Genomic DNA, 57671 nt, shown 5'->3' with positions numbered 1-57671 from the left:
GTTGCCGGCCGCGTGGCTGTAGAGGTCGTTGACCGGCTTGAACCGGTCGAGATCGATCAACAGGACCGCCGAGGACGGCTCGGTCCCGACCGTGGCATGCGCCCGCGTGACCGCGTCGATGAAGCGGCGCCGATTGGCCAGCCCCGTGAGCCCGTCGTGGCGGGCGATCGCCTCGGCCTGCGCGGCCGCCGCGTCGCGCTCCAGCATCAGGCGGCGCAGCAGGATCGATTTGCGCACCACCGCGCCGCACAGGGCCACGCCCATGCAGGCGGCCAGCATCAGCAGGTCGTTCAGCCGATAGGCGGAGATGAAGTCGCTTGCGGAATCGAAGGTCCCGAGGTTCACGCCGACGAACCAGATCCCGGCGCCGATGACCAGCAGGCACAGGGTCTCGTACAGCTCGCCCCGGCCCCACGCATTCGACGTTTCGCTCGGCATGTTATGCGTCCAATCCTTGACGCATAACTAGAGCATGGCAAATGCTAAAAGGCTGTGAATCCAATGCTCGCCAAGTCGTCTCCATAGTCACAGGCCAGCGCTGGTGTTCACGATAGCGTATGAATCGTGCCTCTGGACTGTCGCCGGTCGTCCGCCCGTCGACGCCTCACCCGTGGCGCGCACCCGTGCAGGATGCTCTGGATTACGGTCGATCCGTCAAACTTCGGGGCCTTCAGCGGCCGCGTCCCTCCAGTGGGGCTGCACCGGGCGATCGCGCGAGCGAGGCCAGAATGAATGCCATGAAGAACAGGAAGTATTGGTTGACCGAAAGTTCCTCGAACATCATCGACGGGATGAGGAACAGGGCGCTGTAGAACAGGAACGGGCCGAACCGCCCGGGTGCCGACAGGATCCGCACCAGCCCGGCGATCAGCAGCAGGGCGACCGCGACGCCGTTCTGTAGGGCGAGGGAGACGAAGCCGTTATGCGGCGTCACGAGGCCGGTCAGCGCCTTCAACTCCTCCCGGCGGGCGATCTCGCCGACGCCGAACGGGTAGGCCGCGACGAGACGCAGCGCCGTTACCCCTGAGAGGAACCGCTCGTCGAAATTCTCCGACACGTTGTGATCCTCGCCGAACCGCTTCTCGATCGCCTGCGCCAGCTTGTCGGGCAGCGGCAGTTCCCCCGTCAGCGACCATCCGACGAGGAGGATGCCGAGGACGCCCAGCACGCCCAGGACCATGGGGGTTTTCAGATTGCGCCGCATCAGCAGGGCGAACACGATGAGGGGCATGAACAGCCCGGCCCGGTTGTTGGTCAGCGGGAAGCTCGCCAGCAGGGCGACGAAATAGAGGACGTAAATGACCTTCAGCCGGTAGCGCAGGCTCAAGATCAGGGCCGCGACGCCGGCCAGGGCGAAGACGTGGCCGGTCTCGTTGCCGGAGGTCCAGAGGCCGCCCAGCTTGTCCTCCACGAACAGCTTCAACTCGTCGTCGAACGCGTCGTACGGGACCGCGAGGCCGAAGCGCTCCAGCGGCAGGCCGGAGGACGAGAGGAGCAGGACCGCCAGGGAGCCCAGCATGCCCGCCAGCAGCCCAGCGCAGAAGGCGTCCTCGACCCGCGTGTCCTCGAACAGGACCAGCAGGATGAAGGCCTGCACGGTGTAGAGCAGCAGCACCAGCGTCAGGTAGACGTCGCCCGCCTGCTTGTGCGCCTTTAGCACCATCGAGATCCCGACGAGGGCCAGGATTCCGGCAAGCGGCGCCGCGCTGCGCAGGGCCTCCGCGATGACGGCCCGACGCAGGCCCAGCAGGGGGATCAGGAGGAACGGCAGCAGGTCGGACAGGCGCTGGAACGGCAGCCCGAAACTCGACGTCAGCACGTTGAATTGCAGGCCGGCGCCGAGCAGGAAGACGGCCGCGCGCTGAGCCCCGGCGGAGACCGCCGGAGCTTCGGCACGCATCGGCATCGCCTGTCCCGCCATGAGTCCGATCCGTTCGAAGCGCGCCAATCCCCGCCGCCATCCTGGCCTACAAAGGTTGGCGGAGGGTGGAGATCAGGCGGTCCGGCGCAGGAAGAAGCCGAGGGCGCTGCGGACCGTATCGGCCATGAACACCTGCGCGAGGGCCGCATAGGCCAGCATGCCGACGCCCACCGCGGCGAACAGGCCGATCCGGTCGCCCAGGGCCGCGAGGAGCGGGTCCTGGATGAGCAGCACGAGGGCCGCCATCGCGCCGGAGCAGGCGGTGACGGGCAGGAGTGTCCGGACCAGCCGCCGGTTGCCGACCGGGACGATCCGGCCCGCCGCCGAGACGATGACCGGCGTGAACAGATAGGCCCGGGCCACGTGGCCGGCGACCAGCGCGACGAGGCCGAGCGGTGCCGTCACGACGGCCGCCACGGCGCCGAGGCCGAACTGGGCGCCGGCGAGCCGGAGCGCCGTGCCGTTGCGTCCAAGGGCGGTGAAGATCATCCACAGCATCGAGGTCGCGACGAATTCCGGGGCCAGCAGCGCCAGGATCCGCAGCACCGGGGCCGCCTCGTGCCACTGGTCGCCGAACAGGAACGGGATCAGGGTCGGTGCCACCGCCGCCATGCCGAAGAAGGCCGGCACCGCCACGAAGCACGAGGCCACCGTGAAGGTCTGGAAGGCGGCCGCCAGTTCCTCCGGCCGGTCCTGCAGCCGGGCATAGGTGGTCAGGCCGACGGTCGTGAGCGGGATCACCGCCACTTGGCTCACGAGGTCGATGCAGCGCCACGCGAGGCGCAGGTAGCCGATATCGGCGGCCGAGAGGAAATACGCGGCGATCACCTCTTGGCTGCGGATCGACAGGACGAGCAGCAGGTAGGTGCAGAACACCCGCGATCCGAAGGCGATCTGCGTCCGCGCCGCCGCGAGGTCGAGGCGGCGGGCCGGCACCCAGCGGGAGGCCGCCCAGGTGAGCAGCGTCGTGGCGGTGGCGGCGACGAGGCGCTGGACCACGAGGCTCCAGACGCCGTAGCCGGCATAGGCCATCGCCAGGGCGACCGCCCCGCCGACGAGGTTGGCGCCGAGCGCCCGGAGCGCCAGCTTGCGGAAGCCGAAGCTGCGCTGCAGCCGCGCCTCGTGGATCGCCCCGGCCGCCGTGATGACGAAGCAGAGCGAGAGCGCGCCGAGGACCGGGCGCAGCTCCGGCAGATCGAAGATCCAGGCGATCGGGCCGGCGGAGGCCGCCAGCGCCACCGCGCAGAGGATGCCCGTACCGAGCATCACCCAGAAGGCGGTGGCGGCGAAATCCTCGTCGAGGTCGGCCCGCTGCACCACGGCGTCTGGCAGGCCGCACCGGGCCACGATCTGCAGGATGTCGATGAAGACGGCGGCGATCGCCACCATCCCGAACTCGGCCGGGGCGATCAGCCGGGCGAGCACCAGGAACACGCCGAAGCTCAGGACGACGTTGCCCACGGAGGCGAGCGCCACCCAGCGGGCCGCCGCGAAGGAACGGCCGGTCACCTCCGCGCCCGACGGCGGACCCGGGACGATGTCGGAGGCGTCGGCCGCCGCGGCGGCCTCGGTGAGCGTCGGCGTGCCGGCGGTCACGAACGGGCCGCCCGACGCTCGGCCACGAGCTCGGCATAGAGATCGAGGTATTTTTCCGCGACGCGCTCCGAAGTGGATTCCCGGATCACGTGCTGGAAGCTGCGCTCGTCCGGCAGGTCGCCCCGGCCGCGGGCGATCACGGCCGACAGGCGCGCGGCGAGGTCGGCATCGTCGCCCGGGGTGAACAGCCAGTCGGCATTGTCCTCGCCGATCAGCTCGGGGATCCCGCCCGAGGCCGCGCCGATCACCGGCACGCCCATCGTGTAGGCCTCGTAGATCGTCCGCGGCGAGGGCTCGGCCCAGAACGAGGGGCAGACGAGGACGTCGATGTCGCTGAGGAAGTCGGCGGGCTTGGCCCAGCCGATGAACTCGATCGGCAGGCCGGCGGCCTGTGCCGTGAAGCGCGCGATCGAGTCGTCCATCGCGTGGCCGGCCACGAGGCAACGCCAATTGCCGGGGCCGATCCGCTTGAAGGCGTCGATCAGCGTGCCGACGCCCTTCTCGGTGTTGATCCGGCCGAGATAGCCGAAGGTCATCGGCTTGCCGGTCCGGTCGATCCGACGGCGGGCCTCGGGGTCACCCTCCGGGACCGTGCAGGAGTAGAAGATCACGCGACGGCGTTCCGGCGCGAGATGCGTGAACAGGCCGTGATTGACATGGGTCTTCAGGATTTCGGTGCCGACGCTGACGACCGCGTCCACCGCGCGGTTGGTGATCTGCTTGCCGGCATTCACCACCTTGCAGCCGAAGTGCCAGCGCTCGCAGGGCTTGCCGTTCTTGAACATCGCGGCGTTGCCGCAGATCAGGTCGTACTCGCAGACCGTGTGGACGATCGGGATGTTGCGCTTGGCCGCCTCGCGCCAGACCAGGGTCGAGACGTCGAGCAGCGAGTGCGTGTTGACGATGTCGGGCTTGAAGTCGTCGAGCACCCGGCCGAACTCGGCCGCGACGGCGAAATTCCACTGCTGCTTGAGCTTCGCCCAGGCGCGGCCGAAGCGGCTCGCCTTGGGCCAATCCTCCAGCCAGAAATCGTTGTGGTGGGCCATCCGGTAGACCGTGACGCCGCCGCGCACGCTCTTGGGCTCCGGCTCCCGGGCGATGCAGGCCGCCGCCACCGTATGGCCCGCCGCGACCAGCTCCTCGGCCAGGTGCTCCACCGAGCGCTCGGCGCCGCCCACGATGTAGGGCGGGTAGAGGGCGCTCAGATGGAGGATCCGCAGGGGGCCGGTCGCGGCGCGCAGGGCCGACGCGTCCGGCGCCCGGTCGCGGGGGGCCGTGGCGGAAGCCTCGGGCGGGACCCGGGCATAGGCGGGGGACAGGGTCTCGGTGATCATGGGCGGCACTCGCTGAGCTGGGGGTGCTCCGCGCGGGCGGGGAGCGGATCGGAACGAGCGGCGTCGCGGGTCGCCGCATAGAGGTCGAGGTAGGCGTTCGCCACGGCGGCGGGGTCGGTGCCGGCGCGGATCGCATCGGCGCGGGCGAGACCCTCCGCGAGGCGGCCGGGCTCGGCGATGATCCGCGCCATGGCGGCTGCCAGCGCGGCTTCATCCCCGGGCGGAACCAGCCAGGGGCCGGGCCCGATCTGCTCGCCGATGCCGCCGATGGCGGTGCCGATCACCGGGACGCCGCGGGCGTAGGCCTCCGCCACGGTGCGGCCGAAGGGCTCCGCCCAGACCGGCGGGACCACGAGGCAATCGATGCCGGCGAGGAAGGTGTCGCGCTCGGCAAAGCCCAGGAAGGAGACGGGCAGCTTCTCGGTCAGGGCGCGGTAGCGGTCGAGCCCCTCCACGGCCCGCCCGGCCACGGCGAGGCTCCAGCCCTGCGCCGGCAAGGCGCGGCAGGCCGCGAACAGGGTGTCGGCGCCCTTCGCGGCCTCGATCCGGCCGAGATAGCCGAACCGCACCGGCTCGCCCGGGGTCCGATTCCGCCGCGCGGTAGGGGCGCTCGCCGGGATCGGGTTCCAGATGACCCGGCGCAGGGACAGCGGCACCGCATCGAAGAAGCCGGCGGCGATATGCCGGTCGAGGAGATCCGTCCCCACGGCGGCGACGGCCAAGACCGCACGCTGGCAGCGCCGATGCGGTTCCGCATAGAGCCGGCACTTGAGGTGCTGGCCGGCGCAGGCCGTCCCGTGCCGGGTCATCGCCCCGTTGGTGCAGAGGCTGGTGAAGTCGTGGAGCGTGTGCACCACCGGCACGCCGAGCCTGGCCAGCATCGGCCAGAGCGCCGGCGGCAGCTCCGAGAGCGAATGCGTGTTCACGACGTCCGGCGCGAAATCGCGGACGGCGGCGGCCATCCGGACGAGGGTCTGCCGGTTCCACTGGGTCGCCAGCTTGTAGCGCAGGCGGTCGAGGCGCCCGTGCTCGGGCCAGTCGAGGATGTGGAACGGCGTGCCGTAGCCGGTTCGGTAGACCGTGACGCCGTCCTGCTGGACCGGCCCCGCCGCCTCGCGCGCCGCGCAGGCGACCGCGACGGCGTGGCCGAGCCCGGCCTGCGTGCGGGCCAGCGTCTCGACCATCAGCTCGGCGCCGCCGACCTGCTCGGGCGGGTAGAGCGAGCTAAGGTGCAGGATGCGCACGGGGCACCTCCTGCGCGGGTTGCGCGCGCGCGGCGTCGCGGAGCGCGTCGAGCATCAGGGCTTCGTAGCGCCGGGCGGTCTCGGCCCAATCGTAGCGGCGCACGTTGTCGTGCCCGCGCGCGATCAGCGCGGTGCGCAGACCCGGCTCGTCGAGCAGGCGGGTGAGGCAGGCGGCGAGTGCCCCGGCATCGGCGGGAGCGAAGGTCAGCGCGCCGGCGCCCGCGATCTCCGGCGTCGCCGACCGGTCCGAGCAGATCACCGGGCAGCCCAGCGCCTGCGCCTCCAGCACGGGCAGGCAGAACCCCTCCGAGAAGGACGGCACGCACAGGCACAGGGCGTTCCGGTAGAGCGCGGCGAGCCGGCCCTCGCTGATCCGGGACAGGCGCGTCAGGCGGACCGGCGCGTCGTCCAGCGCCGTGGCGATCGCCTCATCGGGATCCTCGCCCACGTGGACGATGCCGATCTCCGGTCGATCGAGGGCAGCCACGGCCCGGGCGAGCGTGGGAAAGTTCTTGTTGTACATGGCGTTGCCGACCGCCAGCACGAACGGTCCCGCGGGCAGGTCGGGCGCCGGATCGTACGCTTCCGGATCGAGCATCGCCGCCGAGGGGACGGCGTGGGTGCGGTTCCGGACGAAGGGGTAGAACCGGCACAGGTCGGTCTTCGTCGATTCGGAGACGGTGATCACCCGGGCGCTGTTGGCCAGGACGAAGCGGAAGATCGGATCGGTGGTCAGGGCTTCGCGCGAACGGCTCCGGCCGGGCATCGTGCGGAAGTAGAGGTCGTGCACGACGCTGACCCGCGCGCGCGCGCCGAAGGCCGCCCCGTAGGGGTCGGCGTTGAGCACGAGGTCGACGTTCAGCGCGCGGCACAGCTTCGGGACGGCGACGGCCTGCCGGACGACGTCGAACAGCATGATGCGCGGGCGCGGCACGGTGACGACCTCGACGCGGTCGCGGATCGCGGGCGGGAGCTGGTCGCGCGTCCAGGGCGAGCGCAGCACGACCGCGAAGGTGCCCCGGTCGAGCAGCCCGGCGATCACCCGGAAGGCCACGAGGGCGACGCCCGAGGGGCGGCCGCCGTACTGGGTCGGCATGTTCACGAGGACGCGCGGCATGGCGGCTCCGGCAACTCCGATCGCGGTGGGACGCGCCCGTCAGGCGCGGGCGGCGGTCTCGAGAATGAGGGCGGCGAGGGCCTGCTGCATGCCGGCCGCGCCGTAGTGAGCGAGCGCCCGCTCCCGGGCACGTTGAGTGCGCAGGGCGACGCCGTCCGGGTCGGCCAGCAGATCAGCGAGGGCCGCGGCGAGCCGGTCGGGCCGGCGCGGCGGCACGAGGGTGCCGAATGCACCGCCGTCGAGGATCTCCGCGGAGGCGCCCGCGTCTGTGGCGATCACCGGCACGCCGGCCAGCATCGCCTCCACCAGCGTCCGGCCGAAGGGCTCGGGATCGACGGAGGGATGCACCACCGCGTCGACCGCCTGCATCAGCCGGGGCACATCCGAGCGCTGGCCGAGGAACAGCACCCGCTCCGACAGGCCGAGGGCCGCCGCCCGGGCGCGCAGCTCCACCGCGTAGGCATCCTCGCCGAACAGGGCCGTGCCGACGACGATGCAGCGGACATCCGGGATCTGCGCCAGCGCCTCGATCACCACATCCTGCCCCTTCCAGGGGGCGAGGCGGCTGAACACGCCGATGAGCGGGCCGGCCGGAAGGCCGAGTTCCGCGCGCAGCTCCGAAGGCGACCGGGGATCGCGGTCGAGATCGAGCCCGTTCGGCACGACGGCGACGCGGGACGCGCGTCCGCCGGACCGGATGAAGGCGTCCGCGGCGGCCCGCGAGGGCACGACGACCCGGGCCGCGCACAGGTTGGCGAGCCGCGCCTGCACGATCCGTTGGGCGCGGCCGAAATGGGCGCCGTCGAGGATGTCGTGCAGGTGCCAGATGATCGGCCGGCCGACGAAGCGCGCGGGGAGCGCCGCGAGCAGGAACGCCTTCTGCGAGTTGGCGTAGACCACGTCGGAGGCGCGCGCCGCCCGGGCGATCTCCAGCGCGAGGCCGGCGAGGCGCCCGAGCTTCGGCAGCGCCTTCAGGACCGAGGCATCCCGGCGCAGGCCCGACAGGCCGGTGCCCCGCCGGGCGAGGCGGATCGCGAGGCCGGCACCGCGCAGGGCGTCGGCCAGCGCCCCGTCCTCGAACAGGAACGCCGTGGAGCCGGCCCAGGGACGCACCGCATCGCGCAGGACCAGCTCGGCCCCCGACATCGTTCCGGTGTGGGAGACGAACAGGACGCGGGGCGGTATCGCGTGTCCTGCCTCGGCCACCGAGGACGCTCTCTCCTCCCCCTTGCGGGGAGGAGTTGGAGGTGGGGGTGGTGCAGGATGGAGCGTTGCGGTGCCTTCTGCACCACCCCCACCCCTGGCCCCTCCCCGCAAGGGGGAGGGGAAAAGCGCCTGTCTTTCAAGCGGTCGATGTTCGCCGGAACCATGCGGCTCGGCCCGATCGGCGGACAGCGCCCCGGTCATCACGCGGCCTCGGCGGTGCGCGGCTTGGGCAGCTGCAGCACGTCGTAGGTCGGCTGGCGGCCCGACCGGACCATGGTCATCGCGATCCCCAGGACGGTTCCGCCGGCCTGCCGGAGGTTCGTCACGGCCGCGACGATGTCCGACAGCTGCGAGCGGCCGTAGCGGGCGCAGCACAGCACGCCGTCCACATGGCGGGCGAGCATCGCGGCGTCCATCAGCAGGCTGGTCGGCGGGCTGTCGAGGAGGACGAGATCGTAGCGGCGCGTCCAGCGCAGGAAATCGACCATGCGCCCGCTCATGAGCAGGTCGGTGGAGTCCGAGGTCGGCGTCCCCGCCGGGATCACGTCGTACCGTCCGGTGGAGACCACCGCCTCGGCGGGGCTGACCTCGCCCCGCAGCACCCCGACGAGCCCCGGCCCGCGCCCGAGGCCGAGCGAGGCATCGAAGTTCGGCCGGCGCAGGTCGCACTCGATCACGAGCACGCGCCGTCCGCTCGCGGCGCCGACGGCGGCGAGCGCGAAGGCCGTGAAGGACTTGCCTTCGCGCGGCTTCGACGAGGTGACCAGGACGAGGCGGGACGCACCGCCCCCCGCCAGGACGAGATGGGCGTGCAGGTTGCGCAGCACGGTCTGCATCACCGGATCGACCCGGGCGCGCTCCAGCGCCTCAGGCAGGTCGAGCTCCCGGCGCCGGTCGGACAGGCGCCCGACGAGACCCGGCGATTCCAGGGAGGGCAGCTGCGCGAAGACCGGGGCGCCGGTGCCGGCCATGATCTGCGCCGCGTTGCGGACCCGCTGATCGGTGAAGTCGCGCAGCAGGGCCGCGGCGGCCGCCAGCACGCCCGCCAGCACGAACCCCCCCGCCAGGAACGGCACGGGCTTCGGCGAGAACGGCTCCTGCGGCAGTTCGGCGAGGCTGACGAGGCGCGTCGATCCCGTGAGGATGCGCCGCTCGGTCTCCAGTTCGCCCGCGCGCTTCACCAGGTCGGCGTAGCGGTTGCGCTTGATCTCGGCGTTGCGCACCATGCCCTCGATCGAGGCCTCGTCGTCCATGGCGGCGGCGGCCTCGGTCTTGGCGGTCTCGAGCTGGGCGCGCAGCGACTGAGCGAGCGCGGTCGAGGCGTCGTAGGATTTGCGCAGACCCTGCGCGACGTTGCGGATCTCCTGGTCAATGCGCCCGCGCAGGCTGGCCTGCTCGGTCGTGAGCGCTCGGATGGCCGGATGGTTCGCGCCGAGGGACGTCCCCTGATTGGCGAGTTGCGCGGCGATTCCGCTCAACTGCTGCTTGAGGGACACGATGGTCGGGCTCGACAAGACCGCCGGGGCGGTCTCGGCGCCGCGCACGCCGCGGCTCTCGATCTCGCCGAGGCGCGCGGCGGCGTCGGCCTTGGCGGCCTCGGCGGTCGCGAGCTGCTGGCTGATGCTGCTCAGGCGCTCGGCGCTGATCGGCGCGTTGGTGCCCTTCAGGAGGCCCTTGCGGCGGCGGAAGGTCTGGATCCGGGTCTCGTCCTCGCGGATCGAGGAATCGAGTTGGCTGATCTCCGTGTGGAGCCAGTCTGAGGCCGCCTTGCGGCTGGAGGCCTGGGCTTCGCGCTGGTCGTCGAGGAAGGCCTCGATCAGCGCGTTGGTCATCGTCTGCGCCACCTCGGGCAGCGGCGACCGGTAGGCGATGGTGATGATGCGGGAGCGCCCGGAGCTGATCACGGTGTAGCGCTTCTGCAGGTACTCGACCAAGGCGTTGCGGTCGTCGACGAGCTTCGCGCAGGCGGCGGCCTTCTTCTCGGAGATCGTGTCGGGCTTGCCGCCGGTCGCGGCGGTGCGGCATTCGGCCAGGACGGGGGCGACGAGGCCCCTGTCGATGGCGAGCCGGAGCAGCCGCGGCGAGCGGATCACCAGGATCTGGCTCTCGATGTCGGCCGGATCGCCGATCTTCTGGATCCAGGCCATCGAGGCGTTGTGGGCGCCGGGCTCCGCCTCGGCGACGATCACCGAGCCGGACGCCACATATTGCGGCGCGATCATCTTGAGGGCTGTCACGGCGAGGCCGAGGACCACGACGAACACCGTCGCGAACAGGTAGCGCCGTCGCCAGATCCGCAGGAGCGGTGCGGCGAGAGGGCTGCCCCGGCTCTGCTCCTGCGCGGCGGCCCGGGCCGGGGGGCGATCGGTGTGATCGACGGTGATGAGCGACATGGACATCGGCGTCAGCTCACAGCTTCCAGGCGCGGCAGGATGCGCATCGGCGGCTCGCAGGCCGCCCGGTGCTGGGCCATCTGCTCATCCACGAAGCGGGAGAACCGGAGCCGGAACAGCTCGGCCGAGAACTGGTCGGCCTGGGCCCGGCAGGCCTCGCGGGTGAAGTTGTGTTCCTGCTGGATGAACCCGCGCACGCAGCCCGCGATCGCCTCCGGGTCCGGCCTGTCGAAGAACATCCCGGACCGCTGGGGACCGCGCGCCTGGACGGTCTCGCGGGCGCCGCCGCGGCCGAGGGCGAGGACCGGCGTGCCCTCTGCGGAGGCCTCCAGCACGATGATCCCGAAATCCTCTTCCGCCGCGAAGATGAAGGCGCGGGCGGTGGCCATGAGCCGGCGCAGCCCCTCGTCCGACACGAAGCCCGTGAAGGAGACGTTGGGCCCGGCGATCTCGCGCAGCCGCTCTGCATCGGGGCCGCTGCCGGCCACCACGAGGTGGAGGTCGGGCAGCAGCGCGAAGGCGCGGATCGCCGCCTCCACGTTCTTGTAGGGAACGAGCCGGCTCGCCACGAGGAAGTGGTTGCTGCGTGCGCCGTCGAAGCGGTCGCTCGACAGGGTGATCGGCGGATGGATCACCTCGGCCCTGCGGCCGTAGACCTTGTGGATGCGCCGGGCGACGAAGGCCGAGTTGGCTACGATCGCGTTGGGCCCGGCGGCCGTGCGCACGTCCCACAGGCGCATCCGGTGCAGGACCATGCGGGCGAGCGCGCCCTTGAGGCCCCGGTCGCAGCCGCTCTCGCGCAGGTAGGTGTGCTGCAGGTCCCAGGCGTAGCGCATGGGTGAGTGGATGTACGAGATGTGGAGCTGGTCGGGACCGGTCAGCACGCCCTTGGCCACGGCGTAGCTCGACGAGATGATGAGGTCGTAGTCCGAGAGATCGAACTGCTCAATCGCGATCGGCATCAGCGGCAGGTAGGCCCGGTGCCGCCTGCGCGCGAAGGGCATGTGCTGCAGGAAACTCGTGCGCGATTGATCGTAGCCGATCCGGGCGCGGTCCGCCGGGGGCAGGAAATCGAACAGCGTGAAAACGTCGGCGTTCGGGTAGATCCTGAGCAGCTGCTCGAGAACGCGTTCGGCCCCGCCGACGACGTACAACCAGTCGTGAACGATTGCGACACGCATAACAACTTCCTCGTCGATGCACCTGGGCCGGAAGATTGACTTTCCGCCTGTCGACCTCACGAGGGACGGTGAGCGGGGGCGCATACGGAAGGTAGATGAGGCCCAGCACTTAAAAAAGGAGTGAATACGATTCGGTCCAGTGCCATTAGTGCTTACTGCAGCTGCAAGGATGCCTCACAGCCTTAATATTCATCCTGATTGATGGTTAACATTATCCCGGATAAATTATCTCCGTTTGCCGGCGCGAGCGGCGCGGCAACGGCGGGTCACCGGCCTCGGCCAGTGGCCGGAGACGGCCGTCTGGTCGCGCCTTGGCTAGGGCGTCAGCGCGCGCGAGCCGTGCCCGATCGTGTCGCGATCCGGCCGAGCGCGAAGCCTGTGTCTCGACGCGCTCTCCTGCGCCGAACCGGTTTCCGCTTCGGCGGGGAGCACGCGCGTCCGGATCCGGGGAGACGGTCGGCGATCGAGGCGGCGGCGCAAGGCGGCGTTCAGCGGGGCTTCGACGCGGCGGAACAGGACCTCCCCGGCCAGGGCCGCCGCGGTGAACGCGATCAGGAAGATCAGGCCGACGCGCAGGGCGCCCGTCACGGGCAGGAGCGCCACGACCTTGGAGGTCGTGTGCAGCATCAGGTTGTGGACCAGATAGAAGGAGTAGCTGGCGTTCCCCTGGGACAGGAGCCAGCGCGACCGGAGCGTGACGCCGCTCCGCTCCAGGAGCAGCATCGCACCCACCACGAGGCTGGCGGCCGATCCCCAAACCAGGGGCCGGGCGAAGCCGGTCAACTCGCCCTCCACGCCGAGGGCGTAGGCCGTGACCTGCCCGGCGAGGACGAGCAGCCCCGCCGCCACGAACGCGGCGCCGGCCACGCGCCGGACGGGAAAGCCCGGAGCTGGGGCGGGCAGCCGCAGATACGCGTAGCCGAGGCCGATGCCGGCGGCGAATTCCAGTACGATCGGCTTCGTATAGAAGGTCCAGTACAGCCCGGAGACCGGCAGAAGGCCCAGCAGCGCCAATACGAGAAAGATCCCGGCCGCGGCGATCACCCGGTGGGCGAGGACCGGCACCAGCAGCAGCCCGGCGAAGACCGCGTAGAAAAACATCTCGTAATTGAGGGTCCAGCCGACCGAGACCAGCGGCTCGATGTAGCCGCCCCGCGAGAACGGCACGAAGAGCAGCGACTGGATCAGGTATTCCAACCGGAACTCCATGACCCCGATCGGCTTCAGGCCGGCGAGCGCCAGGAGCGCGATGATGCCGGTGACCAGCCAGTAGACCGGCACCACGCGGGCGACCCGCCGCGTCAGGAACGCGCCGACGCCTTCGCCGCGCCCGCTCGTGCTGACGAACATGATGAAGCCGGACAGAACGAAGAACACGTCCACGCCGGCGGCCCCGAAGGCCAGGAAGTCCGGCCGCGGCAGGATCGAACCGGCGTACTGGCCGAGATGGGTCAGGAAGACGAGGTAGGCCGCGAGGGCGCGCAGGATCTGCAGATTGTAGAGCATGGCTCGCCAGCTGCCCGCGGGACATCGTCCGCCCGTGCGGGCGCGAAGACGGGCACCATGCCGGATCCCGCACCGCCGAGTCACGGACTCATCCGATTCTTGCTGAATGACCAGGCTGCAAAAAGCCGAACAGGCCGTCAAGGACAGTCTTGTCCACATGCCCAAGCTGAAACACTGGTCGAATCAGTCTGGAAATTGGTTAGAAAGGCGGATGCGGACAGTATGCGCGAAGCGGTTTCGCAGGGAACCTCTGCCTACGGCCACGCTTCTGCCGGCCCCAGGGCCGATGGAAATTTACTATTAATCCGTAGAATATTTGACGCCCTGCGTGGCGGATCAATAAAGTGCTGACCAGTTCATTAAGGAGTTCCGCCTTGAACATCGCTCAAGATATTCGCGAAATCCTGGGCTCGAACGAAGCCTTCGCCGGGAAGGCCGATCAGCTCGGCGACGACGACAGCCTGTTCGACCTGGGCCTCGATTCCTTCGGCTCGGTGCAGCTGATGCTGGCCCTGGAGGAACGCTTCAACGTCGAATTCCCCGACGAACTTCTCAACCGCAAGTCGTTCTCGTCGATCCGCGCGATCAGCGAGGCCGTCTCCACCTTGATCCGGCAGGAAGCCGCATGAGCACCCTCGCCGCGCGTGCAGAGCGGGCGGCGGCGGTGGCGGCACGCCACGCCGACGCCGTCGACCGCGAGGGCCGCTTCCCCGCCGAAGCGGTCGCCGCCCTGAAGGACGAGCGCCTTCTGGGCCTCCAGATCCCGGGACAGTTCGGCGGCGAAGGCGCCGGGCTGGTGCAGATCGCCGAGGTCTGCAGCACGCTCGGCCATGCCTGCAGCGCGGCCGCGATGGTCTTCGCGATGCACCACATCAAGGTGTCGAGCCTCGTGACCCACGGGCTCGACAGCGCGTGGCACTGCCGGCTGATGGAGCGGATCGCCCGCGAGCAATTGCTCGTCGCCTCCTCGACCACCGAGGCCGGCATCGGCGGCGACCTGCGCAACTCCCTCTGCGCGGTCGAAACCAAGGGCGAGACCTTCTCGCTCGGCAAGGACGCCTCCGTGATCTCCTACGGGGCGCAGGCCGACCTGATCCTCGCCACGGCCCGCCGTCACCCCGAGGCCGCGACCTCCGATCAGGTGCTGGTCGCGCTGATGGCCGATCAGATCTCGCTCGACCGCACCAGCCAGTGGGACACGCTCGGCATGCGCGGCACCTGCAGCGACGGCTTCCGCCTGGAGGCCCGGGACGTGCCGGTCGAGCAGATCCTGCCCAAGCCCTTCGCGGAGATCGCCGCCGTGTCGATGCTGGCCTCCTCGCACCTGCTCTGGAGCAGCGTGTGGTACGGCATCGCCACCTACGCGGTCGATCGTGCCCGGGCCTTCGTGCAGGCCGAGGCGCGCCGCGCCCCCGGCAAAGTGCCGCCGACGGCGCTCCGGCTCGCCGAGGTCGTCAATGCGCATCAGGCCATGCGCGGCACCGTCGTGGCGGCGCTCCGCCGGTACGAGGATGCCCACGGGGATGCCGACACGATCGGCTCGCTCGGCTTCAGCGTGATGCTCAACAACCTGAAGGTCTCCGTCTCCGACATGGCGGTCGACATCGTGCGCCGCGCCCTCTCGATCGTGGGGCTCTCCGGCTACAAGAACGACACGCCCTTCAGCCTCGGCCGACCGCTGCGCGACGTCCTCTCGGCGCCGCTGATGATCGGCAACGACCGCATCCTCGCCAACACCGCCAAGCTCCTGCTCGTGCAGAAGGGCAGCGGCCAGCTCATGAGCGCGTGATGGACTCGATCTCCTCTCCCCAGGCCGAGATGCTCCTCGACGAGGAGCCCGTCGGCGCCCCGACCTTCCTCGACCGGCTGTTCGACCACGGCCTGCTCATCCGCACCGGGGTCGACGGCCTCTACGGCCGCAGCGGCGCCTTCGAGAGCGTGGTCGAGGCCCTCGACCGGCTGATCAGCCGGCTCGGGGCCGCGGACGGCGCCGAGGTGATGCGCTTCCCGCCCGGCATGAGCCGGCCGGCCTTCGAGCGCAGCGGCTACCTCAAGGGCTTCCCGAACCTCGCCGGCACGATCCACAGCTTCTGTGGCGACGGGGCGGGACATGCCGAGATCCTGGCCTGCGTCGAGGAGGGCCGCGACTGGACCGGCCAGCAAGTGGCCACCGACGTCGTCCTGACGCCCGCCGCCTGCTACCCGCTCTACCCGGTGGCCGCCGCGCGCGGGGCGCTGCCCGCCGAGGGGCGCCTGTTCGACCTGCAATCCTACTGCTTCCGGCGCGAGCCCTCGCTGGAGCCGACCCGGATGCAGCTGTTCCGGATGCGCGAATACGTGCGCATGGGCAGCCCCGAGCAGGTGCTGGCCTTCCGCGAATCCTGGCTGGAGCGCGGCACCGCCATGATGCGCGACCTCGGCCTGCCGCTCGCCATCGACGCCGCCAACGACCCGTTCTTCGGCCGCGCCGGCCGGATGCTCGCCAACAACCAGCGGGCGCAGGGCCTCAAGTTCGAGCTGAACGTGCCGGTCAACAGCGTCGAGAAGCCGACCGCCTGCCTGAGCTTCAACTACCACCAGGACCATTTCGGCAGCACCTGGGAGCTGCGCCAGGCCGACGGCAGCGTCGCCCACACGGCCTGCGTCGGGTTCGGCCTGGAGCGGATCACCCTGGCGCTGCTCAAGCACCACGGCCTCGACCTCGCCGCATGGCCCGAGGCCGTGCGCGATGCCCTCTGGGGCTGAGCCCATGACCGCCGCGTTGCGCCTGCCCGCGGGGCTCGGAAACGCGGGCCCCTACATCCCGCACCCGCTCCATGACGGGGCGCGGGATTGGCCCGAGACCAACTGCTACGTCGATCTCTGGATCGAGCTGCTGCACGGCCGCGGCCTCGTGCCCGAAGCGATGCTGGGCTTCACCCTGCGGCAGGATTTCGAGGGCGACCAGTTCACCTTCTTCAAGCCGCCGCCCGGCGACATCGAGCGGCTCTACGGCCTGGAGGTGCTGGAACTCGCGGTCTATGCGGGCCTGGAATCGCACGCCCTGATGCAGATGGCGGCGGGCCGGCCGGTGCTGGTCGAGGTCGACGCGATCCACCTGCCCGACACGCACGGCACCACCTACGGCCGGGACCACGGCAAGACGACGATCGGCATCCTGGCCCTGGATCCCGAGACCGCGGAACTCGACTACCTGCACAATGCCGGCCGCTTCCGGCTCTCGGGCGCCGATTACGCCGGGATCTTCGGGCCCGCGACGCTGCCGCCCTACGCGGAATTCGTGAAGGCGGTCGCGCCGCCCCTGCCAGCCTCGGAGCTGCCGGGCGTCGCGCTGGAGTTGCTCGCGAGACATCGCGCCCGGGCGCCGACGCGCAATCCGGTCACGGCGTTCCGCGACGCGCTGGCGATCACCGCCGACGGCCTCGTGGTCCAGCCGCTCAGCGTGTTCCACGCCTACGCGTTCAATACGACCCGGCAGCTCGGCGCGAATTTCGAGATGCTGGCGAGCCACCTCAACTGGCTCGACGCCAACGGTGCCGGCGCCTTCGCGCCCGCCGCCGAGGCGGCCGCCGAGCTGAGCCGGGAGGCGAAGGCGTTCCAGTTCCAGCTCGCCCGCGCCTTCCACCGGCGCAAGGCAGAGGGGCTGGCGCCGCGCCTCGACAAGGCGGCGGCGACCTACGACCGCGTCTTCGCGTCCCTGGACGCCGCGCTCGGCCGCTAGGGCAGGCCATGGCCCTCATCCGCAGCGTCGACGGACGGGCGCCTCAGGACCTGCCGGGTCCCTGGCGGCTCGCCCTGACGCCTCCCGGCGCCTGCGCGGGGCCGGGCGATCTCGACGCTGTCACCGACTGGATCCCGGCCGCGGTTCCGGGGACCGCCGCAGCGGCCCTGCGCGCCGCCAATCGCTGGTCGGAGACGGCGCCGACGCCGATCCACGATCGGGACGTCTGGTATCGGACGCGGCTCGCCGGCCCCGGGCGGTTCCGCCTGCGCTTCGAGGGCTTGGCGACGCTTACCGAGGTCTGGCTCGACGGCGTGCCGATCCTCACCGGCCGCTCGATGTTCGAGCCGTACGCGGTGGAGATCGACCTCGCCGCCGAATCCGACCTCGCGCTCTGCTTCCGGTCCCTGCGCGCCGAGCTCGACCGGCCGGCCAAGCGCGGGCGCTGGCGGCCGCGGATGATCACGCCGGGCTCGCTGCGCCATGTCCGCACCACCGCGCTGGGCTTCATGCCGGGCTGGGCCCCCGAGATCGACCATGTCGGCCCCTATCGGCCGATCACCGTAGAGACCGTGCGCCCTGGCGTCGTCTCGGCCGAACTCCACGCCATCCTCGACGGCGACACCGGTCGCCTGACCGCCCGACTGACCGTCGAGGGTCGGGCCGGGGCTGTCACGCTCCGGTGCGACGGGCGTGAGACGGCGCTTGCCGAGACCGCCCCCGGCCAGTTCGTGGGCGAACTGGTGCTGCCGGGAACCACCCCCTGGTGGCCGCATACCCATGGCGTGCCGAATCTCCATGCGGTCTCCGTCTGCGTTGACGGGGCGACCGTCGATCTCGGCCGCGTGGGTTTCCGATCCCTGTCGCTGACTCGGCCCTTCGAGGGTCCGGATTCAAGCATCGTCCGCGGCGATACGGTGGCGGGACGGGGCGCGGGTCCCCCCTCCCGTGCGGGAGAGGGACAGGGTGAGGGGCGAGACCTGTCCGGAGAGGTCGCATCCCTCACCCGGCTTTCTGCGAAAGCAGACCTCTCCCGCACGGGAGAGGGGGCCGGTCGCGCCTCGCAAGAGCCGGCGTGTGAACATCGCGCGCCCTCAGAAACGGGCCTATCGCTCGCCGTCAACGGCGTGCCGGTCTTCTGCCGCGGCGCCGTCTGGACGCCGCCGGATCTCGTCGGCCTCGGCTCTGACGGGACGCGGACGCTGCTCACGCTCGCCCGCGAGGCCGGGATGAACATGCTGCGCGTGCCCGGCACGACGCTCTACCCCGCGACCGACTTCTTCGATCTCTGCGACGAACTCGGCATCCTGGTCTGGCAGGACCTGATGCTCGCCAACTTCGACTATCCGCACGGCGACCCCGAGTTCTCTGCGGCCCTGACCCGGGAGGTCGCCGCCTTCCTCGATCAGACCCAGGGAGCGCCGTCCCTCGCCATCCTGTGCGGCGGCAGCGAGGTCTGGCAGCAGGCCGCCATGCTGGGCGCGCCGCGCGCGATCTGGGCCGACGCCTTCTGCGAGACGACGCTGCCGGCATTGGTGGCAGCCCAACGCCCCGACATCGTGGTCGTGCCGAATTCGCCCTTCGGGGGCGCCCTCCCTTTCGCGCCGCGCGGCGGCTGCACCCATTATTTCGGCGTCGGCGCCTATTGCCGGCCCCTCGACGATGCCCGCCGGGCCGAGGTCGGGTTCGCCAGCGAATGCCTCGCCTTCGCCAACCCGCCCGAGCCGGGCACCCCGGGCCCGGCGGGTCCGACCGATCCGGCTTGGATGGCCGGCATCCCCCGCGACCGGGGTGCCGACTGGGATTTCGAGACGGTCCGCGATCACTATGTCGACCACCTCTACGGCGTCGACCCTGCCGCGCTGCGTGCCGAGGACCCGGAGCGGTATCTCGATCTCGGCCGCGCGGCCGTGGCCGAGGCCATGGAGGCGACCTTCGCGGAGTGGCGCCGCCCGCGTTCGCCGACCGCCGGCGGCCTCGTCCTGATGCTGCGCGACCTCGGGCCGGGGGCCGGCTGGGGCGTGATCGACTGGACGCAGCGCCCCAAATCCGCGTGGTACGCCCTGAAGCGCGCCTTCCGTCCCGTGCAGGTCATCCTGACCGACGAGGGGCTGGACGGCCTGCACCTCCACATCCTCAACGAGACGGCGGACACCCGCGCCCTGACGGTGACGCTCACCTTTGCCGATCGTGGCGGCCGCGTCGCGGCGCGGGCCGAACGCACCGTCGTGCTCGAAGCCCGCGCGGTGCTGACACTGACGTCGGCCGAGCTTCTCGGCCGCTTCTACGACGCCACCGACAGCTACCGGTTCGGCCCGCGGGTCCATGACCTCGCCCATGCGTGTCTGATCGACGCTGGCGGGTCGGTCGTCGCCGAGGCGTTTCACGTTCCGGGTCCGCGTCCGATCACCCCGGAAGCGATCGGCCTCACCGCCGAGCCGGTGACGACGGAGGCCGGGCCTGCCCTGCGGATCGGCGCCGCGCGCTTCGCGTTCGGCGTACAGATCCTCACCCCCGACGCGCGCCCCGCCGACAGCGGCTTCCATCTCGCGCCCGGGACCTCCCGGCTCATCGCCTTTCCGGATCGTCCGCGGCTGCCCCGCGGAACCGTGCGGGCCATCAACGGCACCGAGTGCGTGGAGTTCGGCCATGACGTCTGAGATGACGCCTGAGACCCGGCCCGCCGCAGCCCCCTCCCCCAGCCGGCGCGACCCGACGCCGGTGACGTTCGAGGGTCTGTTCGGCTGGCTCCATCCGGCCGCGGGGCGGCGGGGCGTGGTGCTCTGCGGCGCCTATGGGTTCGAGCAGATGGCGGCGTACCGCCCCTGGCGGGCGCTGGCCGAGCGGCTGGCCGGGGCGGGCTGCCCGACCCTGCGCTTCGACTATCCGGGTGAAGGCGATTCCACCGATCCCGACGCGACCGGCGTCGCGGCCTGCGTGGCCGCCATTCGCCACGCCGTCCGGTTCCTGCGCGAGACGGCCGGCGTCACCGAGATCGTCCTCGTCGGCCTACGCCTGGGCGCGGCCTTCGCGGCGCTCGCCGCCGAGGCAGAGCCCGTCGATCGGCTCGTCCTGCTGGCGCCGGTCACCACCGGACGCGCGTATCTGCGCGAGATGCGGTTGCGGGCGCAGACGATCGGGCGCCTGCCCGACGGCTCGGCCCCGCCCGCGGATCCCGAAGCCCTCACGGTCGGCGGCTTCCGCATGGATGCCGCTTTTCAGGCCGAGCTGTCCGCGCTGAACCTGGCGCGGATCGCGACCGCGCCGCTGGCCGGCGTTCTGCTCCTCGCCACCGATCCGGGCGCGCTGGCCACGCGCTTCAGCACCCTCGGCTGCGCCGTCGAGACCGGCCCCTTCGCGGGCCTGCCACATCTCGTGGGCGATCCGATCTTCGTGACTGTGCCGGAAGCCGACTTCGCCCGCATCGCCGCCTTCGCGGTGGAGGGAGCCGCTGCGGCGGAGGCGGCCGCGACAGTGCCGCCCCCGGCGTCCCTGGCCGGCCCCGGCTGGACCGAGGCGCCGGTTCGAATCGCCCCGGGCCTGTTCGGCATCGGCTGCGCGCCGCAGCGGCCGGAGCCCGGTGCGCCGACGCTTCTCTTCGTCTCCACCGGCATGACCGTCCGCTCCGGCTGGGGCCGGCAGACCACGCGGCTCGCCCGGAGCCTCGCCGCCGAGGGCGTCGCCTCGTTCCGCTTCGACGTTGCCGGCGTCGGCGACAGCGTCGACCGGCCGGATGGAAGCCGGCCGCTCTTCGCGCCGGACGGCTTCGCGGACGTGATCCGGGCGGTGGATCACGCGGCCGGCGGCGGCCCGATCGTGCTCGTCGGCGGGTGCAGCGGCGCCTATGCGGCCTTCCACGCACTCTGCCGGGATCCGCGGATCGATGGGGCGCTGCTGGTCAATCTCTACTGCTTCGACTGGGACCCGGAGCAGAGCGTCGACAGCGTGATCCGCCAGACCTACGGCAGCGCCGCCACCTACGCGGCGCTCCTCAAGCAGGGCGACACGTGGCGCCGGCTGATCCGCGGGCAGATCCGGGTCCGCGCGATCGGCGGCGTCCTGGCCCGGCGCGGTCTCGATGCGGCGCTGCGGCGGCTGCGCCGCGCCCTCCGTCCGGGGCCTCCGGGCGGATCGGTGACACGGCGGGTCGCCGCGATCCGGCGCCGCGGCGCCGCGCTCCGCCTGCTCTACAGCGCGGGCGACCCCGGCCTCGGCGCCCTGCGCCGCCAGCTCGGCCGCGACGCCGACCGGGTCACAAGGCGCCTCGGCGCGCCCGTGACGATCGTGCCGGGGGCGGACCACAACCTCGGTTCCGTCGACGCTCAGGCCGCCCTCGGACTGGCCGTGCGCGACCTCCTGCGCGCCGTCCGGCGCGCCCCGGCGGTGCAGGCGAAACGACCCGCCCCGACCGTGTCGGGCTGGTTGCAGGCCGTGACGGGCCGGGCATGAGCGCCCTGACGCGCCGCTCGGCCCTGGCGCTGGCGGCGGGTGCCCTCGCGGCCGGCCAGGCCGAGGCCGCCGCGCCCGTGCACCGGTGCGAGGATCTGATCGACGCGATCGGCGTGAACGTCCATCTCGGCCATGGCGGCACACCCTATGTCGAGCGCTTCGCGGCCTGTGCGGAGGCCCTCGACACGCTCGGCGTGCGGCACCTGCGGGACGACATCGTGCTCACCGGTGGCGAGCCGGCCGGGCAGTTCGCGCGGATCGCCACCCTCGCGGCACGCGGCTACCGCTTCAGCCTCGTCTTCTACGACGGGCTGACCCCGGGTCCGCGCGTCCCCCCGGACCAATTCGCCGCGATCGCCCGATGGGCCGCCGGCGGCCTCGTCATCGCGGAGGGCGGCAACGAGCCGCCGATCGCCGGCCGTCGCGATCTGCCGCGCCTCTCGGCCGATCATCAGACCGCGCTGTTCCGGGCGGTGCGGGCGGACGCGCGGGACTCCGCCGTGTGGGTCGCCGGACCGAGCTACATCCAGGGCAATGTCGCGGCGGCCGACAATCTCGCGGCCGTGGTCGATCTCGGCAACATCCACGCCTATCCGGGCGCCGAGCATCCGGAGACTGGCGGCGGCGGCAGCCTTGCGCGCTTCATCGCGGCGTCCCGGCCGGTGTTCGGGCCGGCGCCGGTGATCGCCACCGAGAACGGCTACCACACGGCGCTCGCCACCGGCAGCGCGCACCTTCCGGTCTCCGAGGGCATCCGGGCCCGCTACCTGCCGCGCCTGCTCCTGTGGAGCTACCTGCAGGGGGTGCGGCGAACCTACATCTACGAGCTGATCTCGAGCTTCGATCACGGCGACGGCGACCCCGAGAGCCGTTTCGGTCTCCTGGCTTATGACGGCCGGCCGACGCCCGCCTTCACGGCCGTGCGCAACCTCGTCCGGCTGTTCGGCGGGGGCGCCGCAGCATCCGGTCCGGGGGACATCGAGGCCGAACCCGCCGCACCGACGCCGGACCTCGTCTCGGCCCGCTTCGCCCGGCGGGACGGCACGCTGCTGGTGCCGCTTTGGCTCGGCATCGACGGCTGGGATCGGCGCAGTCTGGCGGCGCGGCCCGACGTGCCGCCGAGAGCGGTCGATATCCTGCTCTCGCGGCAGCCCCGGAGCCTGCGCCTGCATCGCTTCGCGGATGACGGTTCGGTGCGCGTCGAAGGCCTTCGCCCAGAGCGGCGGGTATCCGTTCAGGTCACCGACCGGCTCGGGGTGCTGGAAATCACGTAGGCCATCCGTACGGACAGATTTCGCGCGCTCCCCGCCCTAGATCGCCATGATCGGGGAGCGGATCCGGGACGGTGTCTCGGGCAGGCGAGGCAGTCTGTCCGGTGCAGGGGATCCAGGGATCGCGCAACCCGCGACGGTCTCGCGCGTGGTGCACGCGGTCATGACCACAGACCGCGACGGACCGACCGATGTTAGGCCTTCTCTGTGACAAGCTCGTCAGCGCGACCCTGCTGGTCCTGAACCTGCTCGCCCCGGTCGAGGTCCATGTGGACACGAACCGCGCCTACGCCGCGGGAACCGGGCATCAGGCCGACGTCTACCGGCCGACCGGCCCGGGGCCGAGCCCGGTCCTGGTCTTCCTCTACGGCGGCGGTTGGCGCAACGGCTCCAAGGAGGATGTGGCGTATGTCGGCGCCGCCCTCGCCCGAAAGGGCTTCGTCGTCGTGATCCCCGAGTACCGCCACTTCCCGGCCGCGAGCCTCACCGACATCCTCTCCGACAACGCCGCCGCGGTCGCCTGGACGATCGGCCACGCATCCGAGTTCGGCGGCGATCCCCGCCGGGTCGTCGTGGCGGGTCACTCCTCCGGCGCCTGGGCGGCGGCGATGCTGGGGCTCGACGCGCGGTGGCTGACGCAGGCCGGATCCAGCCCCGCAGACCTCGCCGGCATCGTCGGGCTGGCCGGCCCCTACGCGACCTCCGCGCTGACCGATCCCCTGGACAGGCAGGTCTTCTCGGGCGCCGATCCTGCGCTGCAGCCGATCAACCATGTCGCCAGCCGGCATCCGGCGCTTCTCCTGCTCACCGGCGCGGAGGATCGGGACGTGCGGCCGTCCGGGACGGTCGCCCTCGCGAATCGGTTGGAGGATGGCGCGGACCCTCCGCAGACGCACGTCTATCCCGGTCTCGGCCACGGACAACTCGTCCGATCGTTGAGCTTCCCGTTCAGCGTGCAGGCCCCGACCGCCGATGACATCGCCCGATTCGCAATCGGGGCGCATGCCGAGCCGTAGCGCGGTGTCGCGCCGTTCCCGTTTCTAAGCGGTCACCGAGCCTTAAGCTTGCCCGACGTCCGCCACGGCGCGGCCGTTCTCATTCGGTGCGGCTGTGCTTTCGCCGCGGCAGCCAACGCGCACCGGCTCGGATAGGGTGCCTGCGTCTCCCGAGGCGCCCTCGATGCTGATCCCCGCGCTCACTGTCCGCCGCTGCCTGATGCTTGCGTTCCTGCTCGCGTGCTTCGTCAAGCTCGCGGACGGCATCGCGCGGTATGAATTGCGGCAAGCGGCCGGCGCGGTGACTTTGACCGCATCGGCCTTCAGTTCCGGCCCCGCCGCTTCGGCCGACGAGTAGCGACGTCGTCGCCGGCGACCGGCGGTGCGGCTCGGATCAGCCGGCATCGCTGCGAGCGCGCTGGATGCGGCCTCCCCAGATCGTGATCGCCTTCAGGCTGAGCGACGTGCGGTCCCCACAGCGGGACCGCGCCGTCACGGATCGAGGTCGGCCTGGTCCGATGTGAACCGGCAAGCCTCTGTCTTTCAGATCCGAAGGATCGTTCGTCGACGAGAACGTTCTCGCGCACGGCCTGAAGCGCGTTGTTCTGACATCGGAACGCTTCTTGGCACCGTCGTAGACGTCTCGGGTGCGGACAGCGAGCGCATGGGCGCGTACAGCACGGACCCCTCGCATACGCTGAGCAACGGACCGTTCAGATACAGATTGAGCAAGGGTGTTGCGGTATTGAAGGATCATCGTGTGATCCTGAGGCTGCCGATGCTCTTTGCTATCTTGCTGAAAGCGGCAATCAAGGTATCGGAATTATTTGCTTGAAAGTACAGGCCGTTTCCATAGCGGGCGCAGTCTTGCAAGAGGCTAATGCCGTCATTGTCTATCGGATCGGACGATACGCTCAGGCCGATTGTGTATATCGCTACATTCGCCGTTCCCGCGTTGCTGCAAGCCAATCGAGTCAGTGCATCCAAGCCGGCACGTGCCTGTGAGCCAGTTGTGATGTTTTGATTTGCCGCGGGAAAATGCGCATCAGGATCGGTTTTATCGACATTCATAAAAAAGCCGTTGGAGGAGAACAGCGACTTGTTGGGAGATGCCCCCCAATCGAGCCATGTGTTGGTTCCATCCGTCATCAAGATGATGATTTTATTGACCGTCGCCGATCCGTATGCCGACGCTGTGCCATCATACAGAACGCTATAGGGAGACAACGTCCGCCAGCCCCACATGAACCCTTCGTGTATATTCGTGACGCCCCCCGCGGTCATGTTGTCGACGATGTTGTACAGCGTAGAGGAGCTATTGGTCAGGAGTTGGAGCGGTTGGCTGGTGCATCCGAAGTTGGGGCCATTTGGTCCAAGCTCTGCAATATAGGTGCCTGACTTTGCGTTTTGCGGCTTGGCGTATTTACAGGCACGGCCCATAGCCGTCATGTAGGAGGTGCTGTTACCTTGCGGCTGCTGGTAAGCGCATCGCGGATCATTCGTATAGTCGTCGAGATAAGAATTGGTGCCGACATAAGTCTTATTTGCGTCAAAGTATCCCGGCGCAACAGTCCCAGAACCACCCTCGTCCGGGGCAAAATAGGGTATGTACAGGCTGTCATTGCCAGATACCCCGGTGTCAGTCACATTCTGGGGGTATGGCAGCGACTCAAAACATCCGGCCCACGACCAGCTCTGGAATTGATTGCTCAGCTTCGCAAAAATATCGAACCGGCTGTTGAACCCAGCCGACGCTGCGCCCACGACATTCGACCAGTGATACTTTGATAGCCCCTGCGTATCCACCCAGTTTCTGCGCATATACGTCGACGGTGAGACGGCAACTGATGCGGCAAACGGGACGATGGAAATCTTGGTTCCGGATGCAAAGCTGGTGTTGTTGAATATGTAGCTGATAAAATTCTTCGCAGCGGATCTCAGTGACGCAATTTTTGTCACTCCGTCGTCCCCCGCTTTGTTCATGGATCCAGTGTTGTCCAAAACCAAAGCGATTTCGAAAACTTTCGGCATGGGGGTCGCGCACTGCGCAGTGGCCACCGGATTGATGACGTTCGTCCCCGTCAGTTTTCCGAAGAAGACCGTGGATAATTTGTGGGCCTTTAACGTAATTTGTCTCGGGTTTTGCGTTATCGTCAACGGATCAACGACTAAACCTTGGCTTCCCATGGCTCCATTCATCGCTTGCTGGGCCATGGTATTGAGATTATCGGCCGTTGTATTTAGCGGCGTCTGACAGAGAAGCAAAACGATCGAGTCCGTGGCGGCCTGTAGCTTGGTTTCGAGCCGAGTGGCAAAACCGTAGTCGATAGCAGCTCCGCCGATCATGAGCATCGGAATCGACAGAAAGGCAAACAACGTAGCCACGTTGCCGAAATCTGATGCTGTATAACCGGAGACTAGTCGCGCAACGCTGCCAATCCTCCCGAATATTTTCGCGTTGTTGCGGTATGGCATTGATATTCTATCATAAGCCGACGTCAGATATACAATCTATACTTATAAAAAATGTGAAACCAAAAACTAATAGCGTCGCTGATCGCGGGATTGTGTTTGCTATAGGTTAGTACACCCTGTGGTTGTTAATCTTATACGTGCGCGCCGAGGTTGTTTGTTGGTTCCTTGTTCCAGACGCTCGCTGCAAAGTCCGCTCAGCCGGTGTGTCGCGTCCTTGTCGCGACGCTGCCAACCCGATCGCGCTTGGTTCGTGATCAAGTGAACGCAACACGGCCCGCTTCCGCCGGGCCTGCGACGGCCGGCGCTATGGTCGCAAAGCTCAAGTGTGTGATGAGCGATCAGGTACGGCGTTGACAGGAACGTCCTGTGGTTGCCGTGTTCCACCCGCCGGCCGCACGATCGCCGGTCCGGTGACATCGTGTCGGCTTCGGCGGATCCGCGATCCCAAACCGGACCGGCAAGAAGCCACGTTCAACGCGCTGGAGCCGGGATTTTCGGCATCGTCGAGGCCGGTGTTCAGCGGCTGCCGCGATAGTCCGCGTGTTCAACGCGTCCGCGATCAGGCGAACCGCGATCCGCAGCATCGGGAAATGTAGCCAGCGTCGAATATGCCAATTAACACTGTAGAGATGTCTGGATCGCTATAGCTCACTCGCTGGAGTTGCGGAGAGCGGGGCATGGGACTTCGGATTGCCGGGCGCGCAGCGGGTCTATCAAATGACATCAAGGTCGAACTCCTGCAGAATTTGCTGAGCAGCCTCCCTCAGGCCGTCGGTATCAGCCTCACGAGTTCCGTCGGCGCGGTGGTGTTGGCCTGTCGCTCCGGAACGACCGTCGATCTCGCCATCGCAATCGCGCTCGCTGCCATCGGGCTATGCCGCGTGACAGTACTGCTCTTGTATCGACGCCACCGTTGCGCGGCCCCGACGCTCGCGTCGCTTCGACCGTGGTATCGTTGGCACGCGGGCGGCCTGCTCGCCCAGGCGACGACGATCGGCGTTCAGAGTCTCGTTGCATTCAACGCGGGTGATACGGCCGCCGCCCTGCTCGCTTTGGGCTTCGTCCTCGCCTTCTGCGCCGGAGCCACCGCACGCCTCTCCGTCACACCCTGGATCCCGATTGCCACGACGCTGGTGATGTTCGTTCCGACCATCTACGGCGCTTTGTTGAATCCGGAGCTCCCGATCAAGCTCGCGGGTCTGTTTCTGATTGTCTTCATCCCCGTCATGCTGGAGGCAACGCTCCACCTCCATCGGCTTGTCGTCGATCGACTGATCGCGGTCCAGGAAGCTTCTTACCGGGCGAGACATGATGGTCTCACGGGCTTGGCCAATCGAACGTATTTCCACGAGCAATTGACTCTCGCTTGCGAGCAGTCGGAAAGCGTCAAGAGCGGTTTCGTGGTTCTCTACCTCGATCTCGATGGCTTCAAGGCTGTCAACGATCAATTGGGTCACGCGGCGGGCGACTGCGTTCTGATCGCGATCGCGCAGCGGTTGCGCTCGGCAACCGATGCGGATCATCTCATTTCCCGCATCGGCGGGGACGAATTTGCGATTCTTCTCCGCACAGCGCTGCACGGGCGGGCGGTAAAGACCCTTGCCGATCGTCTGACAGCGGCCATCGCGACCCCGATCCGCCTCCAGACGCGGGACGTTACAGTGGGCGTCTCGATCGGTGTCGCCCATTCCTCCGCGCATGCAACGACCGCGAGCGAGATCCTGATCGCCGCCGATCAAGCGATGTATGCCGCAAAGCGCAGCGGTGGGGCGGGCCGTCGGGACGCCCCGGCCGACGAGGCATACGCGAAAGTCGCCTGATGGACCGGGCCTGAAGGTTCTTGAAGCCGGACGTGCAGCCTCCGACAGACCGGAGAGAGGCGGCGCAAGGGCCCCTGCATGACCGGAACGCGGCGCCGGTCGCGGCCGGCAGGACGTTGCTTTCACCAAGGGCAGGCGGGAGACAACCGCCCACGGCGGCCCCTCCGACCACGACCCGCTGCGGTCACTCGGCTGCCTCGGATGACGGCCCGAACGCGGACGCGATCGACGAAAAGTCCAGCTTTCGCGTCCGCCGGTAATCACGCGGGCTCAGACCGTGGCGATCCTTGAAGCGTCGGGCGAAATGGGCTTGGCTGGCGAAGCCGCAACCATAGGCCAGCATGCCGATCGACAGGTGGGCGCAGGCCGGGTCGGACAACCGCTTCGCCGCCGTCTCCAAGCGGCGGTCCCAGATATAGTCGGAGATGTGCCGGCCGCGCTCGTGGAACAACTCCTGTAGCCGGCGGAGCGACAGCCCCATCGCGGCGGCCAGATGGGGCGGGTCCAAACCGGGATCGCCCAGATGAGCCTCGACATAGGCTTTGGCGCGCTGAACCGTGACGTTGCCGTGCACGGAACGCGGCACCTCCTGTGCCATCCGTTCGGACAGGCTGGCCACGATCAGGTCGATCCCGATCGACGCCATGCGTTCGGCTGCGTCGGGGCTGAGTTGGCTACCCACCCGGATAAGCTCTCGCACGTAGGTATGGGCCAGGATCGTGGAGGCGAGAGCCCACCGACCGTGTGAGCGCTGTACAGCCGTGACGGGCCGAGAACGTTCTCGAAGCGCTCACGCGGCAGATCGAGCAGCAGCGAACTGTTCATATCCATCATGCAGACGGTCGGACGCGCGTTGAGGACGACGAGATCGCCGGGGCGGGTCTTCGCCTCCTGGTCGCCTTGCTGATAGCTGGCGTTCCCGGAAAGCCTCAGGACGGCATAGATCCGATTGTCGCGACGGCTCTGCCGAATCATGTCGGCCGTCGCTTCCGTCCGCAGGCGTGTGTAGGCGAGGTGCGAGATCGGCACGCTGCCGATACTGGTCACCTCGAGCTTGCCCTGGAAACGCTCGGCGTCATCGGCCTGCAACGCGGCGGGCGCCAAGCGCTCGCAAACCATTTCCCGCCAACGCCGGAACGCGTTCTTGGGATGAACTTCCTCGGTCGAGAAAAACGGTCGCATCCGCAGCCTGGTGAACTGTTCGCCGTCCGTCGTGGCGGGCTGAAAATTCGATAGTATTGTATACAATCTATGATTTCAATGCCGGCTTGCCGGGCAGGTGCGGAATTGCTGTCCGTCGCACCCCCTCCTGCCTGGGAGCCGAACGGCAGACGATCCTTCCAAGCATCGTAACGCCGGGCGGTCCGCGCTCTACGCGTGCGCCACCGGCAACTCGCCAATCTGCGTCGTGTAGCGCGGCGTGCGCATCTCGAACTTCGTGTTCCAGTCCCGCCGGCTCACCAGCCCCGCCCGCCCCGGCACCACCGCGCCCCGGCCCCAGCGCGCGTTGCAGGCGTCCATCGCCGCCATCAGCGGGCCCGACCGCGCCCGATCCAGCGCGCCGATCAGCGCCCGCGGGCTGTGCGACAGTGGCACGAGGTCGTTCGTGACGATCCCCGCCTTGCTGTACCGCCACGGCTGCTCCCCCGGCTCGCGCCAGGTCCTGGCCACCCCGTGCCGCGCCGCCTTGATCAGCGCCAGCGTGTCCGAGCTGTGCTCCGGCAGGCTCACCGTCGTCGAGACCGAGCGCATCGGCGCGCCCCAGTCGTGCTCGCTCGTGTGGTAGAACACCGTCACGTGGTCGGTGCCCAGCCCCTCCCGCCGCAGCTTCTCGCCGAGCCGCGTCGCGTGGGCGGCCACAGCCTCCTCCAGGGTGGCGCGGTCCTCGATCCGGCCGGAGAACGAGCGGGTCACCGCGCAGCCCTTGCGCCGGGCCGGTACCAGCTCCAGCGGCAGGCAGGCGAGCCCGCGCAGCTCGTGGATGATCCGCTCGCCCACCACGGTCAGGCCCTTGCGCACCGGCCGCGGGTCGAGGTCGCGCAGGTCCGCCACGCTCTCGACGCCCATGGCTTCGAGCTTGGCGAGCGAGGCCCGGCCGATGCCCCAGACCTCCGCCACCGGGATCCGGCACAGCCAGTGCGCGTAGGCCTCCGGGTCGGTCAGATCGCACACGCCGCCGAGGGCGCGCACCGTCTTGGCGATGTGGTTGGCGAGCTTGGCCAGCGTCTTGGTCGGGCCGATGCCGACACAGGTCGGGATGCCGGTCCAGGCCCGCACGGTGGCGCGCAGGTCCCGGGCGAGTTCGACCCGCAGCACGGGCGCCACGTCGGTGAGGTTCAGGAAGCTCTCGTCGATGGAGTAGATCTCCACCTGCGTGCTGAACTGGCGGTAGACCGCGTTGGTGCGCCCCGACATGTCGCCATAGAGCGTGTAGTTCGACGAGAACACGCGCACGCCCTGCGCCCGGCACAGGTCGCGGATCTTGAAATACGGATCGCCCATGCGGATGCCGAGCGCCTTGGCCTCGGCGGTCCGGGCGATGGCGCAGCCGTCGTTGTTGGAGAGCACGATCACCGGCACCCGGGCGAGCCTGGGGTCGAACACGCGCTCGCACGAGCAGTAGAAGCTGTTGCCGTCGATCAGCGCCACGGCGCGGCCGCCGCCGATCCGGTCGCGCAGCCGGGCCTCGGGGGTGCTCACGCGCGCTGTCCGCGGGCGACGTGCCAGCGGATCGAGAAGCGCACCACGCCCCAGATTACGCCCTCGCCGAGTTCCTCGACCGCGAAGACGGGCAGGTCCGGGTTGCAGAAGGCGAGCCGTGCGACGTTGCCCTCGACGACGAGGCGCTTGCACGACATCTGGCCGTCGATCGCCGCTACGACGATGCTGCCGTGGGCGGCCTTGAGGCTGCGGTCGACGCAGGCGAGGTCGCGGTCGTAGATGCCCGCGCCCTCCATGGAGGATCCGCTGATGCGCCACAGGAACGTGGCGGGCGGGTTGGGCACGAGCCAGCGGGGCAGCTCAAGGGCATCCTCGACGAAGTCGTCGGCCGGCGATGGGAAGCCGGCGCACAGCGCTTGTCCGATCAGCGGCACGCGGACGGCGTCGGGGCTGTCCACGAGCAGTGCGTCGATCCGGTTGAGATGCACCCGTGCCCCCGGCTAGATAGAACATACGAAGAACAAAGCACTGGGCGGCCCCGTGGTTCAACCGGTTCGGGCGTCCGTGCCGAAAGCGCGGTGGACTTGTGTGGACAGCGTGGACAAACGCGAACGGCGACATCGCCTTGCGCCGACTTCCGCAGAAGCGGGTTGAGGCGTGCGATGATGACGTTGTTCGCGATGCCGCTGTTCACGCGCTGCCGGAAGCGTCAGGGGCCGGCGTCGTTGGAGAGCGGCGCGCTCACGAGACGGGGAACACGGCCAGGCGGCTCCCGGGCGCAGCGGCGCTGCGGTATCGGCCGATGACGAGACCGGCGCGCCGGAGGGCGGGACGATCCGCGGCCTATTCAGTGAGATCCCGGATGACGTCGCCGCGCGTCTGCGGCCAGATCAGGACGGCGCGGCCCAGCGCGCCCGTGGCCTCTGTCGATCTGGCCCGTCCGGGGCTTCCCGGGCGGGTGGTGGAGAGGTGTCGTTCGGGTTGACGATGTAGACTGCGCATACGACAGCCTCTCACGCGCTGTACGCGAGCTGGCAGGTTGACGCACGCCTGGATTGCATATTTGTGCGCAACTCAATCGCTCACCATCTTGTTCGTCAGACGGTCGACAGACCGATCGACATCGCCATTCCATCCGAAGGCCACGTTCGCATGACTGCCCCTCTCACCGCTCCCACGCCGCCGAAGCTGACGACCGACGCCGATCGCACGATCGGCAGTCGCGTCGCCGCGCTCCGGGTGGCCCAGGGCTTGAGCCAGAGTGCGCTCGGGAATGCCCTCGGCGTCAGCTTCCAGCAGGTGCAGAAGTACGAGAAGGGGCGCAACCGCATCGGTGCGGGCCGGCTTCAGACGATCGCCGACATCCTGAAGGTCCCGGTCGAGACCTTCTTCGCCCGCGAGCCGGGATCGACCGGGTCCGAACCGGGTCCGGCAACCTTCCTCGAGGATCCGCAGGCGATGGAACTCGTGAAGGCCTTCGCGCGCATCACGGACAGCGCCACGCGGGCCAGCGTCGTGACGATCGTGAAGGCGACGGCGGGCCTGCAGTCACAACCGGATCGGGACTAGCGGCGCCGGCCGGCGAACGCCCCGACCGGCACGCCCGGAGCCCGGCCCGTCGAATCTCGATCGCCCGCGGTCTGCACAGACGCCACGCGCGCAGCTTGTGCCGTCTGGACCGCATTCGTGCTGAGCGACCGTACGAATGCGGTGATGGCGCAGCCGGCGATCTCGCAGCCGCACCCGTCCTCTGAACTTCACGGGGTATCAGCCGTTCCTGTGCCGCAACACGCGCACGGAAGATTTCATGACCCGCACCCTCATGGCGCTCGCAGGGGCTCTGCCCTTCCTCTTCGCCCAGCCGGCCTCGGCGCAGGTCGTGACCGGAGGCGCGGGAAACACGGGTGTCGCGCCACCGGCGAGAACCGGAGGCGCAGGCGCGGGAGCGAGGGATCTTGGCCCCAGTCCGATCACCCGCGGAAACGAGGCCAACCCCAGCAACTCGCCGATCCCGGGCACGACCCCCGGCGTCAACATCGGCGGTGCGCCGACCAGTGGACCGCCCGGGACGGGCGGCACGTCCGGCGGCCCGTCGCTCGGCCGGTAGGACAAGGGACCCCGCACGGATTCGACCATCGGGCGGGGAACCTTCGATGGGCCTGTGAGCCGGGACGATGTGCCACGCGCCTCGAAGACGGGATGGCGGACGTCGACCGGGCCATGCCGGAACCGAGGCGTTGATCGTCCCGGCGCGCGGCCGCGGGCGATAACGTCTGCCGTGCCGGTGAACCGGACAGGCTTACGGGGGCGCCTCCGCGAAGACGCGTCGGCGGCTGATCTGCGGAGCGGCGAGAAGCGCTTCTTCGGCCCACCTTGCGCCGAAGCCCGCGATACGGCCGACAACTCAGCCTCCGTCGTCTGTCGCCCATCCGGATCGGTCGCAGCGACGTCGTCATATCCTCGTCTGATGAAGTCCCGCGGCTTCGGCCAAGCCCACGCGGGCGTTCGGCTAGATCCGCCACGGAGCCGATCAGCGCTTGCGCCGGACCCTCTCGATGCGGGGCCGATCCATCAACGCGTCGAGCAGCGTCGCGTATGGCGCGCTGTTTCAGGACGCTGATGCGACGTATGCGGATCGCTCGGTCAGGCTCTGCTGCGCTGTCACCATCCAGGTGGGAGCGCTGCTCAAGGCGATGTGACTACGTTTTGTCTTATCGTGACTTTGCTGAGTAACACTAAATTCGCGGTTTGGCCTTATCGCGATGTCTCTTTTACGTTCTGAGGGACTCGAGTTCAGGCCAGATGCGAGGCGTCCGTTCATGGCTGAAGGCTGCGTCGGGCCGTCCGCGGCTGACGCCGATCCTGAGCTGCTGCCTGGCCGCGGCGGTGATCGCCTGCGCGGCCCTGGTGATCGTCGTGGATCTCCATCGCCAAGCGACGCGCGACGTCACCCGCGGCCTCACGAGCCTTTCTGCGATCCTAACCGATCAGGCCGATCGCGCCCTCCAGGCCATGGAGCTTGCGCAGGAGGCGGTGATCCAGGAGTTCCGCGAGGCTCACGTCACCGATACGGCCGGATACGCCGCCGCCGCGACCACGCTCAGGCTGCATCACGAGCTGAGCACGCGCATCGCAGCCTTGCCCCAGGTCAATGCCATCACGGTCCTGGATCACCGGGGCAAGCTTCTGAATTTCAGCCGCTACTGGCCCATCCCGGATGTCGATCTGTCCGATCGCGATTACTTCCAGGCGCTCGCGTCCGACCCATCCCTGCAGCGTTTCGTCAGCCGGCCGGTGCGGAACCGCGGCGACGGCGTGTGGACGATCTACGTCGCCCGAAAGGTATCGGCCCCCGACGGCACGTTCCTCGGCATGGTCCTCGGCGCTGTCCAGCTGAGTTATTTTCAGGATCTGTATAGCCGCATCGTCCCGGCCGAAGATTACGTGATCGGTGTCTTCCGCAAGGATGGCGTGCTGCTGGTGCGGTATCCGCCGCGGGAGGACGCCACCGGCAACGTCTATCCGAGCAGCTCGGCGACGCTGGTGGCCGCCCAGGGCGTCCCCAACGGGACCATGCGCCTCGTCAGTCCGATCGACGGGCGCGACCGCTTCGTCGCGGTTCAGGCGCTCGACAATTATCCGCTGATGCTCATCGTCAGCCGCACGGCCGAGGCGGCCCTGGCGCCCTTCCGCCAACAGGCGGCTGCGATCGTGATCAACGCGGCTCTGCTCGCCACCTGCCTGATCGGCCTCGCCGTTCTGATCATGCGGCGGCTGCGGGATCGCGAGCACAAGGGGCGCGCGGAGGAGCGGCTTCGCTCCGAACAGGAGTTGCGGCGCCAGCACGCGGCCTTCGGCGTCGCGCTCGACAACATGGCGCAGGGCCTCTGCCTGTTCGACGATCGCCGTGATCTCGTGATCATGAACGCGCGCTTCGCCGACCTCTACGCGATACCGGATCGCCTGCGCGCCCAGGGCGTCACGGCCGAGGCGATCCGCCGGTACGTGTCCGCTCAGATCGTCGCGGACCAGGATGCCGTGACCCACCTGATGGAGCCGCCGGGGGATCGTCGCGCCTGGACCGTCGCGGAACTCACGGATGGTCGGGCCATCGATATCACGCGGGCCCCGGTCCCGGGGGGCGGCTGGGTCTGCACCCACGAAGACATCACCGAACGGCGGCGGGCCGAGGAGCGGATGCGATTCCTGGCGGGGCATGATGCCCTCACCGCCTTGCCCAACCGGCGGCTGTTCGAGGAGACCGTCGAGCGCGAACTCGCCGCCCTCGCGGCCACCGAGGGCCAGGCCGCGCTGCTGTGCGTGGATCTCGACGGGTTCAAGCAGATCAACGACGTGTTCGGCCATCCGGCCGGCGATACGGTTCTGATCGAAGTGGCCAACCGTCTGCGCGGCGGGATCGGCGCGCGGGATACGGCCGCGCGCCTCGGCGGCGACGAATTCGCGGTGCTGGCGACGGGGCTCGCATCGGCGGATGCACCGAGTGATGCGGCCCGAGCCCTGATCGGCGCCCTGACGGCGTCCTTCGATCTGAACGATGCCCGCGTGGACGTCGGGTGCAGCGTCGGGGTCGCGGTTTTCCCGCGCGACGGCGAAACCTACGAGGATCTGCTCAGGGCCGCCGACATGGCCCTGTACCGGGCCAAGAGCGAGGGCAAGGGCACGTTCAGCCACTTCGAGCCCGCCATGGACAGCGCGGCGCGCGATCGACACCAGCTCGCCCGCGATCTCCAGGCGGCGATCGGGACGGATCAGCTGCAGCTGCATTACCAGCCCCAGGTCGAGGTCGTGACCGGTCGGGTCACCGGCTTCGAGGCCCTGCTGCGGTGGAATCACCCGGTGCGCGGGTCGATCGCGCCGTCGCAGTTCATCCCGGTCGCCGAGGAGACCGGCCTGATCCTGCCGCTGGGCGAGTGGGTGGTGCGGGCGGCCTGCCGTGAGGCCGCCGGCTGGAGGCAGCCGCTGGGCATCGCGGTCAATCTGTCGATCGCTCAGTTCCGGCAGGCGAACCTGCCGGACTTCGTACGCACCGTCCTCGGCGAAACCGGGCTCGATCCGCGCAGGCTGGAGCTCGAGATCACCGAGAGCCTGTTCCTCGACGACACGACGCGGGCCCGACGCGTCCTGCAGAGCATCAAGAAGCAGGGTGTGCGGATCGCGATCGATGATTTCGGGACCGGATACAGCTCGCTGCTGACCTTGCAGTCCTTCGCCTTCGATCGGCTCAAGATCGACCGGACGTTCATCGGCCAGATCGGGATCACCCATAAGGGCATGACCATCGTGAAGGCGATCATCGCCCTCGGCCAGAGTCTCGACATGCCGGTGATCGCCGAGGGGATCGAGACCCAGGAACAGCTCGCCTTCCTCAAGGATCATCGCTGCACCGAGATCCAGGGCTATCTGGCCGGGCGCCCGCACCCGATCGACGCGTATCGGGACGTCGTCATGGCCGCGCCCGCGGTCGACTGGCTCCTGCGCGCCTGAACGCGCCGCGCTCCCCGCGGATCGGCCGCAGCGCCGTGGGCACCCGTGGCTTACGACGTGTTGGCGAGGGCGATCTTCCATCGGCCAACCGATCCGGTCCGTTGGCCAAACCACTGCGACGGCAGGGTAAGAATGGTCGGAGTGGCCGGACTTGAACCGACGACCCCCTGTCCCCCAGACAGGTGCGCTACCGGGCTGCGCTACACTCCGACGCCGCTAGGGCTCTGGGCTCTTAGCGGTCGCGCCGCGCCGGTGCAACCCCTTCGCGCCACCCCGTCGCGCGCCTGGATCCGGAACCGCTGGCGCTCGCACCGTGCGGCCGCTACGGGGTGCGCGCAGACCCGATATCCGCGAAGGTCCATGACCGACCGACCAATAGCCTTCGATCTCACACGCCTCGTCACGCGCCTGCGCCACGCAAGCCCGTCCGGAATCGATCGCGTCGACCTCGCCTATGCCCGCACCTTCCTGGGCCGGGCCAGGGACGGCGTCGGCGTCGTCTCGACCGCATTCGGACCGCGGATTCTCGATCGGGATCGGGCGCTCGCGATCGTCGAGGCCGTGGCGGCCGGCTGGGTCGAGGACCGGGAGGCGTCCGACGACCCGGTCTATCGCCGATTGGCGGTACGGTGCGGCGATTCCGGTCCCGCGTCCGCACCGGTGGGTGAATCCCCGGCACCGAGGGCCGGCACCGGCGCGCGTCGCCAGATCCAGGCCCGGACGGCGGCCGAGATCGCCCTGCGCGGCCGCCCGGTCGACGCACTCCCCCGGGATGCGCTCTATCTGCACACCTCGCACCTGCGCCTCGATGATCCCCGGCGCTTCGACTGGCTCTACACCCGCCGGGACGTGCGCGCCGCCTTCTTCGTCCATGACCTGATCCCGATCACCCATCCCGAATACGGCCGCGCCGGCGAGGCCGAGCGGCACCGGGCACGCCTGCGCACGATCGGGCGGCACGCCGCCGCCATCCTGGTGAACTCGGCCGATACCGGGCACCGCACCCTCGATCACCTCGCGGCCGAGGGCTTCGGGCGGCCGCCGGTGGCGGTCGGCCATCTCGGCGTCGAGCCGGCCTTCGGCCGCGACGGGCCGCGCTTCGAGCCCGACCGGCCGACCTTCCTGGCCTGCGGCACGATCGAGTCGCGCAAGAACCACCTGCTCCTGTTCCAGATCTGGCGGCACCTGGCCGAGCGCCACGGGGCCGCCACGCCCCGGCTGATCGTGGTCGGGCGGCGCGGCTGGGAGGCCGAGAGCGCCATCGACATGCTGGAGCGGTGCCCGGGCGTGCGCGCCCACACGATCGAGGCGACCGGCCTGTCGACGCACGGCCTCGCCGCCCTGATGCGCAGCTGCACCGCGTTGCTGATGCCGTCCTTCACGGAGGGCTACGGCATCCCGCTGGTGGAGGCTGCGGCCTCCGGGCTGCCGGTGGTGGCCTCCGACATCCCCGTCCACCGGGAGATCGCCGAGGGATTTGCCCTGTTCCGCGATCCCCTCGATGGCCCCGGCTGGATCGCGGCGATCGAGACGTTGTCCGATCCGGCTTCGCCCCTGCGGCGCGACCTCGCCGGACGCCTCACCGGATACCGGCCGCCGACCTGGGCCGCCCATTTCGACGCGGTGGGACCGACCCTCGCGGCGCTCTGACCACCGGCGCGCACGGCGGGGCAACGGCGCCGAGTTGCACGGGTCCGGCCTGACGAATATGAAAAAGCGTCAGTCTGCCAGGCTGATGACTCTCGGGCAGAACGGAGATCCCGCGGATGCAGGTGGTCGACCTCGATCGCGACGCGATCAAGCGCGGGCTTGACGACGGCTCGATGCTGGTCATCGATGTGCGAGAACCTCATGAATACAGCGCCGGGCATATTCCGGGCGCGGTCTCGCACCCGCTGTCCAGCTTCGATCCGCAGGCCGTGGCAGCCCTCGTGGCCGGGGATGGCCGGCAGCCCGTCTTCTCCTGCGCCGCCGGGGTCCGATCCGTCCAGGCGCTGATGGCGGTGCAGCAGGCCGGCCTCGACATCACCCGCCACTACAAGGGTGGCTTCAAGGACTGGTACGGCGCGGGCGAGCCCATCGAGTAGGTCTCCGGATCATCCGGCGCGCTGCACCGCCGTGTGCGCCGGCGCACAAGCAACAGCGCTGCGTGCGGGTTACGGCGCGTCTGCGGCGGAACTATCGTCAAGCTCGGCGCGACCGTCGGTCGGCCCATGGACAGCAGAACCCGATGCGCAGCCGGCTTCCCAGCCTTCTCACCGTGCTCTCCGGACTGGCCGCCGGCCTCGCCGCGGGACCGCTCGCGACGCCGGCCTATGCCCAGGCCCCGGGCGGTCCGCCGCCGAAGGTCACGGTGGCGAAGCCGGTCGTGCGCGAGATCATCGAGCAGGACCAGTATACCGGTCGCTTCGACGCGATCGAATACGTCGAGGTTCGCGCCCGCGTCACCGGATACCTCGAGAAGATCAACTTCGTCGACGGCCAGACGGTGAAGAAGGGCGACGTCCTGTTCGTCATCGACCGCCGCCCCTACAAGGCGGCCCTGGAGCAGGCCCAGGCGGCCCTGGCCTCCGCCAAGGCGCGGCAGACCTTCTCGCAGACGGATCTGGAACGCGCGCAGACCCTCTCGCGCAGCGGCAACATCTCCGAGCAGGTCACCGACCAGCGCCGGCAGGCCTCGCTGACCGCCCAGGCCGATGTCGACAGCGCCCAGGCCGCCCTCAACAACGCCCAGCTGAACTACGACTTCAGCGAGGTGAAGGCGCCGATCAACGGCCGGATCAGCCGGCGGCTCGTCACCGAGGGCAACATCGTCAGCGCCGACCAGACGATGCTGACCACGATCGTCTCCCTCGATCCGATCTATTTCAGCTACACGGTCGACGAGAAGGCGTTCCTCAAATACCAGAACAGCCTCGGCATCGGCATGGGCCAGACCCAGCAGGGCAAGGGCGTGCCGATCCTGATCAGTTTGTCCGGCGAGGCGAAGCCGACCCGCAAGGGCACCCTCGACTTCGTCGACAACCGCGTCGACAACGCCACCGGCACGATCCTGCTGCGGGCGACCGTCCCGAACGCCGACCTGTTCATCAAGCCCGGCCTGTTCGGCATCGTCTCGATGCCGGCGACCAAGCCGTTCCAGGGCATCCTGCTGCCGGACGATGCGGTGTCGGCTAACCAGGACAAGCGGATCGTCTACCTGCTCGGTCCGGAGAACGTCATCCAGCAGAAGGACGTGGTGCTCGGGCCGAAGGTCGACGGCTACCGGGTGATCCAGTCGGGGCTGAAGGGCGACGAGATGGTCGTGGTCAATGGCACCTCGCGGGTGCGGCCAGGCGCGAAGGTGACGCCCGAGACCATCGAGTTGCCGCCGAGCAAGACGTGAGCCGGACCGGCTCGCTGCCACTGCCTCCGCGCGCGCCCTGCGGCGCGCCCCGCACCGACGACGCAGGGCCCCAGCCGGGAGACCGGCGGGCCTCAGAGGTTTGACCGATGCGTTTCGCCCATTTCTTCGTCGACAGACCGATCTTCGCGTCCGTCACGTCGATCATCTTCCTGATCCTCGGCTTCGTGGCCTACGAGAGCCTGCCGGTCTCGCAATACCCGGAGATCGTGCCGCCGACCGTGACGGTGCGCGCCTCCTACCCGGGCGCCAACGCCGAGACCGTGGCGGCGACGATCGCGACGCCGATCGAGCAGGAGGTCAACGGCGTCGACAACATGCTCTACATGACGTCGTTGTCGACCAACGACGGCAACATGCTGCTGACCGTGACCTTCAAGGTCGGCACCAACCTCGATATCGCCAACGTGCTGGTGCAGAACCGGCTCTCGGTGGCTCAGCCGCGCCTGCCGCCGGACGTGCGCAACCTCGGCGTCACCGTGCGCAAGGCCTCGCCCGACCTGATGCTGGTCGTGCATCTGCTCTCGCCGAACAAGACCTACGACCAGAACTACCTCGCCAACTACATCTACCTGAACATCCGCGACGAGCTGCTGCGCCTCGACGGCGTCGGCGACATCACGGTGTTCGGCGGCAGCGAGTATGCGGAGCGGATCTGGGTCGATCCCAACAAGCTCGCCGCCTACGGCCTCTCGGTCACCGACGTCACCACGTCGCTGCAGGAGCAGAACGTGCAGGTGGCGGCGGGCCAGCTGAACGGCCCGCCCGCCGCCAAGGGTGAGGCGTTCCAGCTCGTCGTGCAGTCGCAGGCACGGTTCAAGACGCCCGAGCAATTCGCCGAGGTGATCATCAAGGCGCAGGACGGGCGCTTGGTGCGGGTGAAGGACATCGCCCGCGTCGAGATGGGCCAGAAGGACTACACGACCAACTCGTTCCTCAACGACACGCCCGCGGTCGGCATCGGCGCGTTCCAGCGGCCCGGCACCAACGCCCTCGACGCCGCGGCGTCGGTCAAGAAGGTGATGGAGCAGGTCAAGAAGAACTTCCCGCCGGACGTCGAGTACCGCATCGCCTACAACCCGACCGAGTTCATCGAGGAATCGATCCACGAGGTCTACAAGACCCTGTTCGAGGCGGTCGGCCTCGTGGTCATCGTGGTGCTGGTGTTCCTGCAGAGCTGGCGCACCGCGATCATCCCGGTCATCGCGATCCCCGTCTCGCTCATCGGCACCTTCGCAGCGATGGCGGGATTCGGCTTCTCGCTCAACAACCTGACCCTGTTCGGGCTGGTGCTCGCCATCGGCATCGTGGTCGATGACGCGATCGTGGTGGTGGAGAATGTCGAGCGCAACATGGCCGAGGGGCTCTCCCCCGGCGATGCCGCCCACAAGACCATGGACGAGGTCGGCGGCGCGGTCATCGCGATCGCGCTGGTGCTCGCCGCGGTGTTCGTGCCGACCGCGTTCATCCCCGGCATCTCGGGCCAGTTCTACAAGCAGTTCGCGCTGACCATCGCGGCCTCGACGCTGATCTCGGCCTTCAACTCGCTGACCCTGTCGCCGGCCCTCTGCAAGCTGCTGCTGGTGCCGCATCACGCCCGGAAGGAGCCGAAGTTCTTCCTGACGCGGTTCGTGAACTGGCTGGCCAACGGCTTCAACCGCGCCTTCGACGCCACGTCGAACGCCTACGGCCGGACCATCCGGGTGCTCACCGGCGGGATCGTGGGCCTGGGCGTGATGTTGCTGATCTACGCCGCGGTGATCGCCGGCACGCTCCACCTCGCGCAGACGACGCCCACGGGCTTCATCCCGGACCAGGACCAGGGCTACCTGATCGGGGTGGTCCAGCTGCCCTCCGGCGCCTCCCTCGACCGCACGACCGACGTGATCCTGCGCGCCGCCAAGCAGGCCCGCACGGTCGACGGCGTGGCCAACGCGGTGATCATCGCGGGCTTCGACGGCGCGACCTTCACCAACACCACCAATGCCGGCGTGATGTTCCTGACGCTCAAGGGCGCGAAGGAGCGTGCCACGACCGGCCGGAGCGCCGCGGCGATCACCGGCGACGTGCTGAAGGCCACCTCCGACATCCAGGAGGCCCGGGTGATCGTGATCCCGCCGCCGCCGGTCCGCGGCCTCGGCAACGGCGGCGGCTTCAAGATGCAGATCGAGAGCCGCCAATCGTCGGAGATCGGACCGCTGATGGCCGCCGCCGGCGCGGTGATCGGTCAGGCCAACCAGAGCGCGGACGTGCAGCGCGTCTTCACGACCTTCGACAACTCGACGCCGCAGCTCTTCCTCGACATCGACCGCACCATCGCGCGGATGCTGAACGTTCCGCTGGCCAACGTGTTTTCGTCGGTCCAGGCGGATCTCGGCGGCACCTACGTCAACGACTTCAACACGCTGGGCCGCATCTACCAGGTGCGTCTGCAGGGCGACGCCGCCTTCCGCACCTCGGTGCAGGACATCTCGCAGATCAAGGTGCGCTCCTCCACCGGCGCGCTGGTGCCGATGGGAACGCTCGCCTCGGTGCGGGACGTGACCGGGCCGCAGATCGTGCAGCGCTTCAACCTGTACTACTCGGTCCCGGTCCAGGGCGTGGCCAAGCCCGGCATCTCGACCGGGCAGGCGCTCACCGCCATGGAGGAGATCGCCAAGAAGAACCTGCCGGACGGCTACTCCTACGACTGGACCGAGATCGCCTATCAGCAGAAGGCGGCGAGCGGCACGGCCGGCGCTGTCTTCGCGCTGGGCGTGCTGCTGGTCTTCCTCGTGCTGGCCGCGCAGTACGAATCCTGGGCGCTGCCGCTGGCGATCCTGCTGGTTGTGCCGACCGGGGTGCTCGCAGCGCTCGCGGGCGTGCAGCTCCGGGGGCAGGACAACAACATCCTGACCCAGATCGGCCTGATCGTGCTCATCGGCCTGGCGGCCAAGAACGCGATCCTGATCGTGGAATTCGCGCACGACATCGAGCAGCGGGAGCGCCGCGGCCCGGTCGAGGCGGCGGTGGAGGCGTGTCGCCTGCGCCTGCGCCCGATCCTGATGACCGCCTTCGCGTTCATCCTCGGCACGCTGCCGCTGGTAATCGCCACCGGCCCCGGCGCCGAGATGCGCCAGGCCCTCGGGACCGCGGTGTTCTTCGGGATGATCGGCGCGACCTTCTTCGGCCTGTTCCTGACGCCGGTCTTCTACGTGGTGATCCGCCGCTTCTCCCTCTGGCTCGGCCGGTTCCGCAAGAAGCATAGTCCCGGCGACCACGGGGACGCGACGCCCGCCCACGGCTGAGGCACCGCTCCGCGTCCGGGAAGCCGCGTTCGATCCGGGTGGATCGGGCGCGGCTTTCGCGCGACGGGGGGCCGGGCGCCGTGTAGAGGCTTGCGGCATGCACGCCCTCGGCCGCCTGTTCCTCGGGGCCTTCGCCCTCGTCTTCGCCGTTCCGGCAGGCTTCACCGTTCTGGTGTTGGCCCTCCTCCTCGATCCGGCCGCACAGGCCTGGCTGACCGGTGGCGCGCTCGCCGGCCTCGACATGGCCCTGTCCGATCTCTCGGCCGGGTTGCCGCCGGAGGGCCTCGCCCTGTTCGTCGTCGGCCTCGCCCAGGCGCTGTTCGTCCTGCTGGTCGTGCCGCCGGCGTTGATCGGGCTCTGCGGCGAGGTCTTCGGTCGGCGGGGCTTGCTCTGGTACGGCGTCGGCTGCGGCGCGCTGACCGCCGCCCTCCCCTGGCTCACCCGCGGCGCCCTCCGCTCCGGCCGGGATCCGGGCCTCCTGGCCGCCGAAGCGCGGCTGACCCTGATCCTGTTCGTGGTCGGCGCGAATGCCGGTCTGGTCTACTGGCTAATCGCCGGCCGCGGCGCCGGCCTGACCCGGGACGACCGGCCCGCCGGATGAGGGTTTCGCGGGTCCAGGGCAAAGCCCTGCCAATCGTCAGGGCTTTGCCCTGACAACCCACCAAAGGGCTCGCCCCCTTTGATAACCTGGATTGGCCGCGGGTGCCCGGGCGCGCTACAGGGAAGCCGCCACGCCCCGGATTCCGATGCTCGCCCTGCGCTCCCTCGCCTTCAACATCTGCTTCTACACCGCCACGACGGTCCTGGCGCTGATCGGCCTGCCGACGCTGATCTCCGGGCGGGCGGTGATTCGGCTGGCGCGCCTGTGGGGCCGGATCACCCTCTGGCTGCTGGAGACGGTCGCCGGGACCCGGGTCGAGTTCCGCGGGCTGGAGAACATCCCGCCGGGGCCGCTGCTCGTGGCCGCCAAGCACCAGTCGGCGCTGGAGACCCTGGCGCTCTGCACGGTGCTGCCGAACTTCGCCTACATCCTGAAGCGCGAGTTGCTCTTCATCCCGTTGATCGGCTGGTACCTGTCCCGCAGCGGCATGGTGGCGATCGACCGGTCGAAGGGCACGCGGGCCATGAGCCTGATGAATGCCGCCGCCCTGGAGGCGATTCGCCAGGGCCGCCAGCTGATCATCTTCCCGGAGGGCACCCGCCGTCCGGTCGGGGCGCCGCCGGCCTACAAGCAGGGCTTGTCGCATCTCTACGCCGCGCTGCAGGTGCCCTGCCTGCCGGTCGCGCTGAACACCGGCCTGTTCTGGTCGCGCAACAGCCTCGTCCGCCGGCCCGGGACCGCAATCATCGAATTCCTCCCGACGATCCCACCCGGTCTGCCGCGGCAGGCGTTCCAGACCCTGGCGCAGGAGCGCCTCGAGACCGCCTCGAACGCCCTGGTGGATGGCGGGCTCCAGGGTCTCGCGGCGGCCGGGCAGTCCGTGCCGGCCGACGAGGCACCGGCGGCGGCCGCACCCCGCCGCTGACCCGGTCTGCGGCGTCGCCTGCCCGGCGCTCCGGCTTGTGGATAACGGGTATCGTCCCCACATCCTGCCTTAGGAACGTCGCCCTTGACGGCTGTGGATATCACGCGCTAGGTTGGAACAAATGGCGAACAAAAGAGCCCTGTCCTGGTCGGCCGCGCTCCGCGACCTGAAGGACGATCGCACCCGGAGGCAGGATGTGCGCGAAGAACGTCTCAAGACGAATGCGGGCCTGCGCGGCGCGCCGGCGCTTCCGCTCTCGGCTTGGCGCGGCCGCTCCGGCCGGCGCTACGTGGTCGGAGTCCATCCGGCCGGCGGCTTCGATGCCGACGAGATGGCGGAGGCCGTGGTGATCGCCGTGCGGCGCGACGGTTCCGGCATCGCCGAGATGGTTTCGGTCGCGACCTCGAAGGAGAGTCCGCGCGACCATCTCCGCCGGACCTGGCTGGACCGTGTTCGCCGCGGTGGCGCCACCGAGATGCACGTTCACCGCCTCGCCGATACCGAGGCCGAGCGGATGGCGATCGTGGACGATCTGAAGGTCGATACGGTGGAGCCGGCTCAGGTTTGAGCGAACGGATGGCGGCCCGTCCCATGCGGTTCGAACCGGTCAACGGTCGACCCGCATCGCGGCCGCCCCAGTTTCGCCCCTTGCGTGGCCTCATGGCGAGGTTGCGATGTCCCTGACGGGATGATGCGGGAGCGGAACGCATGGTGCAGGATCGGACCCAGCCGGAACGTACGGCGCAGACGTCTCCACGCGGGGACAGGCGTCGCTCGCGGCTCGGGCTGTTCCTTCCCTACATCCTCCTGGCCATCGTGGTGGTCGCGTGGTCGATCGGCTGGTTCTGGATCCGCGGCCGGGCGGCCAGCGAGATCGACGGCTGGATGGCACGGGAGGCGGCCGCGGGCCGCACCTGGACCTGCGCCGACCGGACACTTACCGGATACCCCTTCCGCATCGAACTGCGCTGCAGCGCCGTGACCCTGGAGCGCTCGGACGGCCGTTTCCGCCTCGGGCCGACCACCGCGGTCGCGCAGATCTATCAGCCGCGTCTCGTGGTGTTCGAGAGCGCCGGCCCGTTCCATGTCGAGCAGGGCGCCCTGACCGGCGATGCCTCCTGGCGCGCCCTCCAGGGCAGCTTTCACGGCGCCTCGGACGGCTTCACCCGCGCCTCGGTCGTGCTGAATGAGCCCAAGGTCACCGTCACCGGCTCGGAAGCCGGACCGATCGCCGTCTCGGGCCAGCATCTGGAACTGCATGCCCGGCCCGATCCCGGCCGCTACGCCTCCGACGGCGCCGTGGATGTCAGCCTGCGCCTGACCCGGGCGGATGTCCCACAGCTCGACGCCCTGACCGGTACCGAGGATCCGACCGATCTCGCCCTCGACGTGACCCTGTCCCAGGCCACCGTCCTGCGGACCGGGCCGGTCCCGCGGGAGCTGGAGCGCTGGCGCCAGGCCGGTGGAACCCTGGACATCGCCGGGCTCTCCCTGGCGAAGGGCCAGCAGCGCGTCCAGGCGAAGGGTACGCTCGCCCTCGACGCGGCCCACCGGCCGGCCGGTCAGCTCGCTCTGCGGGCGGCGGGAATTGATGCGCTCGTCGGCAGCATCGTCGGGCAGCGCTTCGGCTCGGACCGCGGCGCGCTGGTGGGCCAGCTCGTCGGCGGCCTTCTCGGGCTGAGCCGACGCCCGCCGCCGGATGCGCCGGCCGACGCGACGCCGCTGAAGGATCTGCCGCCGCTGCGGCTGACCGACGGCAAGGTCGTGTTCAGCGGCTTCCCGATCCCGAACGTCTATCTGCCGGCGCTGTACTGAGGGCCTGACGGCACGCAGACCATTCAAACCTGGCGCCCAATGCATGCGCCCGGCTGCCGGATCGGCTAGAGGACACCCATGGCCGCCGTGACCGTTCCCACAGCCCGCATCAAGATCTGCGGGCTCAGCACCGACGACACCCTCGACGCCGCCCTGGCGCTCGGGGTGGACTGGATCGGCCTCGTGCATTTCCCGCGCAGCCCGCGCCATGTGGATTTCGCGCGGGCTGCCGGCCTGTCGCGCCGGGCGAAGGGCCGGGCTGAGCGCGTCGTCCTGCTGGTCGATCCGGACGACGCCCTGCTCGCCGCCGCGGTCGAGGCGGTCGATCCCGATCTGATTCAGCTGCACGGGCGGGAGAACCCCGAGCGCGTGGCTGCGATCCGCACCCGGACGGGCCGGCCGGTGATGAAGGCGCTCGGCCTTGCGGCCCCGTCGGATCTCGCGCCGCTCGCGGCCTACGCGGCGGTCGCGGACCGCCTCCTCCTCGACGCCAAGGCGCCGGCGGACGCGGCCCTGCCCGGCGGCAACGGTCGCAGGTTCGACTGGACGATCCTCGCCGATCGCGACCTGCCGGCGGGCACGATGCTGTCAGGGGGGCTCGACCCGGCCAACGTCGCCGAAGCCCTCGCGCGGACGCGGCTCGGCGCCGTCGATGTCTCGTCCGGGGTGGAATCGGCGCCCGGCCTCAAGGATCCGGACCGGATCGCGGCCTTTGTGGCGGCCGTGCGCGGCGCGCGCTGAGCCTACCGCGGGGCCGGCAGGGCCGTCCGGCCGGTATTCGGAACGGTGTAGGGACCGGGCACCTCGCTCTCCGGCGCATAGGCGCGCAGCCGCGTCGCCTCACGCTCGTAACGCACGGCCTCCCGGCGGTGGTAGCGGGCCCGCGCCCGGGTCTTGCCCTGGCCGAGCCATGTGAAGATGCCGCCGACGATGATGCCCAGCGCCACCGCGCCGAACAGGATCGCGTAGAGCGGCAGGTTCACGCTGAAGACTGGCGCCTCGACGTTGAATGGATCGAAGGAGAGCTGAACCGGTGCGCGGTTGGCCACTGCCAGCAGGATCACCACGGCGGCGATCGGCAGCAGCACGAGGCTCTTCAGGAAACGGATCATCGCGCTGACGGCTCCTTTATTCTGCGGCCGAGGCGGTTTCGCCGATGCCGGCCGCATTGAGGCGCTGGCGCATCTCCTTGCCGGTCTTGAACACGGGGATCGCCTTCTCGGACACGGCAACGGCGGCACCCGTGCGCGGGTTGCGTCCCCGGCGCGCCTCCCGGCGCTTGACCGAGAACGCACCGAACCCGCGCAGCTCGACCCGGTCGCCGCGGGCGAGCGCATCGGAAATGGTGTCGAGGATCGCGTTGACCAGGATCTCCACGTCACGCTGGTAGAGATGCGGGTTCTGCTCGGCGATCTTGAGGACGAGCTCCGACTTGATCATGGCGTCCGGTCTTCTCGAAGGATCGGGGCGGGCTTCGGGTGCGGAGGATCAGGGTTCCGGCCGCCAGAGGGCGAGGAGCCCTCCGCGGGCGGCCTGCGCCTCGGCGCCGACCGTCCGGAGCCGCGCGGCGAGCCCGTCGAGGCCCAGCAGATCCGCTCCGATGCCGGCGGCGGACCAGAGCGAGAAATCGCTCTCCGACCGGGGCTTCCAATCCTTGACCGGGAGATCCTTCGTCACCCCGCGGGCGTTCTCCAGCCAAGCCACCGCCTGACGCTCGCTGCCAAGCTCATCCACGAGCTTCAGGGGTACGCTCTGCCGCCCGCTGAACACCCGGCCGTCCGAGACCGTCGCGAGCTGGGCAGGATCCATGCCCCGGCGCTCGGCCACCAACCCCTTGAACCACGCGTAGGTGTCGCTCACCACGGCCGCCAGGGCGGCGCGGGCCTCCGGTGAGGTCGGCGTGAAGCCCGAGGGCTCGGCCTTGAGCGGCGAGGACTTCACGGACTCGACCTTGACGCCGACCTTGTCGAGCAGGCCCGACACGTCCGGGTACTGGAACAGCACGCCGATGGAGCCGACGAGGCTCGTCTCGCGCGCCACGATATGGTCGGCCGCGATGGCGGTGATGTAGGCCCCCGAGGCCGCCGTGCCGTCCACGAAGGCCACGATCGGCTTCTTGGCGGCGAGCGCGCGCAGGTTGCGGAAGATTTCCTCCGAGCCCGTGGTCGTGCCGCCCGGCGAGTTGATCGAGACGATCACGGCCTTCACGGCATCGGCGTCGCCGACCCGCTTCATCAGCTTCGCGGTCGCCTCGCTGCCGGCGATGAAGCCGGAGACCGAGATGCGGGCGATCTGGGGCTGAACGGCGAAGCCGCCCTCCGCGCCGGTGCGGAGGCGGTAGCCGAGGGCGCCGACCGCCACGATCAGGCCGCCGATGCCGAGCACGCGCCACAGGGAGAGCCTGCGGCGGAGGCGCCGCCGGTCGATCAGCAGTTCGGCGTCGGCTGCCATGCTGTGCCTTCCCTGAAGCCCCCGGCCCGGCCCCCGCGAGGGGTGCGGGAGCCACGTCCCGCGCCGGGCAAGTCCTTGGTTTCGTTCGGCTCGCCCGGCCAGAACCGGGTGAGGCCGGTGTTCTAAGCATTTACCGCGGGCGTGGATACGGGGCGGGCGAAGAAAATGATCGCATTGTCCGCCGCCCGCGTCCGCGCCCCCCTCGCGGTCGCCGGCCAGCCGACGGGATCAACCTGGAATGGGTGCCCGTCGACAAAGAAAAACCCGCGCCGGACGCCTGTCCTGCGCGGGTTCTGATGGCGGGCCGCCCGGACGAGCCGGGCGGCGGATCGCGTCTTACTCGTCGTCGGAGCGCTTCTTGTTGAAGGCCGCGCCGAGGATGTCGCCGAGCGAGGCGCCCGAATCGGCGGAGCCGAACTGGGCCATCGCCTCCTTCTCCTCGGCCACTTCCAGGGCCTTGATCGAGACCTGCACGCGGCGGGCCTTCCGGTCGAACTGCACGACGCGGGCGTCGAACTTCTCGCCGGTGGCGAAGCGCTCGGGACGCTGGTCGCCGCGGTCGCGGGCGAGCTCGGCCCGGCGGACGAAGGTCTGCATGTCGGTGTCGACGATCTTCACCTCGACGCCTGAATCCTTCACCTCGACGACCTCGCAGGTGACGATCTGGCCCTTCTTGATCTCGCCGGCCTCGGCGAAGGGATCACCGCCGAGCTGCTTCACGCCCAGCGAGATCCGCTCCTTCTCGACATCGACGTCGAGAACCTGGGCGCGGACCATGTCGCCCTTCTTGAACTCCTCGATGACCTGCTCGCCGGGACGGTTCCAGTCGAGATCCGACAGGTGGACCATGCCGTCGACATCGCCCTCGAGGCCGATGAACAGGCCGAACTCGGTCTTGTTCTTGACCTCGCCCTCGACCTCGGAACCGACCGGGTGCTTCTCGGCGAAGGCCTCCCAGGGGTTCTGCAGGGTCTGCTTGAGGCCCAGCGAGATGCGGCGCTTGACCGGATCGACCTCCAGGATCTGAACCTCGACCTCCTGGGAGGTGGAGACGATCTTGCCCGGATGGACGTTCTTCTTGGTCCAGCTCATCTCGGAGACGTGGATCAGGCCCTCGATCCCCGGCTCCAGCTCCACGAAGGCGCCGTAGTCGGTGATGTTGGTCACGCGGCCCTTGAGCTTGGCGCCCTCGGGGTAGCGGGCGGCGATGCCCTCCCACGGATCGGCCAGCAGCTGCTTGATGCCGAGCGAGATGCGGTGCGTCTCGTGGTTGATCTTGATGATCTTGACCTTCACGGTCTGACCGATCGTGACGACCTCGGACGGATGGTTCACGCGGCGCCACGCCATGTCGGTGACGTGCAGCAGGCCGTCGATCCCGCCGAGGTCGACGAAGGCGCCGTACTCGGTGATGTTCTTGACGACGCCGTCGATGACCTGACCTTCCTCGAGGTTGGCCACCAGCTCCGAGCGCTGCTCGGCGCGGCTCTCCTCGAGCACGGTCCGGCGCGACACGACGATGTTGCCGCGGCGGCGATCCATCTTGAGGATCTGGAAGGGCTGCGGGGTGCCGAGCAGCGGGGTGACGTCGCGGACCGGACGGATATCGACCTGCGAGCGCGGCAGGAACGCCACGGCGCCGTCGAGGTCGACCGTGTAGCCGCCCTTCACCTGGTTGAAGATGGTGCCGATCACCCGGTCGTTGTTCTCGAACGACTTCTCGAGCTTGACCCAGCTCTCCTCGCGGCGCGCCTTGTCGCGCGAGATGACGGCCTCGCCGAGCGCGTTCTCGATCCGGTCAACATAGACCTCGACCTCGTCGCCGACCTTCAGCTCGCCCTCGCGGCCGGGACCGGTGAATTCCTTGAGTGCGACACGGCCTTCCGTCTTGGCGCCGATGTCGATGACGGCCACGTCCTTCTCGATCGCGACGACGCGACCCTTGACGACGGAGCCTTCGGTGATCTCGTGTTCGAGGAAGCTCTCCTCGAGGAGGGCGGCGAAATCGTCGCGGCTCGGGCTGTGCCCCAGAGCGGTACCTGCGGTCATTCCATCTCCTGAACGGCCTCCCTCGGAGACCTGTTGCGCCGGCGGCTCGCGTTGCAAGCACCCCTGTCCGCCGCGGCCGCTCCCTGTGGTTTCGGGAGAGGCGACCGGATCCCGTGAGAACCGGCTTGCCGACGCGTCGATACGGATGACGAGGGCGATCCGTCCGAACGGCTCGGCGGGCGCGCCAGAAGACGAGCGCGCGAGAGCGGGTCCGGAAGACCCGGGTCCCTTACAGCAACACCACCGGGAGTTCAACCGAACGGGCCGAAGCGCGGGAGACAGGCTGAACGCGCCGTTCGAGGCTTGCCCGCCGGGACGGGAGCGCTGTACGTCTGCCCCTCGACGGGAGACCGTGTCGGACGCGGAACGCGACCGGGGGTTAGGGTCGATGCCGGCACAGTTCGGGCGAAAGCGGACCATGGCGGGACGGGGAACAGGTTGCGTCGACGGCGCTCAGAATCCCGGGCCGCGCTGCCCGGTCGGATCGACCGATGCCTGATCGCGCGATGCCGACAGCCTATGGAACGCCCCTGGAACTCCTGGCCCGGAAGCTCGACAGCTGCGCGCACCTGACCGATTCCGAGCGCGCCGCGATCCTCGGCCTGTCGCACACGGTTCGGACGATGCCGGCACGGCACGACATCGTCCGGTTCGGGCAGCATTCGACCCAATGCTGCCTCGTTCTCCAGGGCTGGGTCTCGCGCTACGCCGCCCTGGCAGAGGGCGAACGGCAGATCCTGTCGTTCTACATCGCCGGCGACATGCCGGATCTGCAGAGCCTGCACCTGCACCGGATGGATCATCACCTCGCCACGCTCACGGCCTGCACGCTCGCGTTCATCAGCCACGATGAGCTTCGTCGCGTCTTCGAGCGCCATCCGAGCCTGATCGGCATCCTGTGGCGGGACACGATGATCGACGCCGCCCACTACCGGGAACGGATCACGAGCCTCGGTCGGCGACAGGCGCTAGGTCGCGTGGCCCACCTGTTCTGCGAGCTGTATCTTCGCCAGCGCACCATGGGGCTGACCAGCGGCCTGAGCTGTCCCCTGGCGCCGAAGCAGGCGGAACTGGCCGACGCCTTGGGGCTCACCAGCGTCCACCTGAACCGGGTTCTGCGCACGCTCCGGACGCGCGGCCTCGTCACGCTGGCCGGCGGCGTCCTCACGATCGAGGATTGGGATGAGCTGGTGGCGGTGGCCGAGTTCGACCCGACCTTCCTGCACCAGTCCATCGATCAGGCGGCCCCGGCGCGCGAGACGGTCGAGCCGGCCTGACGCGGGTCGAGGGCGACCCTCAGGCCGCCCGCGCCAGGGCGTCCGCCGTCCCCTCGATCGCGTCGGTATGGACGTCGAAACGCGCCAGGAGTGCCGTGCCGAAGCTGGTGGTCAGGGCGCAATCGGTGGCATCGCGTCCGCGGGCCATGACGATGCGGCCGATCCGCGGGCGGTTGTGCCGGGCGTCGAACGTGTACCAGCGCGGGCCGGACGGGCCGTCGAGATAGACCTCGAACCACGCGGAGAAGTCCATCGGCGCCGGGTCCTTCGGCACGCCGATGTCGCCGAGGTAGCCGGTGGCGTAGCGGGCCGGGATGTTCATGCACCGGCAGAACGCGATGGCCAGATGGGCGAAGTCGCGGCAGACGCCCTCGCGTTGCATGAAGCCGTCATGGGCGGTGCGGGTGGCGTCGGCGCGCTGGTAGTCGAAGCGCAGGCGCTCGTGGGTGTAGTCGACGATGGCCTGGACGCGGGCCCAGCCCTCGGGCGTGGAGCCGAACAGCGACCACGCGGTCTGCGAGAGCTTGTCGGTGTCGCAGTAGCGCGAGCCGAGCAGGAACATCAGCACATCGTCGGGCAGGTCCTGCACCGGGATCTGGCGCGCCGTGGGCTCGACCACGTCCGGCTCGCCGGAATCCGCCACCGTGAAATCCGCCGTCATCGTGATCCGGCCGCCGGGCGCGACGAGGCGCGTGCACACGTTCCCGAACGCATCGCGGTGCTGATGGGCGGGCACCGGCGGATCGAAGGTGACGACCTCGGGGGTGATCAGGTCGTCCTGCCGCTCGGGGCGCACGTTCAGGAGCAGGGTCATCGGCGTCGGGCCGAACGTGTCGAAGCTGATCGTGAAGCCGGTACGGATGTGCATAGGCGTGGACCGTATTGAGCATCGGCGCGGCGCCGAGCAGGACCAAGAACAGTATAGAGCCCTAGAAAGCTCCAGCACCCGACCGGTTCCGGAAATCAGTGCTGTTTCGGGCGTCGGAGTGCCCGAATGTTCGGCAGGCCGGCGCAGCCGCAGAGCGCGGACTCGGGCGTTCCGAGAGCCGGCGCACGCGCGGCAGCCGTGCCGCCATCCGTGTTGCATCGCACCGAACGGCCTCGTATCCGTGCCGTGCAGCCCCCTGGGGCGGCGGCGGCGCGGCTGCCGCGACCCATCGCCGAACGATCGATCCCGATGACACCCGACAAGCTCTCCCTGCCCAAGGACAAGATCCGGGTCCTGCTGCTCGAAGGCATCAACGACAGCGCCGTGGCGCTGATGCAGGCCGCCGGCTACACGAACCTGACCCGGCTGCCGAAGGCGCTGGACCGGGAGGCCCTGCACGAGGCGCTGCAGGGCGTGCACATGGTGGGCATCCGCTCGCGCACGCAGCTCGACGCGGCGGCGTTCGAGGCGGCGGACCGCCTGCTGGCGGTGGGCTGCTTCTCGGTCGGCACGAATCAGGTCGATCTGGAGGCGGCGCGCCACCGCGGCATCCCGGTGTTCAACGCGCCCTTCTCGAATACCCGCTCGGTGGCGGAGCTGACGATCGGCGAGATCGTGATGCTGCTGCGCCGGATCGTGCCGCGCTCGGTCGGCGCCCATGCGGGCCGCTGGGACAAGTCGGCGGTGGGCTCCCTGGAGGTGCGCGGCAAGACGCTCGGCATCGTCGGCTACGGCAATATCGGCACGCAGCTTTCGACGCTCGCCGAGGCCATGGGCATGCGGGTGCTGTTCTACGACCACACCGACAAGCTGCGCCACGGCAACACCGAGCCGACCAAGTCGCTGCACGAGCTCCTGGCCCAGAGCGACGTGGTCTCGCTGCACGTGCCGGAGACCGACACCACCGCCAATATGATCGGCGCGGCCGAGATCCGCGCGATGAAGCCCGGGGCCTTCCTGATCAACAACGCCCGGGGCACGGTGGTGGACCTCGACGCGCTGGCGCAGGCGCTCCGCGACGGCCACCTGAAGGGCGCGGCGATCGACGTCTTCCCGGTGGAGCCGGGCTCCAACACGGAATCCTTCGTGAGCCCGCTCCAGGGCATCGAGAACGTGATCCTGACGCCGCATATCGGCGGCTCGACCGAGGAGGCGCAGGAGCGCATCGGCTCCGAGGTGGCACGCAAGCTCGTCGACTACTCGGACATCGGGTCGACGGTGGGCGCCGTGAACTTCCCGCAGGTGCAGCTCCCCGCCCGCCCCACCGGCACGCGCTTCATCCATGTCCAGCGCAACCTGCCCGGGATGCTGGGCCGGCTGAACGACGTGTTCTCCCGCGGGCACGTCAACATCGCCGCGCAGTTCTACCAGACCGATGGCGAGGTCGGTTACGTGGTTCTCGAGACCGATGCCACCGACGCGGATGCCGAGTCGCTGCTGGCGGAGATCCGGGCGATCCCCGGCACGATCCGGGCCCGTCTGCTCTACGAGCGACGCTGAGGGCGGTTGTCCACCGCCGTCGCTGCGATCGGCACCGCGCGGATGAACGCTCTACCGTGTTGCAGCGTTCGTCTTGCGCGGCCACGCTGGCCGCTGTTCAAGTGAAACACGGCCGATACTGATCGAGCGGTCGTCCGGCGGAGGGTTTGCGGTGACGAAGCGTGTTTGGTGCGCCTGGGCCGGCATCGGGCTCGCTCTCGCGGGCTTGGCCTCGGTCCCCTCCCCCGCATCGGCCGATTGCCTGCGCCGGGTCTACAACCGGTCGAGCCTCGTCCTCGTGGCGCGTCAGGACGGCGGGCCGCCGGCCGTGCTGCTCCCGGGCCAGTCCGTGGCGATGCGGCTGTCGCGGCCGGGTCAGATCAACCTCGCCGCCTATTGCGGCATTCCGCAGGCCGGCGCTTCGCCCGTCGAGCAGCGGACCTTCGATTACGAAGCGGTGCTCGACCGCTGCTTCGTGCGGTTCGGGGGCGATCTCTTCGTCCCGCAGCTCGGACGCGGCTTCATCGGCCTTCAGGAGACGGCGCCCTTCACGGTCAACAACCCGCAGCAGGGGGACATCATCCTGGGACCGGCTGCGCAGCCGGCCTGTGCCGTGCCCGGTACGGTTCTCGATCGCCGCGGCTGAGTGGCCGAGCCCGAGCGTCAGAGGTAGTGGCGGAACACCACGCCACTCTCCTCGACCGAACCGGAGGACGGGGGCGTCGCTGGCCCGATGATCGGGCTGAGCAGGCGCAGGCCGATCAAACCGAGGGCGGCCAGCACCGGAGCGACGAAGCGGAATGGGCGAACCAGCATGAGCGCCTCCGTGGCGGGCTCATGGGCCACAGGACGTGTCCCGTGTGCAGCCCTGGCACGCAGATGAAGCATCGCATGGTGGCCCCGCGATCGAGGTGCAAAAGCGCACATGCGTTGCAGCGGGGCTTGCGGCCGAGCCGGTCGGCCGCGCGCATCGGCTGTCCACGTTACGGAGCGCCCTTTGCGTCGACGGCATCGCTGGCGTGTCCGGCTGCGCCCTCCTATGCTGCCCCTGGGGAGAGCCGTCCGTGACGCACGGCAGGATGAGCGGCACGGGCCGTAGACGCGCTCTCCCGTGAATCGATGGCGTGAGCGAGGACGCGCGTATGCTGAATCAGACGGGTAGTTCGATCCTGCGGGGCGATCTCGGTGTCGAGGAGACGATCGAGTCCGACAACATCGTCCGGTGGGACGGCGAGAGGCTCTACGTCGAGCAGGATGTCTTCCACAACGGCCAGCTGGTTCACCGCAAGTACCGTCGCACCGTGACCGAACCGGTGGCCCGGGCGCTCTGGACGATCATCAACCGCGCCAAGCAGTAATCCACGCCCGCTGCGTCAGGCGGCCACCGCGGCCGGCGCCTCGACGAGGGCGAGCTGCGGCGGGGCCGGGAGTTCGAGCCGGTCGTGCGCGTTGTCGAAGGCCGCCCGGATCGTCGCGGTGGCGTCCTCGACGGCGACCAGTACGGCCAGCTTCTGGGCGCTCGCCCGATCGGCGAGGCCGCGGGCGGCCGCGACCAGGGACTGCTCCAGGGTCAGCAGCTCGGCTTCCGCATCCTGCCCGGCCTTTCGGGTCGCGACGGCCAAGCGGTCGAGGACGGCTTGGAGGGCATGACGCAAGACAAGCGTCCGCACGCGCTCCTGCAGGAGCGCCCGTTCGTCGATCTTCATCGGAGTCAATCCGTGTTCCGGGAGCACGGTTAAGGTCTCATAATTCGGCTGGGCGTGCAGCCACCTTTTTGCAACAGCGAAAACGGGTCTGCCGTCGCAGCGGTACTTGCTGCCGCGTCCTGTCTTCGGGGGCGCACCTGACGGGCTCGGGGCCTCGTCAGTAAGGCGTTCCGCGCCGGCGGCGTTCGCCGAGAGCTTCCGCGTACCATGTCAGCTCGTCGAGGAAGCGCGCCGCGGACGCTTCGAGCCGCGGCGCGCTCGGCGCCCCGTCCTCCGCGATGGCATCCTGCAGCCGGGGGATCGGCAGGAGCGAGGGAATGCTGGGCATGCCCATTTCCGCGAGCATCGCCCGCAGCGGCATCGCGGCCCGGACGCCGCCGAATTGCCCGGCGGAGTAGCAGCAGATCGCCGAAGGCCGCCAGTAATACTCCTCCAGGAAGTGATCGAGCGTGTTCGAGAGCGCCGGCGGGACGCCGTGATTGTACTCGGCCGTAACCATCACGAACGCATCGGAGCGCCGGTAGAGCACCGCCAGTTGCTCCAGGGTGTTGGGCGCGGTGCCGGCCGGATATTCCTTATACATCCGGTCCAGGAGCGGAAGCTTCAGCTCGGCCGGATCGACCAGAGGAGCCTCATGGCCGCGCGCTTCGAGCTGTGCGATCAGGAAGCGCGCCGCCCGGATGCCGATACGGTCGCGCCGGACGCTGCCGAGGATCACGGGCACGGTCAGGGACATGGCGGCCTCCACACAGGCTGATCATGCCAGGGAAGGCGGCGCTGCTCCAGAGACGTTCGGCCGTCGGGCGGCTCAGGCCTTCGATGAGCTCGTCAGCGCGGCGGCTGCGACGCCGACGGGGCCGCCGGTGGCATAGGCGGCGATCGCCTTGGTCATCTGCTGGAACAGCGCCTGCAGGCCATCGCCCACATCGGTGCCCGCGGAAGATCCGGTCGCGGCCGCGTCCGTGCTCGCGGACGCACCCGCCTCCGTCGCGCTGGCCGACGATCCGGCCTGCGCGGTCTCGGCATCCGGCTCCGGCACCCGGGCATGGTGGCCGTGATGGTGATGGACGGGGGCCGAACCGGTCGCGGCCTGGCCCGCATCGTTGGGGCCGGAGGAGGTCGCGTCCTCCGAGTCCGCGGCCGAGGTGACGCCGGTCTGCAGGCCCATCTGGCTGAAATCGGATTGCAGCTGGAGGAGCGACGCCATCAGGTCGCTGGACAGGGCCGGGCTCGCGGCGCTCGTCGATTGCGGTGCGGATCCGGTGGCCTGCGTGGTCCCGGCATCCTGGCTCGCCGTGCTGAAGCCGCTGGCGTCGATCGGCTGGATGCTGGCGGCACGTGCCTGCCGCAGGGCG

General features: G+C 69.4%; 48 protein-coding genes, 1 tRNA gene and 1 pseudogene (2 of these 50 only partly in view). 26 read left to right on the top strand and 24 right to left on the bottom strand.

Translation table 11 applies throughout. The features are described 5' to 3' along the window. The 10 genes from AAHG09_RS21500 to AAHG09_RS21455 form a co-directional block, all read right to left on the bottom strand. Positions 1-438, bottom strand: the 5' portion of a protein-coding gene (locus AAHG09_RS21500; RefSeq protein WP_342109524.1) for a putative bifunctional diguanylate cyclase/phosphodiesterase. Its footprint begins 1155 nt before the window's first position; the window shows 438 of its 1593 coding nt (coding positions 1-438); the start codon lies at positions 436-438; the stop codon falls past the left edge of the window. A gap of 232 nt (positions 439-670) precedes the next feature. Next, positions 671-1900 carry an O-antigen ligase family protein gene (locus tag AAHG09_RS21495; protein WP_342109523.1) on the bottom strand — a complete coding sequence of 410 codons (1230 nt, stop codon included), beginning with the start codon at positions 1898-1900 and terminating at the stop codon, positions 671-673. Between the two features lie 93 nt (positions 1901-1993). Next, the gene (locus AAHG09_RS21490) at positions 1994-3517 is read right to left on the bottom strand and encodes a lipopolysaccharide biosynthesis protein (RefSeq protein ID WP_342109522.1); all 1524 of its coding nucleotides are present in this window, start codon (positions 3515-3517) and stop codon (positions 1994-1996) included. Next, entirely contained in the window at positions 3514-4737 is a 1224-nt protein-coding gene (locus tag AAHG09_RS21485) for a glycosyltransferase family 4 protein (protein WP_342109541.1), read from the bottom strand. Before AAHG09_RS21485 ends, AAHG09_RS21490 begins: the two co-directional genes overlap by 4 nt. 110 nt (positions 4738-4847) lie before the next feature. Then, positions 4848-6095 carry a glycosyltransferase family 4 protein gene (locus AAHG09_RS21480; RefSeq protein WP_342109521.1) on the bottom strand — a complete coding sequence of 416 codons (1248 nt, stop codon included), beginning with the start codon at positions 6093-6095 and terminating at the stop codon, positions 4848-4850. Further along, positions 6076-7212, bottom strand: a complete 1137-nt coding sequence (locus tag AAHG09_RS21475; protein ID WP_342109520.1) for a glycosyltransferase family 4 protein — start codon at positions 7210-7212, stop codon at positions 6076-6078. Before AAHG09_RS21475 ends, AAHG09_RS21480 begins: the two co-directional genes overlap by 20 nt. Positions 7213-7251: 39 nt before the next feature. Next, a complete protein-coding gene (locus AAHG09_RS21470; protein ID WP_342109540.1) occupies positions 7252-8358 on the bottom strand; it encodes a glycosyltransferase in 1107 nt (368 codons plus the stop codon). Between the two features lie 260 nt (positions 8359-8618). Next, positions 8619-10817 carry a GumC family protein gene (locus AAHG09_RS21465; RefSeq protein WP_342109519.1) on the bottom strand — a complete coding sequence of 733 codons (2199 nt, stop codon included), beginning with the start codon at positions 10815-10817 and terminating at the stop codon, positions 8619-8621. 5 nt (positions 10818-10822) lie between these two features. Then, positions 10823-11992: a glycosyltransferase gene (locus tag AAHG09_RS21460; protein ID WP_342109518.1), complete on the bottom strand. Its 1170-nt coding sequence runs from the start codon at positions 11990-11992 to the stop codon at positions 10823-10825. A gap of 315 nt (positions 11993-12307) precedes the next feature. Next, the gene (locus tag AAHG09_RS21455; protein ID WP_342109517.1) at positions 12308-13498 is read right to left on the bottom strand and encodes an acyltransferase family protein; all 1191 of its coding nucleotides are present in this window, start codon (positions 13496-13498) and stop codon (positions 12308-12310) included. A gap of 374 nt (positions 13499-13872) precedes the next feature. On the opposite strand from AAHG09_RS21455, the gene AAHG09_RS21450 reads away from it, so the two are divergent. From AAHG09_RS21450 to AAHG09_RS21410, 9 genes are all read left to right on the top strand, one after another. Continuing rightward, the gene (locus AAHG09_RS21450; RefSeq protein WP_342109539.1) at positions 13873-14127 is read left to right on the top strand and encodes an acyl carrier protein; all 255 of its coding nucleotides are present in this window, start codon (positions 13873-13875) and stop codon (positions 14125-14127) included. Continuing rightward, entirely contained in the window at positions 14124-15287 is a 1164-nt protein-coding gene (locus AAHG09_RS21445; RefSeq protein WP_342109515.1) for an acyl-CoA dehydrogenase family protein, read from the top strand. The genes AAHG09_RS21450 and AAHG09_RS21445 overlap by 4 nt, the downstream gene beginning before the upstream one ends. A 29-nt stretch (positions 15288-15316) precedes the next feature. Beyond that, positions 15317-16243, top strand: a complete 927-nt coding sequence (locus AAHG09_RS21440) for an amino acid--[acyl-carrier-protein] ligase (RefSeq protein ID WP_342109538.1) — start codon at positions 15317-15319, stop codon at positions 16241-16243. 4 nt (positions 16244-16247) lie between these two features. Then, the gene (locus AAHG09_RS21435; RefSeq protein WP_342109514.1) at positions 16248-17219 is read left to right on the top strand and encodes a DUF1839 family protein; all 972 of its coding nucleotides are present in this window, start codon (positions 16248-16250) and stop codon (positions 17217-17219) included. 8 nt (positions 17220-17227) lie between these two features. Beyond that, positions 17228-19879 carry a glycosyl hydrolase 2 galactose-binding domain-containing protein gene (locus AAHG09_RS21430; RefSeq protein WP_342109513.1) on the top strand — a complete coding sequence of 884 codons (2652 nt, stop codon included), beginning with the start codon at positions 17228-17230 and terminating at the stop codon, positions 19877-19879. Then, on the top strand, positions 19869-21668 hold the full coding sequence (locus tag AAHG09_RS21425) for an alpha/beta fold hydrolase (RefSeq protein ID WP_342109512.1): 1800 nt from the start codon (positions 19869-19871) through the stop codon (positions 21666-21668). The genes AAHG09_RS21430 and AAHG09_RS21425 overlap by 11 nt, the downstream gene beginning before the upstream one ends. Beyond that, positions 21665-22942: a hypothetical protein gene (locus AAHG09_RS21420; RefSeq protein ID WP_342109511.1), complete on the top strand. Its 1278-nt coding sequence runs from the start codon at positions 21665-21667 to the stop codon at positions 22940-22942. The genes AAHG09_RS21425 and AAHG09_RS21420 overlap by 4 nt, the downstream gene beginning before the upstream one ends. Positions 22943-23130: 188 nt before the next feature. After that, complete coding sequence (locus tag AAHG09_RS21415; RefSeq protein WP_342109510.1) at positions 23131-23955, top strand: alpha/beta hydrolase; 825 nt, start codon at positions 23131-23133, stop codon at positions 23953-23955. Positions 23956-24118: 163 nt separating this feature from the next. Further along, the gene (locus AAHG09_RS21410) at positions 24119-24292 is read left to right on the top strand and encodes a hypothetical protein (protein WP_342109509.1); all 174 of its coding nucleotides are present in this window, start codon (positions 24119-24121) and stop codon (positions 24290-24292) included. A 395-nt stretch (positions 24293-24687) separates the two neighbouring features. Here AAHG09_RS21410 and AAHG09_RS21405 read toward each other — a convergent pair whose 3' ends face one another. Beyond that, positions 24688-26409 carry a pilus assembly protein TadG-related protein gene (locus AAHG09_RS21405; protein WP_342109508.1) on the bottom strand — a complete coding sequence of 574 codons (1722 nt, stop codon included), beginning with the start codon at positions 26407-26409 and terminating at the stop codon, positions 24688-24690. Positions 26410-27086: 677 nt separating this feature from the next. On the opposite strand from AAHG09_RS21405, the gene AAHG09_RS21400 reads away from it, so the two are divergent. Next, on the top strand, positions 27087-28229 hold the full coding sequence (locus tag AAHG09_RS21400; protein WP_342109507.1) for a GGDEF domain-containing protein: 1143 nt from the start codon (positions 27087-27089) through the stop codon (positions 28227-28229). 184 nt (positions 28230-28413) lie between these two features. Here the strand turns inward: AAHG09_RS21400 and AAHG09_RS31975 are convergent. The 3 genes and pseudogenes from AAHG09_RS31975 to AAHG09_RS21380 all read right to left on the bottom strand — a co-directional run bounded on the left by AAHG09_RS31975 (position 28414) and on the right by AAHG09_RS21380 (position 31378). Continuing rightward, positions 28414-29411, bottom strand: a pseudogene (locus AAHG09_RS31975) (helix-turn-helix domain-containing protein). 189 nt (positions 29412-29600) lie between these two features. After that, complete coding sequence (locus AAHG09_RS21385; protein WP_342109504.1) at positions 29601-30929, bottom strand: Y-family DNA polymerase; 1329 nt, start codon at positions 30927-30929, stop codon at positions 29601-29603. Next, on the bottom strand, positions 30926-31378 hold the full coding sequence (locus AAHG09_RS21380; protein ID WP_342109503.1) for a LexA family protein: 453 nt from the start codon (positions 31376-31378) through the stop codon (positions 30926-30928). Before AAHG09_RS21380 ends, AAHG09_RS21385 begins: the two co-directional genes overlap by 4 nt. A gap of 664 nt (positions 31379-32042) precedes the next feature. On the opposite strand from AAHG09_RS21380, the gene AAHG09_RS21375 reads away from it, so the two are divergent. The 3 genes from AAHG09_RS21375 to AAHG09_RS21365 all read left to right on the top strand — a co-directional run bounded on the left by AAHG09_RS21375 (position 32043) and on the right by AAHG09_RS21365 (position 36395). Further along, the gene (locus AAHG09_RS21375; RefSeq protein WP_342109502.1) at positions 32043-32459 is read left to right on the top strand and encodes a helix-turn-helix domain-containing protein; all 417 of its coding nucleotides are present in this window, start codon (positions 32043-32045) and stop codon (positions 32457-32459) included. 968 nt (positions 32460-33427) lie between these two features. Beyond that, the gene (locus AAHG09_RS21370; protein WP_342109501.1) at positions 33428-33589 is read left to right on the top strand and encodes a hypothetical protein; all 162 of its coding nucleotides are present in this window, start codon (positions 33428-33430) and stop codon (positions 33587-33589) included. Between the two features lie 103 nt (positions 33590-33692). Next, complete coding sequence (locus tag AAHG09_RS21365) at positions 33693-36395, top strand: bifunctional diguanylate cyclase/phosphodiesterase (RefSeq protein WP_342109500.1); 2703 nt, start codon at positions 33693-33695, stop codon at positions 36393-36395. A gap of 133 nt (positions 36396-36528) precedes the next feature. On the opposite strand, the gene AAHG09_RS21360 is transcribed toward AAHG09_RS21365, so the two are convergent. After that, positions 36529-36605 (bottom strand) — tRNA-Pro (locus AAHG09_RS21360). Positions 36606-36755: 150 nt separating this feature from the next. Between AAHG09_RS21360 and AAHG09_RS21355 the strand changes: the two genes are divergently transcribed. The 9 genes from AAHG09_RS21355 to AAHG09_RS21315 all read left to right on the top strand — a co-directional run bounded on the left by AAHG09_RS21355 (position 36756) and on the right by AAHG09_RS21315 (position 47167). Next, positions 36756-38045, top strand: a complete 1290-nt coding sequence (locus tag AAHG09_RS21355) for a glycosyltransferase family 4 protein (RefSeq protein WP_342109499.1) — start codon at positions 36756-36758, stop codon at positions 38043-38045. Between the two features lie 116 nt (positions 38046-38161). Continuing rightward, the gene (locus AAHG09_RS21350) at positions 38162-38482 is read left to right on the top strand and encodes a rhodanese-like domain-containing protein (protein ID WP_342109498.1); all 321 of its coding nucleotides are present in this window, start codon (positions 38162-38164) and stop codon (positions 38480-38482) included. A 143-nt stretch (positions 38483-38625) separates the two neighbouring features. Further along, positions 38626-39780 (top strand): efflux RND transporter periplasmic adaptor subunit, encoded by a 1155-nt coding sequence (locus AAHG09_RS21345; protein ID WP_342109497.1) that lies wholly within the window; start codon positions 38626-38628, stop codon positions 39778-39780. A 107-nt stretch (positions 39781-39887) separates the two neighbouring features. Next, positions 39888-43085: an efflux RND transporter permease subunit gene (locus tag AAHG09_RS21340; protein ID WP_342109496.1), complete on the top strand. Its 3198-nt coding sequence runs from the start codon at positions 39888-39890 to the stop codon at positions 43083-43085. Between the two features lie 97 nt (positions 43086-43182). After that, the gene (locus tag AAHG09_RS21335) at positions 43183-43686 is read left to right on the top strand and encodes a hypothetical protein (RefSeq protein ID WP_342109495.1); all 504 of its coding nucleotides are present in this window, start codon (positions 43183-43185) and stop codon (positions 43684-43686) included. Positions 43687-43831: 145 nt separating this feature from the next. Beyond that, positions 43832-44611 carry a lysophospholipid acyltransferase family protein gene (locus AAHG09_RS21330; RefSeq protein WP_342109537.1) on the top strand — a complete coding sequence of 260 codons (780 nt, stop codon included), beginning with the start codon at positions 43832-43834 and terminating at the stop codon, positions 44609-44611. A 121-nt stretch (positions 44612-44732) separates the two neighbouring features. After that, positions 44733-45179 (top strand): hypothetical protein, encoded by a 447-nt coding sequence (locus AAHG09_RS21325; RefSeq protein WP_342109494.1) that lies wholly within the window; start codon positions 44733-44735, stop codon positions 45177-45179. Between the two features lie 140 nt (positions 45180-45319). Beyond that, positions 45320-46426, top strand: a complete 1107-nt coding sequence (locus AAHG09_RS21320) for a DUF2125 domain-containing protein (RefSeq protein WP_342109493.1) — start codon at positions 45320-45322, stop codon at positions 46424-46426. A gap of 78 nt (positions 46427-46504) precedes the next feature. Beyond that, complete coding sequence (locus AAHG09_RS21315; RefSeq protein ID WP_342109492.1) at positions 46505-47167, top strand: phosphoribosylanthranilate isomerase; 663 nt, start codon at positions 46505-46507, stop codon at positions 47165-47167. Between the two features lie 2 nt (positions 47168-47169). On the opposite strand, the gene AAHG09_RS21310 is transcribed toward AAHG09_RS21315, so the two are convergent. The 4 genes from AAHG09_RS21310 to rpsA form a co-directional block, all read right to left on the bottom strand. Continuing rightward, positions 47170-47538, bottom strand: a complete 369-nt coding sequence (locus AAHG09_RS21310; protein ID WP_342109491.1) for a LapA family protein — start codon at positions 47536-47538, stop codon at positions 47170-47172. Between the two features lie 16 nt (positions 47539-47554). Then, on the bottom strand, positions 47555-47866 hold the full coding sequence (locus AAHG09_RS21305) for an integration host factor subunit beta (protein WP_010683170.1): 312 nt from the start codon (positions 47864-47866) through the stop codon (positions 47555-47557). A 48-nt stretch (positions 47867-47914) separates the two neighbouring features. After that, positions 47915-48877, bottom strand: coding sequence for a signal peptide peptidase SppA (sppA, locus tag AAHG09_RS21300; RefSeq protein WP_342109490.1), 963 nt, complete (start codon positions 48875-48877; stop codon positions 47915-47917). 336 nt (positions 48878-49213) lie between these two features. Then, positions 49214-50926: a 30S ribosomal protein S1 gene (gene rpsA, locus AAHG09_RS21295; RefSeq protein ID WP_091721181.1), complete on the bottom strand. Its 1713-nt coding sequence runs from the start codon at positions 50924-50926 to the stop codon at positions 49214-49216. Positions 50927-51417: 491 nt separating this feature from the next. Between rpsA and AAHG09_RS21290 the strand changes: the two genes are divergently transcribed. Then, positions 51418-52203, top strand: a complete 786-nt coding sequence (locus tag AAHG09_RS21290) for a Crp/Fnr family transcriptional regulator (RefSeq protein WP_412760068.1) — start codon at positions 51418-51420, stop codon at positions 52201-52203. Between the two features lie 19 nt (positions 52204-52222). Here the strand turns inward: AAHG09_RS21290 and AAHG09_RS21285 are convergent, their stop codons facing one another. Beyond that, on the bottom strand, positions 52223-53071 hold the full coding sequence (locus AAHG09_RS21285) for a transglutaminase-like domain-containing protein (protein ID WP_342109488.1): 849 nt from the start codon (positions 53069-53071) through the stop codon (positions 52223-52225). Between the two features lie 309 nt (positions 53072-53380). Here AAHG09_RS21285 and serA point away from each other — a divergent pair, with 309 nt between their 5' ends. Together serA and AAHG09_RS21275 are read left to right on the top strand one after the other, a co-directional pair. Next, positions 53381-54631 carry a phosphoglycerate dehydrogenase gene (serA, locus tag AAHG09_RS21280; RefSeq protein WP_342109487.1) on the top strand — a complete coding sequence of 417 codons (1251 nt, stop codon included), beginning with the start codon at positions 53381-53383 and terminating at the stop codon, positions 54629-54631. Between the two features lie 151 nt (positions 54632-54782). Beyond that, positions 54783-55256 carry a hypothetical protein gene (locus AAHG09_RS21275; RefSeq protein WP_342109486.1) on the top strand — a complete coding sequence of 158 codons (474 nt, stop codon included), beginning with the start codon at positions 54783-54785 and terminating at the stop codon, positions 55254-55256. Positions 55257-55273: 17 nt separating this feature from the next. Here the strand turns inward: AAHG09_RS21275 and AAHG09_RS21270 are convergent, their stop codons facing one another. Then, on the bottom strand, positions 55274-55426 hold the full coding sequence (locus tag AAHG09_RS21270) for a hypothetical protein (protein ID WP_342109485.1): 153 nt from the start codon (positions 55424-55426) through the stop codon (positions 55274-55276). A gap of 326 nt (positions 55427-55752) precedes the next feature. On the opposite strand from AAHG09_RS21270, the gene AAHG09_RS21265 reads away from it, so the two are divergent. Continuing rightward, positions 55753-55968, top strand: a complete 216-nt coding sequence (locus tag AAHG09_RS21265) for a hypothetical protein (protein ID WP_244042332.1) — start codon at positions 55753-55755, stop codon at positions 55966-55968. A gap of 15 nt (positions 55969-55983) precedes the next feature. Here AAHG09_RS21265 and AAHG09_RS21260 read toward each other — a convergent pair whose 3' ends face one another. From AAHG09_RS21260 to AAHG09_RS21250, 3 genes are all read right to left on the bottom strand, one after another. Next, complete coding sequence (locus AAHG09_RS21260) at positions 55984-56316, bottom strand: hypothetical protein (protein WP_342109484.1); 333 nt, start codon at positions 56314-56316, stop codon at positions 55984-55986. Positions 56317-56473: 157 nt separating this feature from the next. Next, on the bottom strand, positions 56474-57052 hold the full coding sequence (locus AAHG09_RS21255) for an NADPH-dependent FMN reductase (protein WP_342109482.1): 579 nt from the start codon (positions 57050-57052) through the stop codon (positions 56474-56476). 72 nt (positions 57053-57124) lie between these two features. After that, on the bottom strand, positions 57125-57671 hold the 3' portion of the coding sequence (locus tag AAHG09_RS21250) for a cell wall anchor protein (protein ID WP_342109481.1). It continues 50 nt past the right edge of the window; 547 of the gene's 597 nt are visible here — the last part of the coding sequence; its start codon lies off the right edge, out of view; the stop codon is at positions 57125-57127.

It is taken from the genome of Methylobacterium guangdongense (assembly GCF_038442355.1).
Classification (GTDB): domain Bacteria; phylum Pseudomonadota; class Alphaproteobacteria; order Rhizobiales; family Beijerinckiaceae; genus Methylobacterium; species Methylobacterium guangdongense.
Note: the sequence above shows the minus strand (reverse complement) of the source record. Positions and strands in the feature narration are given on the sequence as shown.

Excerpts from the sequence above, each read along its gene's own strand:
- AAHG09_RS21430 (WP_342109513.1), top strand. The coding sequence starts at position 17,228 with ATGGCCCTCATCCGCAGCGTCGACGGACGGGCGCCTCAGGACCTGCCG.
- AAHG09_RS21435 (WP_342109514.1), top strand. The coding sequence starts at position 16,248 with ATGACCGCCGCGTTGCGCCTGCCCGCGGGGCTCGGAAACGCGGGCCCC.
- AAHG09_RS21270 (WP_342109485.1), bottom strand. The coding sequence starts at position 55,426 with ATGCTGGTTCGCCCATTCCGCTTCGTCGCTCCGGTGCTGGCCGCCCTC.
- AAHG09_RS21375 (WP_342109502.1), top strand. The coding sequence starts at position 32,043 with ATGACTGCCCCTCTCACCGCTCCCACGCCGCCGAAGCTGACGACCGAC.
- AAHG09_RS21335 (WP_342109495.1), top strand. The coding sequence starts at position 43,183 with ATGCACGCCCTCGGCCGCCTGTTCCTCGGGGCCTTCGCCCTCGTCTTC.
- AAHG09_RS21355 (WP_342109499.1), top strand. The coding sequence starts at position 36,756 with ATGACCGACCGACCAATAGCCTTCGATCTCACACGCCTCGTCACGCGC.
- AAHG09_RS21365 (WP_342109500.1), top strand. The coding sequence starts at position 33,693 with ATGCGAGGCGTCCGTTCATGGCTGAAGGCTGCGTCGGGCCGTCCGCGG.
- AAHG09_RS21425 (WP_342109512.1), top strand. The coding sequence starts at position 19,869 with ATGACGTCTGAGATGACGCCTGAGACCCGGCCCGCCGCAGCCCCCTCC.
- AAHG09_RS21400 (WP_342109507.1), top strand. The coding sequence starts at position 27,087 with ATGGGACTTCGGATTGCCGGGCGCGCAGCGGGTCTATCAAATGACATC.
- AAHG09_RS21345 (WP_342109497.1), top strand. The coding sequence starts at position 38,626 with ATGCGCAGCCGGCTTCCCAGCCTTCTCACCGTGCTCTCCGGACTGGCC.
- AAHG09_RS21265 (WP_244042332.1), top strand. The coding sequence starts at position 55,753 with ATGCTGAATCAGACGGGTAGTTCGATCCTGCGGGGCGATCTCGGTGTC.
- AAHG09_RS21420 (WP_342109511.1), top strand. The coding sequence starts at position 21,665 with ATGAGCGCCCTGACGCGCCGCTCGGCCCTGGCGCTGGCGGCGGGTGCC.
- AAHG09_RS21460 (WP_342109518.1), bottom strand. The coding sequence starts at position 11,992 with ATGCGTGTCGCAATCGTTCACGACTGGTTGTACGTCGTCGGCGGGGCC.
- AAHG09_RS21330 (WP_342109537.1), top strand. The coding sequence starts at position 43,832 with ATGCTCGCCCTGCGCTCCCTCGCCTTCAACATCTGCTTCTACACCGCC.
- AAHG09_RS21470 (WP_342109540.1), bottom strand. The coding sequence starts at position 8,358 with ATGTCGGGGGCCGAGCTGGTCCTGCGCGATGCGGTGCGTCCCTGGGCC.
- AAHG09_RS21445 (WP_342109515.1), top strand. The coding sequence starts at position 14,124 with ATGAGCACCCTCGCCGCGCGTGCAGAGCGGGCGGCGGCGGTGGCGGCA.
- AAHG09_RS21410 (WP_342109509.1), top strand. The coding sequence starts at position 24,119 with ATGCTGATCCCCGCGCTCACTGTCCGCCGCTGCCTGATGCTTGCGTTC.
- AAHG09_RS21260 (WP_342109484.1), bottom strand. The coding sequence starts at position 56,316 with ATGAAGATCGACGAACGGGCGCTCCTGCAGGAGCGCGTGCGGACGCTT.
- AAHG09_RS21285 (WP_342109488.1), bottom strand. The coding sequence starts at position 53,071 with ATGCACATCCGTACCGGCTTCACGATCAGCTTCGACACGTTCGGCCCG.
- AAHG09_RS21310 (WP_342109491.1), bottom strand. The coding sequence starts at position 47,538 with ATGATCCGTTTCCTGAAGAGCCTCGTGCTGCTGCCGATCGCCGCCGTG.
- AAHG09_RS21405 (WP_342109508.1), bottom strand. The coding sequence starts at position 26,409 with ATGCCATACCGCAACAACGCGAAAATATTCGGGAGGATTGGCAGCGTT.
- AAHG09_RS21255 (WP_342109482.1), bottom strand. The coding sequence starts at position 57,052 with ATGTCCCTGACCGTGCCCGTGATCCTCGGCAGCGTCCGGCGCGACCGT.
- AAHG09_RS21455 (WP_342109517.1), bottom strand. The coding sequence starts at position 13,498 with ATGCTCTACAATCTGCAGATCCTGCGCGCCCTCGCGGCCTACCTCGTC.
- AAHG09_RS21305 (WP_010683170.1), bottom strand. The coding sequence starts at position 47,866 with ATGATCAAGTCGGAGCTCGTCCTCAAGATCGCCGAGCAGAACCCGCAT.
- AAHG09_RS21415 (WP_342109510.1), top strand. The coding sequence starts at position 23,131 with ATGTTAGGCCTTCTCTGTGACAAGCTCGTCAGCGCGACCCTGCTGGTC.
- AAHG09_RS21440 (WP_342109538.1), top strand. The coding sequence starts at position 15,317 with ATGCTCCTCGACGAGGAGCCCGTCGGCGCCCCGACCTTCCTCGACCGG.
- AAHG09_RS21290 (WP_412760068.1), top strand. The coding sequence starts at position 51,418 with ATGCCTGATCGCGCGATGCCGACAGCCTATGGAACGCCCCTGGAACTC.
- AAHG09_RS21320 (WP_342109493.1), top strand. The coding sequence starts at position 45,320 with ATGGTGCAGGATCGGACCCAGCCGGAACGTACGGCGCAGACGTCTCCA.
- rpsA (WP_091721181.1), bottom strand. The coding sequence starts at position 50,926 with ATGACCGCAGGTACCGCTCTGGGGCACAGCCCGAGCCGCGACGATTTC.
- AAHG09_RS21475 (WP_342109520.1), bottom strand. The coding sequence starts at position 7,212 with ATGCCGCGCGTCCTCGTGAACATGCCGACCCAGTACGGCGGCCGCCCC.
- AAHG09_RS21465 (WP_342109519.1), bottom strand. The coding sequence starts at position 10,817 with ATGTCCATGTCGCTCATCACCGTCGATCACACCGATCGCCCCCCGGCC.
- sppA (WP_342109490.1), bottom strand. The coding sequence starts at position 48,877 with ATGGCAGCCGACGCCGAACTGCTGATCGACCGGCGGCGCCTCCGCCGC.
- serA (WP_342109487.1), top strand. The coding sequence starts at position 53,381 with ATGACACCCGACAAGCTCTCCCTGCCCAAGGACAAGATCCGGGTCCTG.
- AAHG09_RS21495 (WP_342109523.1), bottom strand. The coding sequence starts at position 1,900 with ATGCGTGCCGAAGCTCCGGCGGTCTCCGCCGGGGCTCAGCGCGCGGCC.
- AAHG09_RS21350 (WP_342109498.1), top strand. The coding sequence starts at position 38,162 with ATGCAGGTGGTCGACCTCGATCGCGACGCGATCAAGCGCGGGCTTGAC.
- AAHG09_RS21340 (WP_342109496.1), top strand. The coding sequence starts at position 39,888 with ATGCGTTTCGCCCATTTCTTCGTCGACAGACCGATCTTCGCGTCCGTC.
- AAHG09_RS21325 (WP_342109494.1), top strand. The coding sequence starts at position 44,733 with ATGGCGAACAAAAGAGCCCTGTCCTGGTCGGCCGCGCTCCGCGACCTG.
- AAHG09_RS21315 (WP_342109492.1), top strand. The coding sequence starts at position 46,505 with ATGGCCGCCGTGACCGTTCCCACAGCCCGCATCAAGATCTGCGGGCTC.